This is a genomic window from uncultured Roseovarius sp., from assembly GCF_947489715.1.
GTDB lineage: Bacteria > Pseudomonadota > Alphaproteobacteria > Rhodobacterales > Rhodobacteraceae > Roseovarius.
In genome coordinates, this window is sequence record NZ_CANLER010000001.1 from 115,172 (window position 1) to 172,413 (window position 57,242).

Annotated in this window: 52 protein-coding genes and 2 tRNA genes (2 of these 54 running past the window's edge); 31 read left to right on the plus strand and 23 right to left on the minus strand. The window is 57.0% G+C overall.

The features are described from left to right. The 3 genes from gcvT to gcvP form a co-directional block, all read left to right on the plus strand. On the plus strand, positions 1–37 hold the 3' portion of the coding sequence (gene gcvT, locus Q1B27_RS00540; RefSeq protein WP_299842058.1) for a glycine cleavage system aminomethyltransferase GcvT. 1,088 nt of this gene lie to the left of the window's left edge; only the last 37 of its 1,125 coding nucleotides appear in the window; its start codon lies off the left edge, out of view; its stop codon occupies positions 35–37. A 20-nt stretch (positions 38–57) separates the two neighbouring features. Further along, on the plus strand, positions 58–417 hold the full coding sequence (gcvH, locus tag Q1B27_RS00545) for a glycine cleavage system protein GcvH (RefSeq protein ID WP_299842060.1): 360 nt from the start codon (positions 58–60) through the stop codon (positions 415–417). 96 nt (positions 418–513) lie between these two features. Then, a complete protein-coding gene (gene gcvP, locus Q1B27_RS00550) occupies positions 514–3,363 on the plus strand; it encodes an aminomethyl-transferring glycine dehydrogenase (protein WP_299842062.1) in 2,850 nt (949 codons plus the stop codon). A 75-nt stretch (positions 3,364–3,438) separates the two neighbouring features. On the opposite strand, the gene Q1B27_RS00555 is transcribed toward gcvP, so the two are convergent. From Q1B27_RS00555 to Q1B27_RS00565, 3 genes are all read right to left on the minus strand, one after another. Further along, complete coding sequence (locus Q1B27_RS00555) at positions 3,439–3,861, minus strand: hypothetical protein (RefSeq protein ID WP_299842063.1); 423 nt, start codon at positions 3,859–3,861, stop codon at positions 3,439–3,441. A 284-nt stretch (positions 3,862–4,145) separates the two neighbouring features. After that, positions 4,146–6,665: an FtsX-like permease family protein gene (locus Q1B27_RS00560; protein WP_299842066.1), complete on the minus strand. Its 2,520-nt coding sequence runs from the start codon at positions 6,663–6,665 to the stop codon at positions 4,146–4,148. Further along, positions 6,662–7,360: an ABC transporter ATP-binding protein gene (locus tag Q1B27_RS00565; RefSeq protein ID WP_299842068.1), complete on the minus strand. Its 699-nt coding sequence runs from the start codon at positions 7,358–7,360 to the stop codon at positions 6,662–6,664. The genes Q1B27_RS00560 and Q1B27_RS00565 overlap by 4 nt, the downstream gene beginning before the upstream one ends. On the opposite strand from Q1B27_RS00565, the gene Q1B27_RS00570 reads away from it, so the two are divergent. Further along, complete coding sequence (locus Q1B27_RS00570; protein ID WP_299842070.1) at positions 7,359–8,033, plus strand: arylesterase; 675 nt, start codon at positions 7,359–7,361, stop codon at positions 8,031–8,033. The two genes, Q1B27_RS00565 and Q1B27_RS00570, sit on opposite strands and share 2 nt — an antisense overlap. A 103-nt stretch (positions 8,034–8,136) precedes the next feature. Further along, positions 8,137–8,643, plus strand: a complete 507-nt coding sequence (locus Q1B27_RS00575) for a thioredoxin family protein (RefSeq protein WP_299842072.1) — start codon at positions 8,137–8,139, stop codon at positions 8,641–8,643. 139 nt (positions 8,644–8,782) lie between these two features. Here the strand turns inward: Q1B27_RS00575 and Q1B27_RS00580 are convergent, their stop codons facing one another. The 3 genes from Q1B27_RS00580 to Q1B27_RS00590 form a co-directional block, all read right to left on the minus strand. Continuing rightward, complete coding sequence (locus Q1B27_RS00580; RefSeq protein WP_299842073.1) at positions 8,783–8,989, minus strand: cold-shock protein; 207 nt, start codon at positions 8,987–8,989, stop codon at positions 8,783–8,785. 257 nt (positions 8,990–9,246) lie between these two features. Then, entirely contained in the window at positions 9,247–10,605 is a 1,359-nt protein-coding gene (locus Q1B27_RS00585; protein ID WP_299842076.1) for a hypothetical protein, read from the minus strand. Between the two features lie 301 nt (positions 10,606–10,906). Then, positions 10,907–11,461 carry a L,D-transpeptidase gene (locus tag Q1B27_RS00590; RefSeq protein WP_299842079.1) on the minus strand — a complete coding sequence of 185 codons (555 nt, stop codon included), beginning with the start codon at positions 11,459–11,461 and terminating at the stop codon, positions 10,907–10,909. Positions 11,462–11,958: 497 nt separating this feature from the next. Between Q1B27_RS00590 and Q1B27_RS00595 the strand changes: the two genes are divergently transcribed. Then, entirely contained in the window at positions 11,959–12,615 is a 657-nt protein-coding gene (locus Q1B27_RS00595) for a VPLPA-CTERM sorting domain-containing protein (protein ID WP_299842082.1), read from the plus strand. Positions 12,616–13,021: 406 nt separating this feature from the next. Next, on the plus strand, positions 13,022–16,192 hold the full coding sequence (locus tag Q1B27_RS00600; RefSeq protein ID WP_299842085.1) for a Hint domain-containing protein: 3,171 nt from the start codon (positions 13,022–13,024) through the stop codon (positions 16,190–16,192). Between the two features lie 18 nt (positions 16,193–16,210). Here the strand turns inward: Q1B27_RS00600 and Q1B27_RS00605 are convergent, their stop codons facing one another. Beyond that, on the minus strand, positions 16,211–16,894 hold the full coding sequence (locus Q1B27_RS00605) for a hypothetical protein (protein ID WP_299842088.1): 684 nt from the start codon (positions 16,892–16,894) through the stop codon (positions 16,211–16,213). A 123-nt stretch (positions 16,895–17,017) separates the two neighbouring features. On the opposite strand from Q1B27_RS00605, the gene Q1B27_RS00610 reads away from it, so the two are divergent. The 3 genes from Q1B27_RS00610 (at position 17,018) to Q1B27_RS00620 (ending at position 18,331) form a co-directional block, all read left to right on the plus strand. Then, positions 17,018–17,308, plus strand: a complete 291-nt coding sequence (locus tag Q1B27_RS00610) for a hypothetical protein (RefSeq protein ID WP_299842091.1) — start codon at positions 17,018–17,020, stop codon at positions 17,306–17,308. Positions 17,309–17,426: 118 nt separating this feature from the next. Then, positions 17,427–17,831 (plus strand): BrnA antitoxin family protein, encoded by a 405-nt coding sequence (locus Q1B27_RS00615; protein ID WP_299842094.1) that lies wholly within the window; start codon positions 17,427–17,429, stop codon positions 17,829–17,831. A 41-nt stretch (positions 17,832–17,872) separates the two neighbouring features. Then, positions 17,873–18,331, plus strand: coding sequence for a transposase (locus tag Q1B27_RS00620; RefSeq protein WP_299842097.1), 459 nt, complete (start codon positions 17,873–17,875; stop codon positions 18,329–18,331). A 321-nt stretch (positions 18,332–18,652) separates the two neighbouring features. Here Q1B27_RS00620 and Q1B27_RS00625 read toward each other — a convergent pair whose 3' ends face one another. From Q1B27_RS00625 to Q1B27_RS00640, 4 genes are all read right to left on the minus strand, one after another. Further along, positions 18,653–19,408 carry a hypothetical protein gene (locus Q1B27_RS00625; RefSeq protein ID WP_299842100.1) on the minus strand — a complete coding sequence of 252 codons (756 nt, stop codon included), beginning with the start codon at positions 19,406–19,408 and terminating at the stop codon, positions 18,653–18,655. A 71-nt stretch (positions 19,409–19,479) separates the two neighbouring features. Next, positions 19,480–21,135, minus strand: coding sequence for an energy-dependent translational throttle protein EttA (gene ettA / locus Q1B27_RS00630; protein WP_299842103.1), 1,656 nt, complete (start codon positions 21,133–21,135; stop codon positions 19,480–19,482). Between the two features lie 59 nt (positions 21,136–21,194). Further along, positions 21,195–22,508 carry a reverse transcriptase family protein gene (locus tag Q1B27_RS00635; RefSeq protein ID WP_299842105.1) on the minus strand — a complete coding sequence of 438 codons (1,314 nt, stop codon included), beginning with the start codon at positions 22,506–22,508 and terminating at the stop codon, positions 21,195–21,197. A 226-nt stretch (positions 22,509–22,734) separates the two neighbouring features. After that, positions 22,735–24,540, minus strand: coding sequence for an EAL domain-containing protein (locus Q1B27_RS00640; RefSeq protein WP_299842108.1), 1,806 nt, complete (start codon positions 24,538–24,540; stop codon positions 22,735–22,737). A gap of 294 nt (positions 24,541–24,834) precedes the next feature. Between Q1B27_RS00640 and Q1B27_RS00645 the strand changes: the two genes are divergently transcribed. The 4 genes from Q1B27_RS00645 (at position 24,835) to Q1B27_RS00660 (ending at position 30,080) form a co-directional block, all read left to right on the plus strand. Then, positions 24,835–26,028, plus strand: coding sequence for an alpha/beta hydrolase (locus Q1B27_RS00645; protein WP_299842111.1), 1,194 nt, complete (start codon positions 24,835–24,837; stop codon positions 26,026–26,028). A 42-nt stretch (positions 26,029–26,070) separates the two neighbouring features. Continuing rightward, positions 26,071–26,673 (plus strand): nicotinate-nucleotide adenylyltransferase, encoded by a 603-nt coding sequence (locus Q1B27_RS00650; RefSeq protein ID WP_299842114.1) that lies wholly within the window; start codon positions 26,071–26,073, stop codon positions 26,671–26,673. A 112-nt stretch (positions 26,674–26,785) separates the two neighbouring features. Beyond that, positions 26,786–28,276, plus strand: coding sequence for a D-alanyl-D-alanine carboxypeptidase/D-alanyl-D-alanine-endopeptidase (gene dacB, locus Q1B27_RS00655; RefSeq protein WP_299842117.1), 1,491 nt, complete (start codon positions 26,786–26,788; stop codon positions 28,274–28,276). A 634-nt stretch (positions 28,277–28,910) separates the two neighbouring features. Next, positions 28,911–30,080 (plus strand): glycosyltransferase, encoded by a 1,170-nt coding sequence (locus Q1B27_RS00660; protein ID WP_299842120.1) that lies wholly within the window; start codon positions 28,911–28,913, stop codon positions 30,078–30,080. Between the two features lie 2 nt (positions 30,081–30,082). Here Q1B27_RS00660 and Q1B27_RS00665 read toward each other — a convergent pair whose 3' ends face one another. After that, the gene (locus Q1B27_RS00665; protein ID WP_299842123.1) at positions 30,083–31,174 is read right to left on the minus strand and encodes a DMT family transporter; all 1,092 of its coding nucleotides are present in this window, start codon (positions 31,172–31,174) and stop codon (positions 30,083–30,085) included. Positions 31,175–31,353: 179 nt separating this feature from the next. Further along, positions 31,354–32,418, minus strand: a complete 1,065-nt coding sequence (locus Q1B27_RS00670; RefSeq protein ID WP_299842126.1) for a DMT family transporter — start codon at positions 32,416–32,418, stop codon at positions 31,354–31,356. A 212-nt stretch (positions 32,419–32,630) separates the two neighbouring features. On the opposite strand from Q1B27_RS00670, the gene Q1B27_RS00675 reads away from it, so the two are divergent. Beyond that, complete coding sequence (locus Q1B27_RS00675) at positions 32,631–33,536, plus strand: hypothetical protein (protein ID WP_299842128.1); 906 nt, start codon at positions 32,631–32,633, stop codon at positions 33,534–33,536. A gap of 96 nt (positions 33,537–33,632) precedes the next feature. Next, positions 33,633–34,091, plus strand: coding sequence for a YHS domain-containing (seleno)protein (locus Q1B27_RS00680; RefSeq protein WP_299842131.1), 459 nt, complete (start codon positions 33,633–33,635; stop codon positions 34,089–34,091). 230 nt (positions 34,092–34,321) lie between these two features. Here the strand turns inward: Q1B27_RS00680 and Q1B27_RS00685 are convergent. Next, a tRNA-Cys gene (locus tag Q1B27_RS00685) sits at positions 34,322–34,394 on the minus strand. A gap of 112 nt (positions 34,395–34,506) precedes the next feature. On the opposite strand from Q1B27_RS00685, the gene Q1B27_RS00690 reads away from it, so the two are divergent. After that, positions 34,507–36,489 carry an AAA family ATPase gene (locus Q1B27_RS00690; protein WP_299842134.1) on the plus strand — a complete coding sequence of 661 codons (1,983 nt, stop codon included), beginning with the start codon at positions 34,507–34,509 and terminating at the stop codon, positions 36,487–36,489. 526 nt (positions 36,490–37,015) lie between these two features. Here Q1B27_RS00690 and Q1B27_RS00695 read toward each other — a convergent pair. Continuing rightward, positions 37,016–37,513, minus strand: a complete 498-nt coding sequence (locus Q1B27_RS00695; protein WP_299842136.1) for a hypothetical protein — start codon at positions 37,511–37,513, stop codon at positions 37,016–37,018. 27 nt (positions 37,514–37,540) lie between these two features. Between Q1B27_RS00695 and Q1B27_RS00700 the strand changes: the two genes are divergently transcribed. The 9 genes from Q1B27_RS00700 (at position 37,541) to xerC (ending at position 44,782) form a co-directional block, all read left to right on the plus strand. Further along, the gene (locus tag Q1B27_RS00700) at positions 37,541–39,055 is read left to right on the plus strand and encodes a terminase TerL endonuclease subunit (protein ID WP_299842139.1); all 1,515 of its coding nucleotides are present in this window, start codon (positions 37,541–37,543) and stop codon (positions 39,053–39,055) included. Between the two features lie 71 nt (positions 39,056–39,126). After that, positions 39,127–39,387, plus strand: a complete 261-nt coding sequence (locus Q1B27_RS00705) for an HNH endonuclease signature motif containing protein (protein WP_299844810.1) — start codon at positions 39,127–39,129, stop codon at positions 39,385–39,387. Then, on the plus strand, positions 39,380–40,633 hold the full coding sequence (locus Q1B27_RS00710) for a phage major capsid protein (RefSeq protein WP_299842142.1): 1,254 nt from the start codon (positions 39,380–39,382) through the stop codon (positions 40,631–40,633). Before Q1B27_RS00705 ends, Q1B27_RS00710 begins: the two co-directional genes overlap by 8 nt. After that, positions 40,633–41,256, plus strand: a complete 624-nt coding sequence (locus tag Q1B27_RS00715; RefSeq protein WP_299842145.1) for an HK97 family phage prohead protease — start codon at positions 40,633–40,635, stop codon at positions 41,254–41,256. The genes Q1B27_RS00710 and Q1B27_RS00715 overlap by 1 nt, the downstream gene beginning before the upstream one ends. 2 nt (positions 41,257–41,258) lie before the next feature. Further along, positions 41,259–41,813: a hypothetical protein gene (locus Q1B27_RS00720; protein ID WP_299842148.1), complete on the plus strand. Its 555-nt coding sequence runs from the start codon at positions 41,259–41,261 to the stop codon at positions 41,811–41,813. Between the two features lie 26 nt (positions 41,814–41,839). Next, positions 41,840–42,862: a hypothetical protein gene (locus Q1B27_RS00725; RefSeq protein WP_299842151.1), complete on the plus strand. Its 1,023-nt coding sequence runs from the start codon at positions 41,840–41,842 to the stop codon at positions 42,860–42,862. A gap of 200 nt (positions 42,863–43,062) precedes the next feature. Next, positions 43,063–43,557: a hypothetical protein gene (locus Q1B27_RS00730; RefSeq protein WP_299842154.1), complete on the plus strand. Its 495-nt coding sequence runs from the start codon at positions 43,063–43,065 to the stop codon at positions 43,555–43,557. Positions 43,558–43,562: 5 nt separating this feature from the next. Further along, positions 43,563–43,754 carry a hypothetical protein gene (locus Q1B27_RS00735; protein WP_299842156.1) on the plus strand — a complete coding sequence of 64 codons (192 nt, stop codon included), beginning with the start codon at positions 43,563–43,565 and terminating at the stop codon, positions 43,752–43,754. Beyond that, positions 43,751–44,782, plus strand: coding sequence for a tyrosine-type recombinase/integrase (gene xerC, locus Q1B27_RS00740; protein WP_299842184.1), 1,032 nt, complete (start codon positions 43,751–43,753; stop codon positions 44,780–44,782). Before Q1B27_RS00735 ends, xerC begins: the two co-directional genes overlap by 4 nt. Before the next feature lie 68 nt (positions 44,783–44,850). On the opposite strand, the gene Q1B27_RS00745 is transcribed toward xerC, so the two are convergent. After that, positions 44,851–44,924: transfer RNA gene (locus tag Q1B27_RS00745), tRNA-Cys, on the minus strand. A gap of 144 nt (positions 44,925–45,068) precedes the next feature. Here Q1B27_RS00745 and Q1B27_RS00750 point away from each other — a divergent pair. The 3 genes from Q1B27_RS00750 (at position 45,069) to Q1B27_RS00760 (ending at position 48,576) form a co-directional block, all read left to right on the plus strand. Next, entirely contained in the window at positions 45,069–45,722 is a 654-nt protein-coding gene (locus Q1B27_RS00750; protein WP_299842187.1) for a protein-L-isoaspartate O-methyltransferase, read from the plus strand. A 31-nt stretch (positions 45,723–45,753) separates the two neighbouring features. Beyond that, on the plus strand, positions 45,754–47,163 hold the full coding sequence (locus Q1B27_RS00755) for a TolC family outer membrane protein (RefSeq protein WP_299842190.1): 1,410 nt from the start codon (positions 45,754–45,756) through the stop codon (positions 47,161–47,163). A gap of 72 nt (positions 47,164–47,235) precedes the next feature. After that, positions 47,236–48,576, plus strand: a complete 1,341-nt coding sequence (locus tag Q1B27_RS00760) for a hypothetical protein (protein WP_299842194.1) — start codon at positions 47,236–47,238, stop codon at positions 48,574–48,576. Here Q1B27_RS00760 and Q1B27_RS00765 read toward each other — a convergent pair. Next, positions 48,561–50,027, minus strand: a complete 1,467-nt coding sequence (locus Q1B27_RS00765) for a cobyric acid synthase (protein ID WP_299842197.1) — start codon at positions 50,025–50,027, stop codon at positions 48,561–48,563. The two genes, Q1B27_RS00760 and Q1B27_RS00765, sit on opposite strands and share 16 nt — an antisense overlap. Positions 50,028–50,084: 57 nt before the next feature. On the opposite strand from Q1B27_RS00765, the gene Q1B27_RS00770 reads away from it, so the two are divergent. Continuing rightward, positions 50,085–50,669 (plus strand): cobalamin biosynthesis protein CobQ, encoded by a 585-nt coding sequence (locus Q1B27_RS00770; RefSeq protein WP_299842200.1) that lies wholly within the window; start codon positions 50,085–50,087, stop codon positions 50,667–50,669. Positions 50,670–50,730: 61 nt separating this feature from the next. Here Q1B27_RS00770 and Q1B27_RS00775 read toward each other — a convergent pair whose 3' ends face one another. Next, positions 50,731–51,051 carry a DUF6280 family protein gene (locus Q1B27_RS00775; protein ID WP_085801363.1) on the minus strand — a complete coding sequence of 107 codons (321 nt, stop codon included), beginning with the start codon at positions 51,049–51,051 and terminating at the stop codon, positions 50,731–50,733. Between the two features lie 216 nt (positions 51,052–51,267). Here Q1B27_RS00775 and efp point away from each other — a divergent pair, with 216 nt between their 5' ends. Continuing rightward, positions 51,268–51,831 carry an elongation factor P gene (efp, locus tag Q1B27_RS00780; RefSeq protein ID WP_299842208.1) on the plus strand — a complete coding sequence of 188 codons (564 nt, stop codon included), beginning with the start codon at positions 51,268–51,270 and terminating at the stop codon, positions 51,829–51,831. Positions 51,832–51,969: 138 nt separating this feature from the next. Here efp and Q1B27_RS00785 read toward each other — a convergent pair whose 3' ends face one another. The 5 genes from Q1B27_RS00785 to Q1B27_RS00805 all read right to left on the minus strand — a co-directional run. Continuing rightward, positions 51,970–53,466, minus strand: coding sequence for a phosphomannomutase/phosphoglucomutase (locus Q1B27_RS00785; RefSeq protein WP_299842211.1), 1,497 nt, complete (start codon positions 53,464–53,466; stop codon positions 51,970–51,972). A 16-nt stretch (positions 53,467–53,482) separates the two neighbouring features. Then, positions 53,483–54,316, minus strand: a complete 834-nt coding sequence (kdsA, locus tag Q1B27_RS00790) for a 3-deoxy-8-phosphooctulonate synthase (RefSeq protein WP_299842214.1) — start codon at positions 54,314–54,316, stop codon at positions 53,483–53,485. A gap of 40 nt (positions 54,317–54,356) precedes the next feature. Further along, complete coding sequence (locus Q1B27_RS00795; RefSeq protein ID WP_299842217.1) at positions 54,357–55,958, minus strand: capsule biosynthesis protein; 1,602 nt, start codon at positions 55,956–55,958, stop codon at positions 54,357–54,359. After that, the gene (locus Q1B27_RS00800) at positions 55,936–56,595 is read right to left on the minus strand and encodes an ABC transporter ATP-binding protein (RefSeq protein ID WP_299842219.1); all 660 of its coding nucleotides are present in this window, start codon (positions 56,593–56,595) and stop codon (positions 55,936–55,938) included. The genes Q1B27_RS00795 and Q1B27_RS00800 overlap by 23 nt, the downstream gene beginning before the upstream one ends. 435 nt (positions 56,596–57,030) lie before the next feature. Next, positions 57,031–57,242: the 3' end of a DEAD/DEAH box helicase gene (locus tag Q1B27_RS00805; RefSeq protein ID WP_299842222.1), read on the minus strand. The gene runs 1,216 nt beyond the window's last position; the window shows 212 of its 1,428 coding nt (coding positions 1,217–1,428); its start codon lies off the right edge, out of view — the gene reads right to left on this strand; it ends in the stop codon at positions 57,031–57,033.

Here is a 57,242-nt window from a genome sequence, read left to right on the forward strand (position 1 = left end):
GACGATGCCCTTTACCCCTGCCAATTTCAAACGCTGATCAACCAAGGGAGAAACCTGATGAAATACACCGAAGAACACGAATGGCTGCGCGTCGAAGATGATGTTGTGGTGGTGGGTATTACCGCCCATGCCAGCGAGCAACTGGGCGATGTGGTCTTTGTCGAGCTACCCGAGGTGGGCACGGAAGTGTCAAAGGATGACGACGCCGTCGTGATCGAGTCGGTGAAAGCCGCCAGCGACATTCTGGCCCCGATTGACGGTGAGATCGTCGAAGTGAACGACGTGCTGGCGGACGAACCGGGCAAGGTCAACGAAGACCCCGAGGGCGATGCGTGGTTCTTCAAGCTCAAACCCAGCGATCCCAGCCAAATGGACGATTACATGGATGAAGCTGCCTATAAGAAATTTATCGGCTGACATCCAAGATTCGCCGGCGATGTCGGCACCAATTTTTTTGCCAACGATATGTAGGCGCATTTCATTGCGCCTACCCCCTACCTGATGGAGTGTGGAATGGCCTTCGAACCGACAGACTATCTACCCTATGATTTCGCTAACCGACGTCATATCGGGCCTTCGCCCGAAGAGATGAGCGAGATGCTGCAGACGCTGGGCGTCGGCAGCCTGGACGAGTTGATCGACCAGACCGTGCCCAAGAATATCCGCCAGGAAGAGCCGCTGGATTTCGGGCGCCCAATGTCCGAGCGGGAACTTTTACACCACATGCGATTGACGGCTGGCAAGAACAAGGTTCTGACCTCGTTGATCGGGCAGGGGTATCACGGCACTGTGACGCCGCCCGCAATCCAGCGTAACATTCTGGAAAACCCGGCCTGGTACACCGCCTACACGCCTTACCAGCCCGAAATTTCGCAAGGTCGGCTTGAAGCACTTCTGAACTTTCAGACCATGGTCAGCGATCTGACCGGGCTTGAGATTGCTAATGCTTCGCTTCTGGACGAGGCCACCGCCTGCGCCGAAGCGATGACGATGGCGCAACGGGTGTCAAAATCAAAAGAAAAAGCATTCTTTGTCGACAGGGATTGCCACCCACAGAACATCGCGGTGATCCAGACACGGGCCGAACCACTGGGGATTGAGGTAATCGTCGGCAATCCTGACAAGATGGATGCCAGTAAGGTCTTTGGCGGTATCTTCCAGTATCCCGGAACCTATGGCCACGTGCGTGATTTCACCGACCACATCGCACAGCTGCATGAGCATAAGGGCATCGGCATCGTCGTCGCTGACCCGCTGGCGCTGACGCTGTTGAAGGAACCTGGCGCGATGGGCGCCGATATCGCCGTGGGCAGCACCCAGCGTTTTGGCGTGCCACTGGGCTATGGCGGGCCGCACGCGGCCTATATGGCCTCGAAGGATGCGCATAAACGGTCGATGCCCGGACGCATTATCGGCGTCAGCATCGACGCCAATGGCAACCGCGCCTACCGCCTGTCGCTGCAAACCCGCGAACAGCATATCCGCCGCGAAAAGGCGATGTCGAACGTTTGTACAGCACAAGCGCTGTTGGCGGTGATGGCATCGATGTACGCGGTTTTCCACGGACCCAAGGGGCTGAAAGCCATCGCACAGCGCATCCATCGCAAGACGGTGCGCCTGGCCGAAGGGCTGGAAAAGGCGGGTTTCAAGGTCGATCCCAAGGTGTTCTTCGACACGATCACCGTGGATGTCGGCCCGTTGCAGGCGGCGGTGATGAAATCGGCTGTCGACGAAAAGATCAACCTGCGCAAAGTTGGTGAGACCCGCGTGGGCATCAGCCTGGACGAATGCACAAGGCCGGAAAACATCGAGGCGGTCTGGCGCGCCTTCGGGATCTTCGAGAAGGACGACCATTTCGAGCCAAAATACCGTGTTCCGCCCGAGATGCACCGCAAGTCTGACTATCTGACACATCCGATCTTCCACATGAACCGGGCCGAGACCGAGATGATGCGCTATATGCGGCGTCTGGCGGATCGCGATCTGGCGTTGGATCGGGCAATGATCCCTCTGGGAAGTTGTACAATGAAGCTGAATTCGGCGGCAGAGATGATGCCGGTCAGTTGGCGCGAGTTTTCACGTATGCATCCGTTCGTGCCTGCCAACCAGGCAGAGGGTTACAAAGAACTGATCGATGATCTGAGTGCGAAATTATGCACCATCACAGGATATGACGGTTTGTCGATGCAGCCCAATTCGGGTGCTCAGGGTGAATATGCGGGACTATTGAGCATTGCCGCCTATCACCGGGCAAATGGCGAAGGTCATCGCAACATCTGCCTAATCCCGATGAGCGCCCACGGTACCAACCCGGCAAGTGCCATGATGGTGGGCTGGAAGGTCGTTCCTGTTCAGTCGAAAGAAAACGGCGATATTGATGTCGAGGATTTCCAGGCCAAGGTTGAACAGCATTCGGAAAACCTGGCGGGCTGCATGATTACCTATCCCAGCACGCATGGCGTGTTCGAAGAAACGGTGAAAGACGTATGCAAACTGGTGCATGATCACGGTGGGCAGGTCTATATCGACGGGGCCAACATGAATGCCATGGTGGGTCTTTCCCGCCCCGGCGATCTGGGCGGCGACGTGAGCCACCTGAACCTGCATAAGACCTTCTGCATCCCGCATGGCGGCGGCGGCCCCGGCATGGGACCTATCGGCGTCAAGGCGCATCTGATCCCGCATCTGCCGGGCCATCCGGAAACCGGTGGTGAGCAGGGGCCAGTATCGGCGGCGCCTTTCGGGTCTCCCTCGATCCTGCCAATCAGTTGGGCCTATATCCTGATGATGGGTGGCGAGGGGCTGACGCAGGCCACGCGCGTTGCGATTTTGAACGCCAACTATATCGCCAAGCGTTTGGAAGGGTCTTATAACGTGCTTTATCGTGGCGGTAATGGCCGGGTCGCGCATGAATGTATCATTGATACGCGACCTTATGCAGACAGCGCTCATGTGACGGTCGATGATATCGCCAAGCGCTTGGTCGACAGCGGCTTCCACGCCCCGACAATGAGCTGGCCAGTAGCAGGCACTCTGATGGTGGAGCCCACAGAGAGTGAGACCAAGGCCGAGCTGGACCGGTTTTGCGATGCGATGCTGGCGATCCGCGAAGAGATCCGCGATATCGAAGACGGCAAGATCGACGCGGAAAACAACCCGCTTAAGAACGCTCCGCACACGGTCAACGATCTGGTGGGCGATTGGGATCGGCCCTATAGCCGCGAACAGGGATGTTTCCCGCCAGGCTCATTCAGGGTTGATAAATACTGGCCGCCGGTGAACCGTGTCGACAACGTTTATGGCGACCGCCATCTTGTCTGCACCTGCCCGCCGATGGACGAGTACGCCGAAGCAGCAGAGTGATCTGAGCGAGAAAATAAGAGGGCGGTCTTTCGAAGGACCGCCCTTTTTCATTGGTGCTGAAAATGTTTTCTGAAATCAGGAACAGAGCGTTTGGGGATTTGGGGAATCGCTCTGATCCTTGGAATGCCGGAATAATGTTGCAGGCTCGTGACAATCTGCGTCGAAACGGATCGGCGCGCGCATTCTTGCGGCCCGCGCAGGATTGGCGGGACGCTCGCGATTGGACCGAACGCGACGCAGACGCAGGACGATGCCGAAGATGCCTATGGCGATATAGCTGGTCTGGATCATGAAAGCGGGCAGGTTATAGGCGGTGGTCAGGCTGACCAGTACAAAACTGGCAGCAGTGACCTGTACCATGGGAAAGGCAATGCCGTTGCCGCACATGAACCCGCTTTGGACCGAAAAGAAACCACCGATATAAATCATGAAACCGATGACGCCTATAAGTTCGGCAATGTCGGGATAGGACCGGATGAACTCGATAATGGTTTGCACGCTGTTTCCCTTTAACTTCCTAAAACGAAATGTCGTTATTCAGTAAAACATGTCCGGTTTGGTGGCCGGTATGAACATAATCACACTATCGGGGATGAAATAGCCGGGTTAGTCAGGTTTCCCTTACCCAAAGGATGCAAGTGTTTCGAATTTTTCGGATTTGGGTAGATGTCTTATTTGTCATGAACTTCATGACACTTTTGGCGGAAGTGCGGGCGCTAGCGGGTATGACAAACAATGTTTGACGTGCCGGGTATTGTAGCGCTGGATTTTAGCAGCTGGGATCAGTCGCGGGCACGCAGGATGCGTGAGGGACGAGCGGATAGAGGCCCCAAAGCAAAGGCCAGCCCTGCCAGAAGTGACACGCCAACCCCGCCTGAGATGATTGCGGCTGCTGAGTTCCAGTTGATGTTGAAACTGGTCTCCATGATGTAATGACTGACAGCCCAGCCGCCCAACAAACCGGCGCCAAGCGCGACCCCACCCGCAGCAAGGCCCAGTAGCAGCGCTCTGAGTGTCAGGCTGGTCAGGATTTGCCCCCGGGTTGCGCCCAAGGTCTTGAGTACGGCGGCTTCGTGCCGTCTTGCCTGCTGGTCCGCAGCTGCGGCCCCGATCAGAACCAGAAAACCAGTCAGCAGCGTGGCTGATGCCCCCCATGCCGAGGCGCGAGCCAGACCGTTCAGCAACTCAGCCACGCGGTCAACCGCGTCGCGCACGCGAATGGCGGTAACATTGGGGAAGGTACTGGTTATGTCGTTCAGGATAGCGGTTTCGGCTGCGGGCTCTGCGTAGGTTGTCGCGATGAATGTGTGTGGCGCGCCCTCCAACGCAGAGCGGTTCATCACCATGACAAAGCCCATGCCCGCAGTGGAAAAGTCAACTTCGCGCAGGCTGGTGAGCGTCGCCGTTATGTCGCGCCCCAGGATGTTGACGGTGATGAGATCGCCAAGCTTTAATCCTATCTCGGCGGCTTCTTCTGCGGCAAAGCTGATCTGCGGCGGGCCGTCATATTCTTCGCCCCACCATTCACCGGCAGTGATTGTGGTGCGGTCAGGCATGGGGCCAGCGTAAGTGATGCCTCGGTCGCCTTCGACAACCCAGTGCCCACCCGCCACTTCGCGCGCTGGCTTGCCGTTGATCTGCGTAAGAAAGCCCCGCAGCATTGGCGCACGATCGACCTTCGAGACTGCCGGGTCCGAATTGAGGCGTTCCAGAAACCCCGGCATCTGGTCCTTTTGCAGATCGACAAAGAAAAAACTTGGGGCGCGTGGGGGAAGATCGTTGGAAATGGCACCGCGCAGGTTGGCGTCGATTTGACCGATTGCGGCCAACACCGACAGGCCGAGGCCCAATGACAGCACGACCGGAACCGTCGTTGCCCCCGGGCCGCCGATGGCACCCAAGGCCCAGCTAAGGGCCGGGCGGCGGCGAATGTGGGGGCGGGATCTATGGGCCAGCCAACGGATCAGGCTTGCCGAGAGCGCTAACAGAGCCAGCGCGGCAGTAATGCCCCCCAGCATCCACAATGTCAGGCGAGCATTGCCGGAAAACCAGATCGCGGCAGCCAACAACGCTGCGATGAGCGCTGCCGTTGCAATCAGGAAGATTGCGCGTGGTAGCTTTGCATCAATTTGCATCCCTTCACGAAAAAGCGTGGCGGCGCGTACGTCTTGCGTACGAGCCAGCGGCCAAAGTGTGAAGATCAGGATGGTGAGCGTACTATAAAGGACCGCCTCGGCAATGGGCGCAGGGTAGGTGGCAAAGACAGCGGGCACGGGCAGCTGTGCCTCGATCAGGGGGGCCAGCAGGATGGGCAGACCGATCCCTAGCCCAAGGCCGATAACGAGACCCACGAAGGCCAATGCCGCCACTTGCAGAAAATAGGTCAGAAAGATGGTTTTTTGATCTGCCCCCAAAGTGCGTAGCGTCGCAATGGTCTGAGTCTTGCCGGACAAAAAGGCACGCAACGCGGCCGAGATGCCAACCCCGCCCACTGCCAGGCCGCTGAGCCCGACAAGCACCAGAAAGGCGCTGAGGCGGGTGACGAACCGGGTCACGCTGGGCGCGCCGTTACGGGCATCGAGCCAGCGCATTCCGGTGCCGTCGAACTGTTTTTCCGCCGCCTGCTGCATGGCGGTCAGATCGGTCCCGGGGGGCAGCAGCAACCGGTATTTAGTGGAGAAAAGCGTTCCGGGCACCAGCAGACCCGAGTTTTCCAGCGACGGCGTGGCGACGATGGTGCGCGGACCAAGGGCGAAACCACTGGCGATGCCGTCGGGTTCCTCGATCAATCGCGCCATCAGACGAAAGTCTTGCGTGCCGAGGCGGAATGTATCCCCTGCCTTCAACCCGAGGCGATCCGCCAGCAAAGGTTGCATGACCGCGCCGGGCAGCCCGCCTTGACCCGCCAGCGCGGTCGCAAGCGGCATCTCCGGTTCCAACTTGACCTCACCCGCTAGTGGATAGGCCGTGTCCACGGCCTTGACTTGGCTCAGGCTGCGCTCACCCCCTGGTATCGTCGCCATAGAGCGAAAATCAACGATTTCAGAAGTTTGATCGGCCACGCCGCGCATCCATTCCCGCTCGGCATCGGTGGCGAAACGATAGGTGAATTCCATCTCGGCATCGCCGCCCAGAAGGGTGGCACCTTCGGCTTCGAGCCCGGCGCCGATGCTTTCACGAATGGTGCCAACAAGGGCTATGGCTGCAACGCCAAGGATGATACAGGCCAGAAATATGCGGAATCCACGCAGGCCGCCTCGTAGTTCCCGGCGGGCCAGCCGTGCGGCGGTGGCCAGGCTCATTCGGCGGCCTCAGGCCGGGCTTTTTCGGGGGCGACCCGACCATCATGCAAGGTGATCATACGGTCACAGCGATTGGCCAGATCAGGCGCATGGGTGACCAGAACCAGTGTCGTGCCGTGCCGTTCCTGCAGGCCGAACAGCAGGTCGACGATGGCCGCGCCATTAGCGCTATCAAGGTTGCCGGTCGGTTCATCCGCCAGCACGATATCGGGGCGCGGAGCGGCGGCGCGAGCCAGCGCTACGCGCTGCTGTTCGCCGCCAGACAGTTGCGAAGGGTAGTGGCCCGCACGGTCGGCTAGGCCCACGGCCTCAAGCTCTTCGGCGGCGCGGGTATGGGCGTGCCTGTGCCCCGCCAGTTCCAGCGGAGTGGCGACGTTTTCCAGCGCCGTCATGGTAGGGAGCAGGTGAAACGACTGGAACACGACGCCAAAGTGATGGCGGCGCAGGCGCGCCAGCTGATCTTCGGACATGGCCGACAGGTCTTGGCCCAGGGCGGTTACGGTTCCGGAGGTCGCACGTTCCAGCCCGCCCATCAGCATCAGCAGCGAGGATTTGCCCGACCCCGAGGGGCCGACAAGCCCGACACTTTCGCCGCGGTGGACATCCAATGTGATCCCCTTAAGTATCTGCACCAACCCGGCGTTGCCCGTCAGTGAGAGCGTGGCACCGGAAAGAGACAGGATAGGGTCGTCCATGAGAGTGCGCCTGATTGCAAAAGATTTTCTGACATATGGGTGTTTGGCCCTGCAAGGCAAGGCGGTGGCCCTGTTTCTTTTGTTGGCAGGCCCCACCTGGTCCGAGGAGTTTACGGTATTGGCGCTCGGCGACAGCCTGACGCAAGGCTACGGTTTGGTTGAGGAAGAGGGTTTTGTGCCGCAGTTGCAGTCGTGGCTGGACGGGCAGGGCGCTGACGTTGTGCTGATCAATGGCGGGGTGTCCGGTGACACCACGGCAGGTGGGGCCGCACGGGCAGATTGGAGCCTGACGCCAGAGGTGGACGCCATGATCCTGGCACTAGGCGCCAATGACATGTTACGAGGGATCGATCCGGCGATCAGCCGCGCAAATCTGGCGAAGATTTTGCAAGTAGCTTCGGGTAAGAACATCAAGGTGTTGCTGGTGGGCTTCCGCGCGCCGGGCAATTATGGCCCTGAATTCAAAGTGGAATTCGATGCCATCTATCCCGATTTAGCGGCGCAATTTGGCGTAGGGCATGCCGAGGATTTCTTTGCCGGACTCGTTGGAGTGACACCTGAAGATTGGCAGGTTTTCTTTCAGCCCGATGGGATACACCCCAATGCAGAGGGCGTTGCCCGGATTGTTGCTAATTTGGGGCCAGCGGTACTACGGTTGGTTCCAGAGGAATAGTAAAAACCATGAGCTTTAAGTAACCCGAATGTGATTGGGACGTTACACGAATGCATCCGATACTGTGATCGATTTTAGGATTGCTCATACAAGGTGCAGAACATTGAAAAAGAACCGAAAAAAGCCATCGCCCAAACGTTCGGCCAAACCCGCAGATGCCAAGACCACGGCTGAAAAGGAGACGCTTGAAGGCCGCCGGCGTTTTCTGCGACTTGCTCGCAATGCTGCGATCGCCTTGCCGGTTTTGGTCGGAGGCACTGTATTTTCGGTCAGATCGGTGCAAGCAACGATCTGCGAGGCGGATCTGACCAAGATCGGCAAAGGAAAGCCGTCTGTCGTGCAGATCCATGATCCGAATTGCAGCTTGTGCCGTACGTTGCAGAGTCAAACCCGCAAAGCACTCAAATCATTCGATGACGAGGCGATTACGTTTCTGGTGGCTGATATTAACACCGTCAAGGGCGGCGCTTTTGCCGCGCGTTATGGCGTGCCGCATGTGACGCTACTATTATTCGATCCAAGGGGTGAGATGGTGCAGATCGTGCGAGGGCCCAGCGATACCGATAGTCTGCGCAATATCCTGGACGCCCATCTGAAAGCGCACGGCTGAGGTTTGGTGTTTATTAAACCAGCAGTCGCTTTTAACGGCAATGTAAGCGGATTTTCCAATCCAGCGCGTTTTGGAGGTGTTACCCGGAAATGAAAACGGGCCCACGAGGAGGCCCGATTTCGAATGCTTTAAATGTGGCTCAGGCCAGAACGATGTTCGATGCCGATTCACGGCCGTCACGGCCTGCTTCGATGTCGAAAGTCACTTTCTGGTCGTCGGCCAGGCCGGTCAGGCCGGCGCGCTCAACTGCAGAAATGTGAACGAAAACGTCTTTGCCGCCACCTTCAGGGGCGATGAAGCCGTAGCCTTTGGTTGAATTGAACCATTTTACGGTGCCATTAGCCATACCGTAGTCTCCTAGTTATTGTTGCCCGCGTAAGTGCGGCAACCCGGCTAGTCAGTGCAAGATCGAGTGACTGAGCCGTGAAAGGAGCAGATAGTCGATAGTGGTAACGTCGCAGGGACGATATGAGGAAACTACTCAACTAAATCAAGGGGAAATAACAATTTATGGTGGAATGAGCGGATTGTTGACACTTGCTAAAAGGGCCGGGGCGACGGATCGCCCCGGGGTCTGATTTTGATCAATCGAAGTCAGGCCTTTCAGCTTTCGTCGGTAACGTCGGCATCTTCAACCTCACCTTCGGGGCAGCAGCGATACTCCTGACTTTTCTCCAGCAGTTCTATCTGCTTGGCCAGCAGTTCGTTTTCCAAATGCTTGCGGGTCAGATCAAGTTCAATGGATTGGCGGCGCGAGTCTTCACAGGTGTTGCAGTCGTCCAGGCAACCTTTGACCACGATACCTTGAGTGGGTAGGCAGTAAACACGCTCAAACTCAAGCTCGGCGGCCAGTTTCGCACCCACTTCGTTCGATCCTGCCTTGGCCAAAACGCCCTGCTTGACCAGATCTTCGTCAACCTGTTTCAGCACACGGTCATGCACTTGCGGCGGCAGCGGTTTAGCGTTTACGACAAGCGGAGAGGCGGTAGACACAGCGGCAAAATTGCGGCCAAAGCCGGTGTTAGTGCCTAGGCCAACACCGCTCAGGTTTGGCGTCAGGTTGGCGCGCTGTGCCGTAGCTGCCGTGCGGCCGGTTGTCTGCACCTCGTTACGGGCCGTCTGCGTGGCCAGCAGTCCTTCGGGCAACACCTTGACGCCGGTCGCCGGGCGCACGGGGCGTGCATCGACCACGGAACCAGCCGCGGTATCGACAACCCGCCGCAGGACCGCCTTGATGCGAAAACGCAGGATCTGCCGTTTGACCAGTTGATAGGCAAAATAGGTGACCGCGTGGCATTCATTCTTGTTCTGAATGGTTCGGGTCGACGCCTCGTAAGCGCTTTCGCTTTCACCTTCGGCATGGTTGCGGCTTTGCACCTCGCCGATCTGCGTCGAATTGGCCGCGCGTGTCGCCTGGACAGACCGGTCATGCGAGCCTTCGGCATGGCGCGAGAGTTCACGCATGAACGAAGACGAGCTATTGGCGTTGAAATCGCCTTCGACGTTGACACTGCCACCCCCGGCAAAACCGATAGAGGCATAAGAGCCGTCGACATCCGTTTCAAAGTCCGAATGAGATTGCGATTGTGCCGAGCCGCTGTCGGTGACCGTGAGGTCTGACATGTAACGGTCCATCGTCTTCATGTAGAAGGTTTCCTCAGACGTTTGTTCGTGCCGATAGCTGACCTCGCTTTCACTGTCGTAGGTAAAACGGCTGTTGCGGTTGGCTGTGTAAAGCCGGACCCTTTCGCCAGGCAGGAGTGTGGTGGAATAAACCACATCACCCAATGCCATCGGACCGGGGCAGCGTTCAAGCTCGGCAACGATGGTGATTTCGACGGGCACATCGTTTTGCCGGTTGGTCAGCCGGTAGGCGATGCGCAGGCTCTCGCAGCACGGTTCAGTCGTGATTTCCGGGCAGCAGGGGATTTTGTTGGTTGTTGTAAGTTCGCCGTCAGGCATAACTTCGTCCTCCATAAAAATTTAGTTGGTTCAAAAATTCAGCCCACCGCCACCGAGTGGAAAATACGACTCGGCGCGCTCATTCGCAGACTTCGCGCAGGTTACGCGCCTCCGTGTCAGGAGCCTTCAAAGTTCTGGAATATGTGCAAGATTGCGCTGAAACTGGCCGAGAAAGGCCTAGCCGCCCGGCAGAAAATGGCCCATCGAAGGGGGAAGCAACTCAAAGTCTGGAAAGCCTGAATTGACAGGATTCCGCCACGTCAGAACGCCGCAGAACACATGGTTTTTGGGTTGGTGCGATCTATAGGACGGTTACAACGGTGCCGATTGGCACGCGTTCATATAGGTCCTGGACGTGCTCGTTGATCATGCGGATGCAGCCGTTCGAAACCGAGCGTCCGATGGAACGCGGAGCCGTTGTGCCGTGAATACGGAAATAGGTGTCACGTCCGTTCTGGAAGAGATAAAGCGCTCGAGATCCCAACGGGTTATCTGCGCCGCCGGGCTGGACGTAATCGTTGTTTACGAATTTCGAATAGGTGTGCGGTTCGCGTTCTATCATCTCGTTGGTAGGGCGCCAGGTCGGCCATTTCTTTTTCACGCTGATTGTCGCTTTGCCGGTAAACTCCAGACCGGCCTTGCCAACGCCGACGCCATAGCGCAGCGCTTTATTGGGCTCAGTAATGAAATAAAGGAAATGGGCGCGCGGTAGGATCAACAGTTGTCCCGGCGCATACTGGCTGCTGATCCGCACCTCTTGCGGGCGAAATTTCGGGTTGACCTCAAAGGCGCTGGCAGCGGCGGGTACAGTCGCGGCGGCGACCCCGGCGGCCAGAAAATCACGGCGTTTCATCATTGGTTCTGTTCCCCTTGGTGCTTATTCTGATATAAATCGCCATTCTGGGGCGTGAAAATCAAAAACCGGTGAACTTTTGCACAGGGTGGCGAACATGCAACAGGTAGGCGGTGCGCGAATGTCTCATTATTCCCCCGGCTTTGTCGCATCGTTGCTTGCCAAACCAAGAAATCAGCCTTGAGCATCTGCGCAAAAGGTCGTGTCAATCAAAAAAATAAGGGATTTTCCAATTCCTTGAAATTGAGCCAGGGTTCGGCCCGTATTGTTGACGACTCAGTTGATACTTCTCTGGATGAGGCGAAAATACCCGCGAAACAATGAGGAAAAATAGCGATAATTATCATCGTATTGACAACAAAAGCGCTAGTTTCCCTAAGGTCAACTGCAATCTATAAGTGTATTTTGCGAAGATAGGCTATTTTTTGCCGAATTTAGCTTTTTTTGAGGCAAAACTGTGGTAATGAAAGCCAGAGCTTAACCAGTTAATGGGGTGACCAATGAAACTCAGAAGTATATTATCGGCTGCAGCGCTGTCTGTTGGCCTTTTCACATCAAGTGCCCAGGCGGCTGTTCTTGATCTCACCGAAATCCTCAGCTTCAATAGCGGCGGCTTCAATTCGTCCATGATCCATGATCAGAGATGGAGCCGGATGAATGGCAAAAAGCCCGGGTATTTCGACAGCGCGATTACCGGTGGTACCTATGATACCGTAAGCGGCATCATCAAATTCATGGGTACGATCTCAAAGGGCGGTCTGTCGTCAAGCTTCTCCGCAATGGGGAACCTGATGGCGTCGGCAACGCGTACCGATGGCCTGCACGGGAACATCAACTTTTCGTTCACCGGCGACATCCTGGGTGGCAGAAGCCTGAACTTCCTGTTCGAGGATAAATCATACACCACTGGCAAAGAGCCCAATGGCTTTGCTTCGAACGCCGACCACAAGTACATCGCGCTTTGGGGCGATCGTGGCAACTACAGCAAGTACAAGTGTCAGAAATACCAAGATCGCTGCTACGGCGTAGATCTTCGGATCGCATACAAAGAAGGTGGTGGTGACGGCGGTGTTGTACCGCTTCCAGCATCGGCATTCTTCTTGCTGGCCGGTATCGGCGGTCTGGGTGTGACCCGGAAGCTGCGCAAGAAAGCCTAAACCTTTACAGGTTCGAGATTTGACGGCCCTTGCCTTGGCAGGGGCCGTTTTTTGTTGGCTGGCAGAAATATTTACTTTGTAGATTTGCTCCCGCTCGTTTCGGTTTTTGACCAATGTAGCTGCAGCCCCAGTCCGGGCAGTGGCGTAGCGCAATAAATCAAATCAAATTTTAAATGTTTAACGCTGTTCGCAGCCCATGAATTTAATCATTTCTCCAATTCACGACGTTTCATTGGGCGATGCACATACAAGCACTCGCCGGTTTCAAAAAGGGCAGTTATTTCCACTCGAAACCATCAGGACAAAGGTATCAATACTGTGCCAGCAGGGAAGCGCTGGTTCGGTGTTAGCCCGCTTACGAAAAACTTGCGGTAAGGGTTGGGCAGCGCAGCAGGAGCAGCAACAGATGGCCACTCATTTCTTTTATGGATACCGTCCTGATGCCTTCACCTCTCCGGAGCCTGGAACCATGCAGCTTGATCCCGATTGGGATGTTCAAGATGACGCATATGATTTTCACATCACCGACGACGACGATGATTTTCAGGGAGATTCCAACACTAACGAGACTAGCGATGATGGTAGTCAGCAGACCGGCGTCGTCTACGACGAAACGGGAAGTGTCGTTGCCAGCGGAAACGCCTATCTGGAAGAAGCCTATGTTCAGACAGACGGAGACGGCAATACGGTTCGTCTCTATCGGGTAGAGATCGGTGGCACGCATGTGGGCTATATTGCGGATGGGCCAATACAGCCAGGGAATACCTATACTGTTTCGAGTACTGAGAACGTCAATGACTCGAATGCACCGCAATATTCCAACCTGGAAGACCAGTCCTATAACCAAGACGCGTCCAATGACGTTGACGGTACCACCAATGACGACACGATCCAGTCCGGTGCCGGTTCCGACACTATAGCAACGGGCGACGGCGACGACAGCATCGACGGCGGAACCGGAGACGACAGCATCCATGGCGGCGAGGGCGCTGATACGATCAGTGGCGGCAGCGGGGATGATACAATCGATGGTTTTTCTGGAGCTGATAGTATTGACGGGGGTGACGGTGACGACGCCATCGATGGCGGCTCGGGTGCAGACAGCATAACTGGTGGCAGTGGTGCTGACACGATTTTTGGCGGCATCGGAGAGGACACGATCGATGGCGGTGCCGGTGATGACAGCATCGACGGTGGCGACGGTGATGACAGCATAAGTGGTGGCGCTGGCGACGACACACTCCTGGGAGACTCTGGTAGCGACACCATCGACGGCGGTCTGGGCGATGACAGTATTGACGGTGGCGACGGTGACGACAGCCTGACCGGTGGTGACGAAGGCGCGTCGATTGCCAATGGCTCAATCGGGACAGGGAATTACAGTGAAACCGATGACGGATATAGCGTCACGGCACAGAATGTCTCGGGTGGTTCGCTGACGGCCGCCAGCGTTGCGAATGTCGCGACATCCGGTGGTGGTCTGGGCGCGACCGGTACGGTTTCAGATAGTGACAGTGGTCAGGACAACCAGCTCGCCTTTGATAAGGCATCGGGCATCTCCGAACGACTGATCGTTGACTTTGACGATGACGTGACTTCGGCCAGATTCAGCTTCCAGTCGCTCTTTACCGACAATTTTGGAGAGGTCGGGCACTGGGCGATTTATGATGATGGCGTTCTGGTTTCTCAGGCGGATTTTACCGAAGATCCCGTTGGGTCGGGCACGGGCACTGTTGACCTGAGCGGGTTCGGTACATTTGACCAGATTATTTTTACCGCGAACTTGCAAACCGATGGCACCGACGGATCTGACTATGTGGTGACCAACATCAGCTACACGATGCCCACAACCGAAACCAGCAACGATACGATCGCTGGCGGGGCGGGCGACGACACGATCTTTGGTGGCACAGGCGATGACAGTCTGTCGGGTGGAGACGACGCTGACATTTTCTTTGTCGAAGACGGGTTCGGCTCAGATACAATTGCCGGTGGCGAAGGTGGCACGGACAACGACACGATTGATCTTTCGAACCTGAGCGGCCCGGTCACCGTGACATATTCGGGGGATGAGGCAGGGACAATCACCGACGGCACCGACACTTTGAGTTTCAGCGAGATCGAAAAGCTGACACTTACCGACCATGCTGATGTCGTGGATGCGTCTTCAGATTCTGCCGGAGTCGATATCGACGCTGCGGGGGGCGATGACACGATTACGGGTGGGGACGGCGACGATAGTATTCAGGGCGGGAACGGTAACGACAGCCTTGACGGCGGAGATGGTAAAGATACCCTCGATGGTGGCGATGGAAATGATACGCTTTTGGCCGGTTTCGATGATGGTACGGGTGATGTTTTTATCGGTGGATCGGGGACCGACACCTATCAGATCGATGGCTCCAGCGTCGATGACTGGGCATTCAATGTCGACCTTGGTAGTGGCGGCGATCAATACGGAAATAGCTATTCCGGCATCGAAAACATCATTGGCGGGAATGACAATGATACGCTGACCGGCGATGGCGAAGACAACGTATTTGAGGGTCGAGCCGGGGCGGATGTTCTCGCCGGCGAAGGCGGCGCTGATACGCTCTTGGGCGGGACAGGCAACGATACTGTTTCAGGCGGCGCTGATGACGACAGCCTTGATGGTGGCATCGGAAGTGACAGCCTGACAGGCGGAGCAGGCAATGATGTCTTTGTCGTCTCTTCAGGGAATGACACGATCACAGATTTCAACACCGGTAACGCCGGCACGCTGAAAGACGGCGACAGTTCCAATAACGATTTTATCGACCTCTCGGGCTATTATGACAACTTGTCCGAGCTTTGGGCCGACCAGGCTGATGATGGCGTGTTGAACCAATCCAACGCGACAGACAGCAAAGGACGCGCGACTGATTACTCGGACAATACGCAATTCGGTGGCAGTTCCGTTCGGATGCAGGGAGCGAGTGCGGATAGTTCCAGCTTCACGCAGGAAAATACCGGCGTCGTTTGCTTTACATCCGGTACCGCCATTCGGACCCCTCTGGGCGATCGGCTGATAGACGAGTTGCGCGTGGATGATCTGGTCTGCACGCTTGATAATGGCCCGCAGCGCATCCGGTGGATTGGGCGGCGAACATTGGAGCGCACTGACCTGATGGCCAATCCCAATCTGCGCCCGGTACTGATCCGGCGCGGTGTCATGGGGGCAGAGCGTGACCTTCTGGTCTCGCCCCAGCATGGGATGTTGATGCCCGATCAGACACTGGTCCGCGCGAAGTTCCTGGCTGAGGCCAAGGGCAATCCAGTACGCATTGCGCATGGACAACGTCGCGTAGCCTATATCCACCTGCTGTTCGAGCAGCATCAGATCATCTTTGCCGAAAACACCAGGTCAGAGAGCCTTTATCCAGGCAAAATGGCCTTTGCTGCAATGGATATGCCAGCGCAGGAAGAGTTGAAAGAGCTATTCCCTGATCTCAATACTGATTTGATGGAAAACCCGGAGCACTGGTACGGAACCTCCGCGCGCGACTATCTGAAACGCCGGACTGTATTGCAGGGCGCTGGACAGATTTTGCTTTAACCGTAGCTGTTTACTTGGTCAGAAGGTTATTTCGGCGATGATCCGTGCGGGTGTTACATCTGTTCGGAAAATGCCGCGCCCTGTGCGACGGGCCAGCGCTTCTTCGGCCTCTTTGCGATGGTCCGCCGTCACGCGATCACCCTCGCAGGCTCCTTTGACAACCCAACGTCGATAGGAGATCGGGCCCGCCACTGCACCTGAGATCACCGGCGGTGCAACATCATTTTTCTGCACCCGTTCCTCGGCGACCAGGGTCTTAATTGCTTCGGCAATCACCTCGGCGCTTTCGGGGAATTTCATTGCCGCAACCGGTTTTTCCGCCTTGGTTGGCTTGCCGTCGGTCAAGCAGTGGCGGGCTACGAATATCCAATCATGTACCATGTAGGCGGGGGCGTAGCCCCAAGGAGAGAAACCGTTGAAAAGTTGGACGGGGCGGGGGATGGAGCCGCCGTCGGTATACATCATCTCGGGCTGGATCTTGGGGAGGGTGGCGTCGGGGTTTTTGCGGATGAAGGTCAGGGGGCGGTTCGGGCTGGGCACGAAGACGAAGCGCCCATCACCGGAGCCGCTGGTATTCTCACCCACCCACATGACCAGCAGCGAACCATCGAACCGCCCGACCGGGGCCGCATCATAATCCACCTGCCCGCAGGCGGTGAGCAGGGCGCTGGCAAGGGCCGTAATCAGAAGACGGATGCGCATGTTGGATTTGTGCCAGAGTGTGACGGTTCTGCCTAGGGGGTAAGAACGCGTTGGATTCGAATCCTACGACCTGCGGCAAAAATCGTGTATAATGAGGCATCTAACATCATCGGGGAGAGAAGAATGCCCTATGTTACCATCACCACATGGGAGGTTGGCGACGGCGTGGATTACGACGCCAGCATGCGCAATATCCGCGACAAACGCCTGCCCGCCTTGAAGGATCTGGGTGCGACCAGCGTGACCGTCGTGCGCACCAGCGACCGCACCACCGCGGCCATCACCGCATGGCCCGACGAGATCACCCGCAACACAGCCGAAGCCGCGATCGAGGCGGTCCGCGCTAAGGTTCATACCGAGGATCTGGTGCGGCTGACCGGTGAGATGAAGGGCGAGGTTGTGGCCGAGGTCTGAGGCCGAAATCCCATGTCGGTATAACGTCGGTATTTTGTCGGTGTCGCCGCACGCCGCGCAAAGGCAGCTTTAACCAACGCGGCACAGGATCATTCGCACGCCAGAAGGAGGCCTGCCAATGACCCGCATGACCAAAACCGCCCGCATTGCCCGCGAGGGGCTGCTCAATAACCTCATCCATCTGCACCGCGACGGCTGGATCGACACCACGCTGGCCGAGGAAATACCCGAGGCATGGCACACGCTGGAGGCAGATCTCGATGTGGTCGAGCCGAAGGAGAAGGTGACGCTCTACCTCGATCGGTCGGTGGCACGGTTCTATCGCGGGATGGGCCGCGGCTATCACGCGCGGATCAACCGGCTGTTGGCCACCTGGGCGCAGATGAAGATCGCAGGCGAGGTGAAGCTGGACGAATACCTGGCCAAACGCGTGGGCATGCCGGAGGAAGATGCGCCCGAGGCGAAGGGCGCACAAATGGACCCGGAATATGCGGCCCTGAGAAAGAAACGCGGGAAAGGGTGAGGCCAGCGTTGGCGACACCCCGTTAACCGGACCACCGGGGCATGTCCCGCTATATCCGTTCCACTGTCACCGGCGCTGTGGTCTTTTTCACGGACAATCTGGCCCGGCGTGGGGGCAGGCTTGGAGGTGAGATCGGCGGCGGGGATGGTGCGTGCGAGCACACACCCTACGCTTGCTTTTCGACGCGATGGGGTGCGATCAAGGCGCGATTCACGCAATCTGTCCGTAGGGCGGGGTTCACCCCGCAATCCTCTTTACCCATTGTTCGATGCGGGAGATATGCCGGGGTGAACCCCGGCCTACGGCATGACAAGGGCGAGATTGCTATCTGGCAACGCCGGTTCTGGGAACATCACATTCGCAATGAAGAGGATTACGGCGCACATGGCCGGTACTGCCATCTCAACCCGATGAAACACGGGTTTGTCGAACGGCCCGAGGAGTGGTTGTTTTCCTTGGTGCACCGGGGCAAGCGCGCAGGCCGGTATGAATTTTCGTAGGGTGGGGTTTCACCCCAACATTGGTACCGCGTTGATATGCAGGCTTGATGGTGGGTTGGCATCGATCCGGCGCGTCAGATCGCGGCCCAGTCGGTGAAGTAATAAGGCAGCGGGCGTCGGGTCCAGGGCGGATGCGGCTGCGCGCGGCGTATAGGTCGGTTTTCGGTGCGTTCCTTCTGAACAGGCATGATCTGCCTCCTTTCCCATCAGATATGGGAGGCGTGGCTCGCTCCTACCAAGAGCGCTCGTGGTGTTGTAAAACGGTGTGAAGAACGGGCCTTGGAGACGTGATGTTGTTTGGAGGATGTGTTGGCGCCCACGCTATGCTTGCTTGTGCTGACTCTCGAGGTCAACCTCTTGGTCTCTGGCGCTTCTACGGGGATGGCCTAAGTCCAAAAAATCGTCGGGCACAAATGGATCATCAGGTTCAGAACTGCCTGTTGGCCTAAACTTATAGTTGAGGCAAAAAGCCAACAAAGTGGAAGCAGATAGCGCAAGTAAAATTAGCGAAAAACCACAAAGTATCAGTTCGAAACTTGCAACATCTGAAGTTATTATACGCCAAACAGTGAACCCTACGACTGTGTATGGGTAGGCGATACCAGCCAAAATAAGAACTAAAAAGAAAACCCCCAAAGTAGGAGCAACAGATTTATGACCCCTCTCTGACGCCAAACCAAAATATTTCGGTTGGATAGCGTTCGACCAGAGATTCATAGCACTATAGTTTAGCAGAGGTAGTTCAAAAGAAAAAACACCTACACGTTCGCCTAACACCGAGATGTATCGATCAATGATAAGTTGATCGAGAAAAGCAAATAGTGTCGCAAGAAAGTTCAAGGACACCAAAACACATAACGCAGCCGCTCCAGCATCAGGAAGCGAAACGGTCACAGCTCCAAGTTTTGTAGTGCCTTCGATGCTGTCATAGAAGGCAAGTATCGTTGTAATTAGAAAAAGCGCTGATACAGCCTTAGCTGACTTAGCATGGATCTTGTTTTTTTGCTCAGAGATACCTTGAAGGTAGTCTTCAGAATAGAAACGATCCCCAAACGTAGAAGAAGCATAGTTTTTCATTGTAAGGGAACTTCGCTCGATCAAACTGAGCTTGTAAAAGACTCCCTTTTTGTCTTCTCTTCGATTTAGTATCATCTCGCAAACTTCTTGTGTTTCATCCGTTTTGGCTCCAAAGCGTCGGCGCCCAACCGGCGTTTCTTGTCCTCTTCGTAGTCTTCGAAATTACCCTCGAACCATTCGACATGGGCCTCGCCTTCGAAGGCCAGGATATGCGTGCAGATGCGGTCCAGGAAGAAACGGTCGTGGGAGATGACGACGGCGCAACCGGCGAAATCCACCAGGGCGTCCTCCAGGGCGCGCAGGGTTTCGACGTCAAGATCGTTGGTCGGTTCGTCGAGCAGGAGCACGTTGCCGCCTTCGCGCAAAAGCCGGGCCATGTGGACGCGGTTGCGTTCGCCGCCCGAGAGCAATGAGACCTTTTTCTGCTGATCGCCGCCCTTGAAGTTGAAGGCCGAGCAATAGGCGCGGGCGTTGACCTCGGCGTCGCCCAGCTTGATGATGTCCTGCCCGTCGGCGATCGCCTCCCAGACGTTTTCGTTGGGGTTGAGATCGTCGCGCGACTGATCGACATAGGATAGCTGTACCGTGTCACCATATTCGACGCTGCCCTCGTCGGGTTTTTCCTGTCCGGTCAACATCTTGAAGAGCGTTGTTTTACCAGCGCCGTTGGGGCCGATCACGCCGACGATGCCGCCCGGGGGCAGCGAGAAATCGAGCCCTTCGATCAGGAGCTTGTCGCCCATGTGTTTCTTGAGGCCGGTCACCTCGATCACCTTTTCGCCGAGGCGAGGCCCGTTGGGGATGACGATCTGGGCGCGGGTGAGTTTTTCGCGCTCGGACTGGGTGGCCATTTCGTTATAGGCGTTGATCCGGGCCTTGGATTTGGCCTGGCGGGCCTTCTGGCCCTGGCGCATCCATTCCAGTTCGCGTTCCAGCGTTTTCTGTTTGGATTTGTCTTCGCGAGCTTCCTGGGCCAGGCGTTTGGCCTTTTGTTCGAGCCAGGCAGAGTAGTTGCCTTCGTAGGGGATGCCGCGGCCGCGGTCGAGTTCGAGGATCCAGCCGGTGATGTCATCGAGGAAATAGCGGTCATGGGTGACGATCAGGATCGTGCCCTTGTAGTCGATGAGGTGCTGTTGCAGCCAGGCGATGGTTTCGGCGTCGAGGTGGTTGGTCGGTTCGTCCAGCAGCAGCATGTCGGGCGCTTCGAGCAGCAGTTTGCAGAGGGCGACGCGGCGCTTTTCCCCGCCTGAGAGGGTTTTGACATCTGCGTCGTCGGGGGGGCAGCGCAGGGCCTCCATGCTGACGTCGATCTGGGCATCGAGATCCCAGAGGTTTTCGGCGTCGATCTGGTCTTGCAGCTGGGCCATCTCGTCGGCGGTTTCGTCCGAGTAGTTCATGGCAAGTTCGTTGAAGCGGTCAAGCTTGGCCTTTTTGGCGGCAACGCCCAGCATGACGTTGTCGCGCACCGAGAGGGTTTCGTCCAACTGCGGTTCCTGCGGAAGGTAGCCTACGCGCGCGCCCTCGGCGGCCCAGGCCTCACCGGTGAAATCCGTATCCAGGCCGGTCATGATCTTCATCAGGGTGGATTTACCGGCGCCGTTGACACCGACCACGCCGATCTTCACGCCGGGCAGGAAGCTGAGATGGATGTTCTCGAAGCATTTCTTGCCGCCCGGATAGGTCTTGGAGACCCCCTGCATGTGATAGACGTATTGATAGGCTGCCATGGGACCGCTCCTTCAGATCGAATTTAACCCCAGATAGACAAGTGCGCAGGCGAGGGCAATCACCGGATTGAACCGGCCTGTAGCGCGTCGGCCAGTCGTTCGCGGAGTTTGGCGCCCTTGGGCGGATTGACCTGTTCCAGCCAGGCGATGCGCCCGGCGATGCGGTCGATGAAGGCGCGATCGGCGCGGCGCGGGTCGGTGGGCGTGCGCAGGTGGTGGATCACGGCCTTGAGGTGATCGTAGTCGGCACGGGGCAGGTTGAGGTGACGGTTGACGACGAGGCCGGTGACCCGTTGCCGCCGGTGGGCAGGCTGGACGCGGGTTTTTGCGCTGTTCAGGACGAAGCCGCTGTCGCGCACGATCTGCGGCACAGCCTGTTGCAGGATGTTGGCGATGTGGTGGTCGCCGGAAAAGGTCAAGTCATCGGCGTAGCGGGTGTAGGTCGCCTCAAGGGACCGGGCCAGCCCGGCAAGCCTGGTATCAAGAGAGAAGCCGACAAGATTGGCAAGCGCCGGGGAGGTGGGGGCACCCTGCGGCAGGTGCCGGCTGGTCAGGTGATCCCGGTCGGCCAATTCCGGTGTTGCCAATACGTGGCGGGGCGTGATCGCGGTGGTAAGCCCGGAGAGATGCCGCGCCACGGCGGATGGATACCCCAGGGATCGGAAAAGGCCATAGACCCGGTGCTGATGGATCGAGGGGAAGAAGCCGCTGAGATCGAAACTGACGACCATGGCTTCGCCCGCGTGGCGCGCTGCGGCCTGTGGGCAGCTTTTGCCGGTGCAGAACCCAAATGCGCTGGAATGGGGTGGCACCGGTGCCAGAATACCCCGCAAAATCTTGCGCTGGAGGTGTTTGAGGAAGGGTTTGGGTTCTTCAATCAGGCGCAGGGTGCCGTTGCGTTTGGCAATCAGGTGATGCCGGTAGTGCGGGGCGAAGGGGCTGGCTGAACGGGCCGAGAGGCCAAGGCCGTCGGCAAAGCGGGTCAGTTGCAGCGATGGCAGCGACAGCCAGTCGGCAAGCGCATCGGGCGTGGCCAGCACCGGCAGGCCGAGATCGGCAAGCGCGGGCACAGGCCGGAAACGTGGTGGTTGTGTTGGCGGATCAGGATAGGCACCGGTCTGTTTGACATGGGCCATCAGCGGAGCCGTCTTGGGCGTGCCTTTCAGGTAGCGCAGAAGTCGCGCGGCATCGGGGGCTTTGGCCGCTGGAAATGCCTGTTTCAGGTCCTGGGCCAGGGCGCGCGCGGTCTTTTTCAGGTGGTTTGGCAGGCGCTGTTCAAGGTGATGCCTGATGTCCGGGATCGCCCATTCCTGCTGGGATAATCCCTGTGCAAGAGGGCCGAATAGCATATCCTGTTTTGTGCGCCATGCCATTGACCAGAAACGGGCCCCAACCTGTCGTGTCCTGCATGACCGGCCCTGGGTGCAACCCAGCGACGGTCCTGCGCCGAATGTCCAGCGTAACGGTAATGAGATGGGGAAACCCCATCCGGCCGAATTTCTCCGGCATCTTGAGACCCGTTTCTGATAGGATCAACTTAGACAGGAGGCCGGATGGGTCAAGGGCGGATTGCCGCCAATGCGGGCATGCGTTCCGGGCTCAGGCCTGATTGGTCCTGGGGCTGCCTATTTGGGAGATATCTGCCTTGGGTGTGGCCGCAAAGGAGACCGGAGCGGCCAGTGGCGTGCTGGATTTGAACCAGTCGAGCGTTGTGGCCACTGGCATGGGCCGGGCAAGACCAAAGCCCTGGATCAGTGGGCATTTTGCGCGGCGCAAAATCTCTAGTTGTTCAGCAGTTTCAACGCCTTCTGCGACTACATTAATATCAAGTAGATCGCAAAGGCGAATGATCGAACGAACGACCATCCGGGTGCGCGGGTCGTTGGCGAGGCGCGAAATCATTGACCGATCCAGTTTGATCGCGTCGACATCGAAGGAGGACATATGGGCGAGGCCCGCATAGCCGGTCCCAAAATCATCCAGTGCGATGTGAACGCCCAGATGTTTGAGCCGCTCAATGGCGGTTGCGATTTCAAGATCGCCGCCTTCCAGAATGGTTGTTTCCAGAATTTCAATGCAGATGCTGCCGGGATCGATGTCGCGCGATTGCAGCGCCCAGTCGAGCAGCCCGGGATAGTTGACATCGCCCAGGATTGCACTGGAGACATTGATCGACATGCACAGATCGGGAAACCCGCCCTGGCGCAGTTCGACCAGCGCATCCAGCGCCAGGTTCATCGAGATGTAGTCAATGTCCGACGCCAGCCCGGCCGCTTCGGCGGCAGGGAGGAATTGCCCAGGATTCAGCAAGCCGCGTTCCGGGTGGTTCCAGCGGATCAACGCCTCGCACCCGGTGACTGCGGCACTTGAAAGGTGCAGCTGCGGTTGCAGATGGATTTCGAACTGTTCGTCGGCAATGGCATTTTTCAGCTCTCGCACGGTTTTCATCTGGGCGCGGTACTTCTGCCCCATCGCGTCGGTGTACAGCGCCACATGCCCGCGACCGCCGCGTTTGGCGGTGTAAAGTGCCTTGTCAGCCCTCAGGATCAACTCTTCACCGGTGTCGTCGGGAGAAGTGGCAAGGCTGGCCCCGATTGAGGCCCCGATGCGCAGCTCCTGATCTTTCCACCGCATCGGGGTGCTGATCGCCGCCAACAGCCCCTCAGCGTTTTCCTGCAACACTTCCGGGGTGCCCGATGTCAGGCAGATCATCAGAAATTCGTCACCGCCGGTGCGACAGGCCAGGTTTTCGGGCGGGCAGCTTTGCCTGAGTGCGGCCGAGACATGGCGCAATGTCGCATCGCCGGCAGCATGGCCCAGATTGTCATTGATATCCTTGAACTTGTCGATGTCGATCTGGAGCACGCCGATGGTGCCGTTTCTGATTGCCTGTGCAACCTGGTCGGATTCCAGAAATGTCCCCAGCTTCTTGCGATTTGCCAGCCCGGTCAGGTCGTCATGATAGGCAGCATATTCAAGATTGTCGTGTATCTGTTTGAATTTCCGGTCAATTTTTACCTGAGCAGTCACATCCTGACAGGTGATCACGACCTTTTTCTGATCCTCCGACGGGCCGAGATCAAGCACCGCGAAGCTTTGCTGTAGCCAGAAGCGCGATCCGTTGCGGCGTTGAAATTCCTGCACGACGATACGGTCGAAAATGGTGCTGGAAAAATCATAGGTGAATTCATGGGCGTCGGTGCCCAGTTTGCGCCGCCCGGGCGGGGTAACGATTTCCAGCGCCCGGCGGCCCACGATTTCATGCCGCCGCCAACCGAACATCTCTTCGCAGGCGGGGTTAATCCATTCGATCCGGCCGTGAATGTCCTGCAGGCAAATCCCCTCGCGAATCTGATTGACGATCAGCGCGAAAACCGATGACGAGATATCGGCATCGTCAGGCATCAAGGGCCCGGCTGGGCAAATTTGGTCCATCTTCGCCACGAAATCAGTTCCGGAGTTCCTGCGGGTATCGGCGGACCTTGCCAGTGGACCGTTAAGATCAGATGGTATTGCGGTGAAACGCACCTCAAAAAGCTTTTAAAATTAGATGTTTGTCGGGGTGATTTTTCAGGGCATTGTTGTGCGGGTCGGATTGGGCAATAGTGCTGATCGTGCCTGAATGAAGGAACCCTGCCGGGAATGGGATGCGCGCGAAAAAGAGGTTTTGAGGGTCGCCGGGTCGGGCGTTTGCGCCTGTTGGCACTGTCTTTGCTGGCAATGTTCACGATTGCGGCCTGCGAAACGCTGCCCTTGCTGACGCCAACGGCATTTCCCGCCATGGGGGCCGCGCCCGATACGGCCACGGTCTATTATGTCACCGACCGGACCGCCGAACGCAGCGGGGGGGCGGTGCGCAGTTATGGGCACGGGCGCAGCGCGTCGATGGCCTTTGGTCAGGCGGCGCTGAGTTTTGATAAGCTGGCGGTTGATTTCGACAGCCGGTTGATCCGGGTCAGGAGCGTCGCGGAACATGTGCGGTTTCCAGCGACACCGCTGCCTTTTCTGCGCAATGACGGTCTGATCGTGGCGGACCAGGCCGCCCAGGCGGGGTATGACGCGGCAGGGCGCGATTTTCAGGCACGTGTGGCGCAGGCCCTGCGTGCATCCGGTCAGGACGAGGTGGTGGTTTTCGTGCATGGCTACAAGAATGACTTTGACGATGCTCTGGCGACGATCTCGAATATCTGGCAGGCAACAGGACGCAGCGCCGTGCCGATCGCCTATACGTGGCCCGCAGATAATCCGGGGCTTTTCGGGTATTTCAAGGATCGCGAAAGCGGCGAGTTTTCGATCTTTCACCTCAAGGAAACGCTGCGGTTGCTGGCAGAGGTCAGGGGGCTGAAACATATCCAGCTTATCGCGCATAGCCGGGGGACGGATGTGGCCACCTCGGCCCTGCGTGAGATGATCATTGCCGCGCGCGCTGCCGGAAAGGACCCGCGCAAGGTGCTGAAGATCGACAATCTGGTGCTGGCCGCGCCCGATCTGGATTTCGACGTGGTGCGCCAACGCCTGATCGCCGAGCGTTTCGCCCCGGCATTCGAGTGCATTACCGTCTATATGAACCCGAATGACGGCGCGCTGGGATTTGCACAGGCGGTAAATTCGGGCACCCGGTTCGGGCGACTGTCCTTCGAAGATCTGGGCATGACCGAGCGCGATATCCTGAACCAGACGGGCAACGTCTATTTTATTGATGTCAGCGGTGTCGTGGCCCCGCGCGGGCATTCCTATTTCCGCGAAAACCCGGTTGTGCTGTCAGATATCGTGACGCTGTTTCGTACCGGAGCCCCGCCGGGCGGGCCCGAGCGCAATCTGAGCCATATTGCCGCGAACTTCTGGATGCTGGAGCAGTTCCCGGAGACCACATTTGAACCGTTTGACCGGTGAACAGATGACAGGTGCGGCACGAAATGACGGACTGCGGCAGCCATGACAGGGCTGACACCCCCCGCCCGGGCCGGGCAGGTTATCGGCCTGTTGGGAGGATCGTTCGATCCGCCCCACGCTGGGCATGTCCATCTGACGCGGGAAGCGCTGAAACGGTTTGGCTTGGATCAGGTGTGGTGGCTGGTCAGCCCCGGCAATCCGCTGAAGACACGTGGACCGGCGCCGCTGGAAAAACGCATGTCGGCGGCGCGGGCGATCATGGATCATCCGCGTGTCAGGATCAGCGATTTCGAGGCGCAGGCCGGCACGCGTTATACCGCCGAGACATTGGCGGCATTGCAGGCGAAATATCCCGGGGTAGGTTTCGTCTGGCTGATGGGCGCGGATAACCTGGCGCAGCTGGATCAGTGGCAGGATTGGCGCTGGATCATGGAAAGCGTGCCCGTGGGCGTGCTGGCGCGCCCCGGCCAGCGAATTTCGGCGCGTATGTCCAAGGCCGCGCGTGTCTATGCCGATGCCCGGCTGCCAGGGCGGATGAGCCATATGCTGCGGCATATGCAGGCGCCCGCCTGGTGCTTCATCAATATGCCGATGACGACGATCTCCTCGACCGAGCTGCGCCAGCGGGGCGACTGGGTCCGTTGAACGGATCGGGCTGCCTGACAGGGTGACTGCGGCGCAACTGCTGAAAATTTGAACACATTGTGAGGTGGAAACCGGATTGTCTGTGCCTGCTAGCTGGGGTTTACTCTGCGCTATGAGCAGAATGACTTCGAGACGCATTTTTCTGGGCGGGTTGCTGAGCGGTCTGGCCAATGCGGCACTGGGCGAGGCCCCCACCGTATCATTGCGCCCGCAGTTGCGCCCTGACGGATCGCGCAAAAAGGCTGCCACCGGGGCTGAGGTACTGATCCGCGAGGCCAAGCTGGGCGGGCGCGTGGGTTGTGCGGTGGTCGATGTCAAATCGGGTCTGGTGCTGGAAAGGGTCGAGGCGCAATCGGGCCACCCCCCGGCGAGTGTGACCAAGGCTGTGACCGCACTTTATGCACTGGATGTGCTGGGTGCGGGCTATCGGTTCAAGACCCGGCTGATGGCGACCGGCCCGGTTGAGAACGGCGTGCTCAAGGGCGATCTGGTGCTGGTGGGCGGTGGTGACCCGACGCTGGATACCGATGGGCTGGCTGATATGGCGCGCAAGCTGAAATTGACCGGTGTGCATGAGGTCAAGGGCAAATTCCTGGTCTATGGCGGGGCGCTGCCCTTTACCCGTGCAGTGGATGAGGACCAGCCCGAGCAGGTGGGATATAACCCTGCCGTGTCGGGCCTGAACCTGAATTACAACCGCGTCCATTTTCAGTGGAAGAAAAGTGGCAAGGGCTATGACGTGACGATGGATGCGCGCACGGCCAAGTACCGCCCCGATGTGCGGGTGTCCCGGATGACGATCGAGGATCGCAAGGGTCCGGTCTATACCTACACCGATGGGGGCAGTTTCGATAGCTGGACGGTGGCGCGCAAGTTCCTGGGCAAAAGCGGATCGCGCTGGTTGCCAGTGCGCAAGCCCGAGGCCTATGCCGGCGAAGTCTTTGGCACGCTGGCGCGGTCGCATGGGATTGTGTTGCGTTTGCCCGATGTGGTGGCGACATTGCCGGAGGGGCGTGTTCTGGTCACACGGCAGAGCGACATGCTGCGTGAGATTCTGCGCGACATGCTGAAATATTCCACCAATCTGACGGCAGAGCTGGTGGGGCAGATGGCGACCAAGATACGCAAGGGCGAGGTCAGCTCGATCCGGTCCTCTGCGCGGGAAATGTCGCATTGGGCACGCGAGGCACTGGGTATGAAAGGCGCGCGGCTGGTCGATCATTCGGGCCTTGGTGGCCAGTCGCGCCTGTCGGCTGAGGCGATGGCCAAGGCGCTGGCAGTGGTTAATCCGCAAGGTGAGCTGAGGCCGATCCTGAAGCATATTGTATTGAAGGATTCCAAAGGCCGGAAGAACAAGAACCATCCGGTCAAGGTGATGGCCAAGACCGGAACGCTTTATTTCGTGAGCGGTTTGGCGGGCTATATGACAGCCGCCGACGGGACCGAGATGGCCTTTGCGATATTCGCTGCCGACCGGGAACGCCGCGATGCGCTTCCCAAGAAGTTGAGCGACCGGCCCCCCGGTGCTTCAAGCTGGAACAGTCGTGCCAAGAAATTGCAGCAAAAGCTGATCGAGCGCTGGGGAACGGTCTACGGAAGTTAGGGGGCGTTCAGGCGGATGCTGCATGGCGATGGCGGGCGACGCGGATCAGAATGCGAAATGCTCTTCGGTGCAGGCGTCTTCTTCTTGCGGTCGTTTTGCTGGGCGGGATTGGAAAACGGCCATGCCCACAAGGGTCAACGCCCCGACAATTGAGTAGGTTGCAACGGATATCCAAATCGAGCCGCTTAAAACAAACAGCGTAATGGCGGAAATCGAACCGACAAATATGGATATCGCTAGGCTGCCAATCACAGGTTTCCGATCTTCCCCGACGCTAAAAGATGTGGTTGCGGAATGTAGTCAACAAAATTGAAAAGTCTTAACTGAAATGCAGGGAACAATGGCATTGGCATATAGTCGCCATTTAGCCATGAAATTATGCGCATTTTATTGCTTGTCGGTGTCTGGCATCGCTTCGAAAACCCGCCGGGAATGATCGTTTTGGAGTGCCAGTTTTCCGCCAGGGCTTTTAGCTCCACCTGCCTTCTACTCCTGGTATTGGAGCGAGGGCGACAGGTGAATTGTCTTTATTTTCGCCAAGATGCGGGTGCCAGGGATGTATGATGAGTGACGCCCGCGCTTGTGGCACGCGCGCGCCAGCGCTACATCATCTGGATGCAATGATGAGGTTGACGTGACCAAGACGCCCCCCCATGCCGCGCCAGTTTCGGTCGTGGTGCCTGCCCGAAACGAGGCTTCTACGATTGCCCGTGTGGTCGAGACGCTGATCGCGATGCCGTTGATCGATGAGGTTGTCGTGGTCGACAATGGCTCGACCGATGGCACGGGGGATGTGGCCGTGGCCGCAGGTGCACGGGTTGTGCCAGAGGCGCGGCCCGGTATGGGGCATGCGATCCGCGCAGGGTTCATCGCCGCGCGCAATGATTGGGTGATGAAGGTTGATGCCGATCTCGACAGATTCAACATCGCGCTTTTCGACCGCATGACCGAGGCGCGTGCGCCGGGGATCGGGCTGATCAAGGGTATCTGGCAGGACCCGCGCGACCCGATGCCGATGACCCGCTATCTGGTGATGCCAGCGCTCAAGTTGATGTTTCCGGGTCTTGGTGATCTCAAAGCCCCCAATTCCGGTATCTATGCCTTTGACCGGTCGCTGATTGCGCTGTCCGAGATTGTGGGGGATTACGCCGCCGATCTGGATGTGATGCTGCGGGTCCATGCGGCGGGGGCCGTGGTGGCCGAGGTCGATATCGGGCGGATCGACAACAATCCACGAGACCCGTCGCATTATGCCGCGATGACCGAGACCATAATGGGGTTTTTCCTGCGTCAGCGCGATCTGCGGATCACCGGGGAACTGGTTGTGCTGGCCGAGGACGCTGGCCAGGTGATTGTCTCGGCCTTGGGCACGCTGGCGGCGCATGCGCGTGCCGGGGGGCGGGTGTCGATCTATCTGGGTCAGGATGCCACGGACCCGGCCGCGGTGTTGCGCGCGGCATTGCAGCCCTTCCCAACCGTGCGGATTGCGCCGTTGGATGCTGTTGCCGGGTTTCAGCCGGGTGCTGCCACATCCAGCCTGCGCATCTTGGCGCCTTATCCGGCAACGGGGCAGGGGGACGCACTGACAGAAGCGCAGCGCTTGACAGAGCGGTGCGCGTCGCAACGTCCGGAGAGGCTGCTGATGCCACCGGCTGAGCCCGGCCAAGGCAACTTTCGGGTTGACAGGTCGCTGAGCATTGCCGAGGGGTCAGCGATCAAATCCGCGGCTTTGACAAAGCTCGGTCAGTCATCGGACGCGGTTCCGTCACATGAAGTTTTTCAGAGTGACAGGTCGCGGGCCTAGGATCATGCGCCTTTGAAATTGACCCGCGATTCGTGTTCCATCGCTTCGTCGGTTTCCAGGCACGCGTCACCTTCGCACTCCGCCTCATCGCCTTTCAGCGCGGCTTCTTCCTCGGCGCGGCGTTCGGCGCGTTGACTGCGGATGCGGCCGAATTGACCCACGCCGATGGCGGCCAGAATGATCAACCCGCCGGGGATCAGACCCTGACCGGGATCTTCGCCCAGTAGAACCATCGCGATGACAAGTGCTGCCAGCGGTGAGAAGGACGTGGCCAGCGAGACATCACCGGACCGCGCGTGTTTCAGGCCAAGGTTCCAGCTGAACTGACCGATGATGATGACGATAATCGCGTAGACCCAGACATATTTCAGGACGATCGGTTCAAAGAGATCCTGAAAGTGATGCGGGCCGTAAAGGTAGAGCGCGAGGAAATAGTAGATGATCGTACCCACAACGGTGCGATAGATTGAGAAGATGCCCAGCGGCACGCCCTTCAGGCCCACACGGGTGACGATGGTTGAGGCGATGAAGGACAGCGTGGCGACAACGGCTGCAATTTCACCTTTGCCGAAGGTAAAGGCCGTCTCCCCGCCCTTGAGCGAAATAATCACCACTGCCCCCACCAGAGCAATCAGTCCGGCGGCAAAGGCCCACGGGTCCAGCTTTTCCTTGAGGACAAAGAAGGTGGCGAGCAGGAAAAGCGGCGGTTCGATCCGCCCGAGCAGGACGACATTGGTCACTGTCGTATAGTCGAGAGCGATGAAAAACAGGGCCGGTGTCAGGGCCGACGACAGAAAGGCCGAAAGAGACAGGATGCCCCAATCCTTGCGGCCGAGTTTGGACAGGTTCTCGCGCGTCCAGTCCTTGTGGAACATGAACACCATTGGGACGAGCGAAATCAGGCTGCCCAGAAAGAGGAGGTTGCACAAAGAGACCGCATTGCGGCCCATCACTGTGTTCTGTCTTCCGACATCTGCCAGCAGCGAGACAATCGAATTGGACGAGGCGTAGACGATCACGGCGACCCATACCAAGACCGCGCCCATCATCGCCTTTGACATGCCGGTGTCGGTTTGTGTTTCTGCGTGGCTCATAATTCTGGTCCTGCTGCAATGCGGTGCATCCTGCATACGGGGGCGGTTGTCATCGGGTCAAGCTTTCCGGCATGCGGTGCTGTAACAAGCCCATCACGTTGCAGTCAGGCGACGAAATATTGTTTCAAAATGAGGGGTTGGGTCACGCGGGCGTGCCGGCGCGTAACAAAAGTGCGTGCTCAAGCGCCTTTGAAATTCAGTTTTCCTTCATGCTCCAACGCCTCGTTGCTGGCGCGGCGACGCGCGATGCGGCTGTGACGGCGACCGAATTGGCCGATGGCAATGCCCAGCAGAATGATCAGGCCACCGGGGATCAGGCCGGGGCCGGGGTCCTCGCCCAGCAACGTTATGGCGATCACGATTGCGGCCAATGGCGAGAACGACGTTGCCAGAGACACATCGCCGGAACGCGCGTATTTCAGGCCAAGGTTCCAGGAAAACTGTCCGATGATGATCACGACGATGGCGTAGATCCAGATCCATTTGAGCACCACTGGCGCGAAGAGGTCCTGAAAATGCGTGGGGCCAAAGAGGTATAGTGCCAAGAGGAAATAGAGCGCGGTGCCCAGAACCGTACGATAGATGGAAAAAATACCCAGCGGCACGCCCTTCAGGCCCACGCGGGTGACGATGGTGGAGGCAATGAAAGACAGCGTGGCAGCGATTGTCGCCATTTCGCCGGTGCCGAATTGGAAAAGCGCGCCGTTGCCGCGCATCCCGATCATCAGCACCGCGCCGATCAGGGCCACCAGACCGGCCCACATTGCCCAGGGGTTCAATTGTTCGTTCAGGAAAAGCCAGGTGGCCAGCAGGAAAAGCGGCGGTTCGATCCGGCCCAGCAGCACCACGTTGGTGACGGTTGTATGTTCCAGCGCATAAAAGAACAGTCCCGGTGTCAGCGCCGAGGACAGGAATGCAGATACCGTCAGGATGCCCCAATCATGGCGGGTCAGCTTGTCCAGGTTCTTGCGGGTCCAATCCTTGCGGAACAGAAAGACCATAGGAATGACAGAAATGAGGGAGCCCAGGAACAATAGGTTGCAATAGGTGATCGCATTTCGTCCGGCAGCAACAGGGTTGGCCTTGCCGATATCCACCAGCAACGTGACGATCGAATTTGAAGAGGCGTAGACAAGCACGGCCAGCCAGGCAAAGACTGCCCCCATCGTGACCAGTGGCAACGTTGATTTGGCATTATCCGTGGGCACCATGCCCCGCATGCGTTTGCTGTCGGTGAAACTCATCAGCTCTGTCCCTGAAAACTCAAGCGCGCTTCGTCGTCAGACTAATCCGCGAAAACCGCAAAGGTGCATCACGTTCGGGTTACGGCACGAGATCGTGTTTCAATCTTGAGTTGCGTTCACATTCGCGCGAGTGCAGCACCTGCGCCGTAGGGCCGATTAGCGCTTGTGCCTATATGCGCCAAGTTGCAAGTTTGGTGGGGATCTGTCCCCGGATGATGAAAGAAACAGGACGCATGATTGAAAACCAGGGTGAGCGCGATCAGAAGATCGTCACGATCTTCGATGATATTTACAACCTGCCGGATTGCAGCACCTATTACCGTGCGATGGACCATGCCGGGTTTCGCACCGCGCATCACGCGGCGGCGGCGTTCCGGGCGGTCTTGTCCGAGCTCAAGCGGGCGCGGGGATTGTCAACGGCGGGTATTGTGGATTTCGCCAGCGGTTATGGCATCGGCGGGGCGCTGACGCGACATGATCTGACGCTGGCTGATGTCCTCTTGCGATATCGTGACGACTGGTTTGATGATGCCACCCCTGATGCCGTGATTGCAGCCGACCGGGACTGGTATGCCAGCCATCGCCGGGCTGGGCAGGATGACCAATATTACGGCATAGATATTGCCGACAAGGCGCTGGGTTACGCCAGGGCGGTTGGTATCTTCGACGAGGTATTCGCCGAAAACCTGCAAGCGGAGGATGCCAGTGCCGGATTGCAGCGGGCCTTGGCCTCGACCGATCTGGTGATCGAATGCGGCAGTGTCGCCCATATGTTGCCTGCAGCACTTGATCGTGTCTTGCAGGGCGCGCAAGCACGTATGCCCTGGGTGATCACCGCGCCCATTCGCGGAAATGATACCGCCGAGGCGATCGAGGTGATGGGCGATCACGGGTTGACGGTCGAAGAACTTGATGTGCCCCCTTTTCGCCATCGCCGCTTTGCGGATGAGGCCGAACAGGCCCGTGCCGTCGCCAATGCCGAGGCGCGCGGACATGATGCGGAAGGGTTCGAAACCACGGGCTATTTCCACGCTCAGCTGTTCCTGGCGCGTCCGGCAAGTGAGGTGACGCCGGTTTCGGGCTGGCCGGTTTCTCCGATTGCGGATCTGTCCGCCTGATCCGACACGGCGCTTCACATTTGCGTAAGGGGGGCTGTCAAAATAGTCGAGCTATGGCCACTCTTTGGGCGACACACTGACCCAAGAGGATCTGATATGCTGACCCGCCGTAAATTCGTGAAATTTTCCGCCGCCTTGCCTGCATTGGGTTTGTTGAGCCGCCCGGCCTTCGCTGCGAAGCCCGAGATTTACGCCTCGGGCGGTGTGGCGATCAATGGCTATGATGCGGTCGCCTATTTCCAAGAGGCTGCCCCGGTCCCGGGTGACGCCGCATATACGGTTGAGTGGAAAGGGGTGATCTGGCAGTTCTCCAGAGCTGAGAACCGGGACGCCTTTGCCGCTGCCCCCGATGATTTCGCCCCGCAATATGGCGGCTATTGCGCCTATGCGCTTTCCAAGGGCGCTATCGCCAAAACTTCGCCGGACGCATGGACGGTGCATGGCGGCAAGCTTTACCTTAACTACGACGTTTCGGTCCGTTCGATCTGGCAACAGGACATCCCCGGCAATATTTCGTTGGCGGATGAAAATTGGCCAGCGGTCTTGTCGGCTTGAACGGTTTAAGTAACGCAACCTCTTGCGCAAACATCACCATTCGGCTGATTGGTCCTGAAAGATTGTGAGGAATAGGAAAACAGTGAAATCACACTTCGTCGATTGACCAGACCAGACCAGGAACAGATACTTGATCCCAATTGAACGTGATCGAAACCCGAATGTGTATTTTGGGCTGAAAGGCAGGTGCATTCGCAGCGGTTCCGCAGATCACTGAACCCTAATTTGAGTGGAGGCGAGTACCGGAATCGAACCGGTGTACACGGATTTGCAATCCGGCAGGAAATCCAAGCAAATCAAGCCGCTACAGTTTCAAAACACCCCCGGACAGAGCGTGAACTAAACAAGAAAGTTTCAAACGCATATTCTGGTGATGTTGAGCGTCAGGCCGCGTGTCATGAATGCGGTTAGCCTCATGGACATCGCCAATGGCGTTCCGGTTGAAATCCCGAGGTTGATTTCAGCGGCCAACACGCTGACGAAGCCTGAAGCCGCTGCGTACTATGCCGAACTTGGCTGGCAGATTTTTCCGTGCCAATCGGGCGGCAAGGCTCCTTTGACGGCCAACGGTTATCGTGATGCTTCATCAGACCAAGAACAGGTAAGCCGTTGGTGGTCGGAAAATCCTGACGCCAATATCGGGTTGGCCTGCGCGCCGAACGGTTTGGTGGTGGTCGATCCCGATACTTACAAACCTGACTGCGAATGGCCGTCGTTCATTTCGGGTCATGACCTTCCATCAACACTTTCAGCAACAACGGCTAATGGTGGATGCCACCTTGTCTTCCGTGCTGAACAGGACGTTCGGTATCCCGGCAAACTTTGCAAAGAGACTGACATTAAATCGAATGGCTACATCGTTGTTGCGCCGTCCACGGTCAACAATCGCCGGTATCAGTGGGACAATGACGAACCTTTGTCTGATGCGCCGGGTTGGCTGAAGCAACAGGCCCAACTTCCACCCAACGTTATGCCGTCGGCCAGCAAGCCGCCCATCAAGGAAATCGCTGAACTGCTTCGGTATGTGAACGCCGATCTTCCCTATGACGAATGGTCGAAGATTCTCATGGCCGTTCATGATGGAACGAATGGTTCTGATGACGGTCTGACGCTGGTCGATCAGTGGTCGGCCACGGGTAGCAAATATCGTGGGCTGGCCGATGTTCAAAAACACTGGCATTCATTCAGATCGTCAGGCGTCACGATCAGCACGTTAGCCGATGCTGCACGGGCAGGTGGGGCGGACCTTGCCGCCATCAGCCATCTTCACCGTTACGATCCTGCACAGGTGTTCGCAAACCATCCGGTGCCACAGGTTCCGACATCCTTGCCGGTCGCGTCAAAGTCATTCGACATTTTCACGGCGGATCATCTTTCAAGCGAAGCCGTGACGCCGCGAAACTGGTTGGTGCCTGACATGATCCCGGCAAGTGACATTACGTTGCTGGGGGGCGATGGAGGCACTGGTAAATCGCTGGTCGCCCTACAACTGGCGGCAAGCGTTGCCTGTGGCCATGCGTGGTTGAACAAGTTCGTCTTCAAGCATTCGGCGCTGTTCATATCCGCCGAAGACACCCGCGATGAAATTCATCGTCGGCTGGATGCCATCAGGAAATCATACGGTGTGACCTACGCCGATCTGAACACACTGCATCTGCTGTCGCTGGCAGGTGAAGACGCGATTTTGGCTGCGCCCAGCCGTGGGAACATTCTTCATCCAACGCCGGTCTTCGAAGCGCTGAAGAACTCCATCGCTCAAATCAAACCGGCCTTGCTGGTGCTGGATACGTTGGCTGATCTGTTCGGTGGTGAAGAAAACCAGCGGGCACAGGCCCGTCAGTTCGTTCAATTGCTGCGCGGTCTGTGCATCGCTTATGGCGTGACAATTGTTCTGCTGAACCATCCGTCATTGTCAGGGATGAACAGCGGTTCGGGCGCTTCTGGTTCAACGGGCTGGAACAACAGTGTGCGGTCACGGCTCTACCTTGAGCGTATTGTTGATGACGGTGGTTTTGAAGCCAACGTTGATGCGCGTCGGTTAAGCACGAAGAAGGCCAACTACGCCCGTGCTGCCGGTGAAATCGAAATGGTATGGCATGGCGGTCTGTTTATGCCGTCGGCATCATCGTTGGTGAACAACACTGACGATCAGGATGATCGTTTGTTCCTGCACTTGCTTGGTCAATTCGCCAGCGAACAACGGTACGTATCGCACAACCCATCATCAACATTTGCCCCAACGGTCTTCGCCAAGCACCCGCTGGGCAAAGGTGTCACCAAGCGCCGCATGGAAAGTGCGATGAACAGGCTGTTCGCAGCGCAGAAGATCGTAATTGGTGAACATGGGAAGGGAAGCAGTAAGCGCCAGCACCTTGAAATGGTGGGGGGCAACCAATGACTACTGTAAAGGTCGCAACACACTCTGGTCGCAACGGGTCGCAACGCGGTGAAAATCCTTTAAAATCAAAGGTCGCAACGGGTCGCAACACACTCTCTATATACTACGTATATATGCGTGCCGCCTTTGGTGCGGCAGCACGCATTATTCAAACAACCAAAATCGAATTCATCACGCCGTGGCTGAACGGCATCGCGTGGTGTGTGACAACACGTAACGGGTTGGTGCCACGGCACGTGTTGTTCAATGGGCTGGGCATGATGGTGTGTGTTTCACGTCATTGCCCAGCCAACCATCAATTCACCACGCCATTGTTCATCCTTGCAACGACGTGGTGGTCAACGAAGCAGCGTGTTCGGTTTGTGGTGAGCCGAGTTGTTTCGTTCATTGGGCTGAACGTGGTTGTTTGTTCAGTGAACCATCTGTCGTTGATACTCACCAACGACAGATGGTCCCAATGCCCCGTCATTGATCGTGGGGGTGTACACGCGGTGGGGGGTTATGCGTTCGCGCTGTGCGGCCAATACTACTTGCTGGATTCCAAAGCGGTGATGGCCCTTTCAAGTTTGGGAAGTGCTTGTTTCAGCACGCCAATCACGGCGGGGTGCCCCCTCAAATCGAAACTGAAGAACCCATCGTGTATTTTCGCGGCTCTAAGAGAAAGTCGGTTGTTGATATCGTCAATCGACAAGAGAGCTAGCAATACAGAATCTATTGCGTCGGCAGGTAAAACACCCAGTTCATTCATAAGGCTGTTCGTCAACAGACGCGGAAGTGTTGGCATATGGAACAAGGCTTCTTCTTCTGGCTCTGGTCGATTTACATTCTGGGATATAGAGGCGTGCATTATTCTCAGTTCTGCCAGAACTGATCTGACGACTGCATTTCGTTTTGCTTGCCTTGCCGCATCCTCGCGTTGCCTCGCATATCGCGCGTTCAGAACTTGCGTCAGGATCACACCGCCAAAACCGATCACTCCGACAATCGCTGTTTGGAACTCTTTAGCGAAGCTTAACCAGTCCATCAGAAACCCTTTTTGGGGGACTGTGCAATGAAGGCGTCCACCAAGGCAATCCGGTTTCTTGAAAGCCTGAAAATCCCAGAGGGTCCGAAGGCTGGCGACCCGCTGAAACTGGCACCGTTCCAGAAGAAATTCGTCAAAGGCGCATTGGCTGACGGTATCAACGTGGCGGTGCTGTCCATTGGTCGTGGCAACGCGAAAACCGCGTTGTCAGCGGGCATCGCTTTGGGGGCTGTCATGGGCAAATGGGACGCCCAACCCCGGCGGGAAATCCTGATCGCCGCCCGAACCCGTGACCAAGCGCGTATCGCCTTTGATTTCGTGGTGGGCTTTATCCAGTCGCTTGATGACGACGAACAGAAGCAATTCAAGATTCGCCGCAGCCCACGGCTTGAAATCGAATATGAAGCGGATGGCGGCGGTCATTTCATCCGGGCGATTGCCGCTGACGGAAAGACCGCGCTGGGGTCCGCACCAACGCTGGTGTTGATGGATGAACGCGGCCATTGGCAGGCTGACCAAGGCGATGCGCTGGAACATGCGTTGCTGTCCGGTCTGGGTAAGCGCAGCGGTCGGGCGTTGATTATTTCAACGTCTGCCGCTGACGACAGTCATCCGTTTTCCGTGTGGCTGGACGAAGACACGCCGGGTGTCTACCGCCAAGAGCATCGGCCCGCGCCCGGATTGCCTGCTGACGATCTGGAAAGTTTGAAGGAAGCCAACCCCGGTGCAATTGCCGGTATCGGGTCGTCACTGGACTGGCTTCAGGGGCAGGCGCGGCGTGCCATCGCGCGTGGCGGTTCAACGCTGACATCGTTCCGGCTCTACAACCGCAATGAGCGTGTCAGCGGCGAAACCCGTGACGTGCTGTTGACAGTTGATGAATGGCTGGCCTGTGAAGTCGCTGAACCGCCTGAACGCCGGGGACAGGTCGTTATCGGCATCGACCTTGGTGGGTCTGCCAGCATGACCGCAGCGGCGTTCTATTGGCCGGAAACCGGGCGGCTGGAAGCCTTGGGCACGTTCCCCAGCAAACCGAACCTGATGGACCGTGGCGCGAATGACGGTGTTCAGGGGCGCTATGTTGAAATGAATGACCGTGGCGAGTTGTCTACGCTGGGTGATCAGACCGTTCCGATTGCCCCGTGGCTGACGAAAGTTATGGCCCATGTGGAAGGTGAAGCCGTCGCGGCGATTGTCACCGACCGTTACAAGCAATCCGAACTTGGCGAGGCCATCGACAAGGCCGGTATTCGCGTTCCGGTCATCTGGCGCGGCTTCGGTTTCAAGGACGGCGGGGAAGATTGCGAACGGTTCCGACGTGCGGCCTTTGACGGCAAGGTGCTGACCTGTCCAAGCCTGTTGCTGCGGTCGGCCTTTGCCGATGCCATCACGCTACGTGACCCGGCGAACAACCTGAAGCTTGCCAAGGCCCGGTCAACTGGCCGGATCGACGCTGCATCAGCGACGGTGATCGCCGTCGCTGAAGGTGCCCGGATGATGGGCAGGCCCACCAAACGCGGGGGGCGCATCGCATGGGCATGAACCGCAAACGATCAGACTATGCCGCACATTCGCGCAAGGTTTGTCGTGGTCCGCGATGGAAGGCGCTGCGGATGCAGGCTTTGGACCGTGACGACTGGCAATGCGTGCAATGCGGCGAACGGCGGCGATTGGAGGTGGACCACATCCTGCCGGTCAAGACACACCCCGAACTTTCTTACTCTCTGGACAATTTGCAGTGCCTTTGTGGCCGCTGCCATGCCCGGAAAACCAGAATTGAGGTTGGTCACAAGCCCCTCAGTCCCGCGCGTCAGGAATGGCGCGATTTCATGCGCGACATGCGCCAAACAAGCAAAAGGAACAATCATGCTTGATTCAGTGAAAATCCAGCGCCGTCAAAGCGAGATTCGTCAGGAACTCGCCGCGCTGGTCGGTAAGGATAACCCTTCCGAAGACGAAACCCGTTCGATGGGCGACCTCGACACGGAATACCGCAACAACGAAACCCGCTACCGCGCGGCCCTGATCGCTGAAGACGAAGAACGTCGCGAAGCTGGTCAGGAACTTGAAACCCGCTCGGATACCGAATGGGCCGAAGTCATGGCCGGTTTCGAAATGCGTCAGGTGGCCTTGGCGCTGGACGAAGGTCGCCAGCTTGAAGGCGCAACTGCCGAAGTCGTGTCTGAAATGCGCGCACAGGGCGGTTATCGCGGCGTTCCGATCCCGTGGGAAGCCTTGGAAATCCGCGCTGGTGAAACGCTGGCCGGTGGCACGCCCGACCCGATCCGCACCGCGCCGATCATTGATCGTCTGTTTGCGTCCAGCGTGGCGGCACGCATGGGCGGCAGCATGGTCAACGTCGGTGTTGGCGAACTGGAATACCCGGTGACGACTTCAGATGTCACGGCGGGCTGGGCCACAACTGAAACTGGCGATGTGCCGGGTCCGACCGCTTACACCACGCTGGATCGTCCGCTGAAGCCGGATCACAATCTGGGCGTTCAGATGCGGATCACCCGCAAGACGCTGAAGCAGTCCGGTTCCGGTCTGGAACAGGCTGTGCGGCGCGACATGAACGGTGCGATTGCCGAAGCCCTTGACCGTGCCGTGTTCCTTGGATCGGGCGCGGCTGGCGAACCCACGGGCATTCTGGCCGGTGCCGCTGCATGGGGCATCACGGAAACCGCGATTGATGCCGCCGCGTCGTGGGCAGCATTCCGGGCGGCTGTCATCCGGTTCATGGTTGCCAACGCTGCGAACAGCGCTGGTGATGTGCGTCTGTTGCTGCGTCCTGAAGTAATGGATGGCATGGACGACACGTTGATTTCAGGAACGGCTGTCAGCGAATGGGACCGGCTCACCAAGCGGATTTCCAATGTCGCGCTGTCGTCAAATGCGCTGGCCGCGCCCACGGGAAGCCCTGCGGAAAGCATTGCCATCCTGACGACCAATGTTGGTGGCGTTCCGCCGTTCTTCGTCGGCACCTGGGGGGCGATTGATCTGATCCGTGACCCCTACGCCGATGCGGCCAGCGGTGGCCTGCGTCTGACCGCGCTGGCGACGATGGACGTGACCGTTTCCCGTTCGGTTCAGACCGAAATCCTGACGGGTGTCCAATAATGTTGTGGGGCGGCACAGCCGACGGCGGCGGGCTGGAACTGCGCCGCGAAAGCAATGGGGGTGCCCGGTTGTCCGGGCGCTTCCCCTACGGCAAACCTGCTGTTTTGTCTGACGGTGGACGCACAGGCAGGCCACGCAAGGAAGTGATCGCGCGTGGTGCTTTCAGCTATCGGATTGATGATCCGAAAGAAGATATTCACCTGTTGGTGGGTCACGATTTTGGCCAGCCGCTTGCCAGCAAAGGCACGGGCACGCTTAAGTTCACCGAAACGGCGGCGGCTCTAATGTTCACAGCCGTCATCACGCCGGAAATCGCGGACACAGTTCATGGTCGTGATGCTTTGGCGCTGATTGATGCGGGGCTGGCAGTTGGTATTTCACCCGGCTTCCGCATCCCGCCAGAACGTGCGGTGCCGAAGGCCGAAGAAATCACTGAAGAAGAACACGCGCCGGAAGAAGACAAGCACCGGGCCATCATTCGAACGATCCTTGCCGCGTTGCTCTATGAATTTTCGATTGTGACCAGACCAGCCTACCCGGAGGCGCAGGTTGAAGCCCGCTCATGGGAAACAGCCGAATTCATCCCGCCGCGTCCTTTCACCCCCCACAGCCGATGGAGATAATCATGGCGACCGCATTACAGAAAATCGAAGCAGACCCCATGCAATACCCGGCATTGCCGGTGGGCCTGTCGCAAGCCGCCTTGGCAGCGGTCGTGACCGATCAACGCCTGAATTCCATGTGGAAACGGATTGAAAGCCACGTCGCGCACCGTTGGACGGCACGAACGGTCACGTGGGTCGTTGAAGGGGCGGGGGAGTGGTTGCCGTCGCTGACGCCCGTCGTTGACATCTCGACCGTTGAACAGTGGCAGGATTCGACATGGGTGCCCGTGACGGTCTCACCAACGCCGATGGGCGGTCTGTATTTCCCGTCTGACTGTCATCACCGGGTTGTCGCGAATGTCGGGGCAGGACCGGCCCCGGATGATGTCACCGAAGCCTTCCGCAGACTTGCTGAATATCTGGCGGGCATTCGTGGGAACGCATCGGAAGTGTCGTTCCGGCGCAGCGTTGGCGATGTGACCAACACGGTTCGGACGGAACCGGACTTCATGGGGATGGCTTTGCAGAAATCAGGCGCGGCGGATTTGCTGCGCGATTATCGGAGTGTGGTGTGATGTGGCCATTCAAGAAAAAACAACCCGTGGAAACACGATCAGCGGCGGTTGGGTACACTGCCGACATCATCGCTGCCCGTGAATCCTACCTGTCCGGCCATCGTGGCGTGGCTGAACTGACGGCCACGGTCCAAACGTGCATCACGCTATGGGAAGGTGGCTTGTCCATCGCTGATGTAGACGGCACCGATTTGCTTGATGTCCGGTCACTCGCGATTGCCGCCCGGTCATTGGCCGTTCGTGGTGAAGCCTTGTTTCTGATCCGCGATGATGGCTTGGTGCCGTGCAGCGATTGGGATTTATCAACCATCAATTCCAAGCCCAAAGCCTATCGGGTGTCGATTTCCGAAGCGGGCGGTGGGCGAACACAGACCGCTCTTGCTGGCGAGGTTCTGCATTTCCGCATCGGCAGTGATCCAGCCGCGCCGTATTTTGGTCAGGCACCGCTTCGCCGATCATCGCTGACGGCAAACTTGCTTGAAGTGATCGAAGGTGCGTTGCGCGAAGTCTATGAATTCGCGCCTCTGGGGTCTCAGGTTTTGCCGCTTCCGGAAAGCCGAGAAACGACAATGGAAGCCTTGGCCCGTTCGTTCCGTGGTCAGCGTGGCCGGGTGTTGATGCGTGAAAGTGTTCATGTTCAGGCGGCTGGTGGTCCTGCACCGGCAACCGACTGGAAAACTCAAAGTCTCACGCCCGATCTTCAGGCATCTATGACGACACAGAACCTGTCCGCAGCGCGCGATTCAATCTGTGGTGTGTTCGGTGTCCTGCCCGGTCTTCTGAATCCGGCCACGACCGGGCCGCTGGTCAGGGAAGCACAGAGGCACTTAGCACAATGGCAATTGCAACCTATAGTTGCATTAATTGGTGAAGAAGCGACCATGAAACTTGGAACGACCGTAACTCTGGACGTGCTTCGCCCAACCCAGAGTTACGACGCAGGCGGGCGCGCACGGGCTTTCACGGCTGTGATTCAGGCGTTGGCTGTTGCGAAGGAAACCGGCGTTGATCCTGAACAGGCGCTTAAATTGGTGGATTGGCAGGAATAGCGAACGAGCGCCCCGGCTCTGCGTTTGTATCTTTTCGCAACAGGGGAACGGTAACTGGTGAGTGCGTTCTGAAAAACCGCCAGAGACCGCAGCAACTTTTTGCGGAGATGCGTGGTGGTCAACCCTTGACCGTAGTAACTTACTACGATAAAAGCGTAGTAGGTTACTACGAATTTTGGCGACTAGGTAAGGATGAAAGAATGTACGACCATGAACGAGTTTTGACACCTGCGATTGTAGCGGAAATCTCAGAAGTTGATGCTGCAATCCTTCGCGACCTAAGATCGCGCTCTCTGATTGATGGCTTTGGCGCAGAGGGCGGTAATGGGCGATGGAAGTATTCGCTTGCTGACGCAACTGCAATCTGGATTGGAAAGCACCTGATCCAAAGAGGTATGGTTGATAGACAGGAAGCATATCTAGTCGGTAAGCTGGGTGCAGATGAAGTTCTCTCAGTCTTGAGAGGTAACGATGCCAAGGAAAACTTTCTCACCGTTGCCAGACTTGGTTTTTTCGAGGGCGACGAGTTTCACGAGACAGGCGGAACCGTCAAAAAGTGGAATAAGATTCCAGATGATCTTCCCTATGACGTCTACTTGACGGTTGACTGGAAGCTTACGTCTTCACTGGCTCCCGAAGCATTGAAGCGGGCCGCAACAGACCCGGAATTTGTTTCGAACATCGGGGCTAGATAGCTAAAATGTCCCGCCTGAATCCTCAAACTGCTGCAAAGAACACCGCTGCCGCGCTTCTTCGCGAAGCACGCGAAGCAGGTTGGTTGCGCGCAAAGTTTGAGATTAGGCCAGACGGTAGTGTTTCCGTCGATGCAGGTATGTCCGAACCTGAAGGTGGTGATGATTTTCTAAGTAGCGATTTGAGGATGGGTGAATGACGAAGAAAAACACGCCGAAATATGTCTACGAAGATCGTGGTTACTTTCGTTTTATCCGCCGGTCCCGTGGTCAGGCAGTGATGATGAAAGAAGAATTCGGCACACCTGAATTCTGGGATCATTACAACCGTTTGCTGAAGGGCAGAGAACCGACACCAATCAAACGAAACTTTGAAGCGCTTATTCTCAGCTATTTTGAGAGTGATGGTTACAAGAAATTGAAGCCACGCACGAAGGCTGACTATCGGAAGTACATAGAACACATTCGCAAAATCTGGGGCAACAAAGACCCGCAAAAGGTTGAAACGAAACATGTTTACGAACTTCATCGCGCGAATGCTGATCGTTGGCGGCAGGCTAATTATCTGGTTCAGGTCATGGTTGTTTTGATGAACCACGCGCGGTTGGTTGGCTTTCTCAAAAAAGAACATGGCAACCCAGCCAAGGGCATTCCGCTTTTCAAACAGGAAGGTGATGGCTGGGAACCTTGGCCCGAAGATGTACGGGCTGAATTCGAAGCCAAGGCGACACCGCGCGCGCGGTTGGTATACGAACTTTGCATAGGCACCGGTCAGCGTATCGGTGATGTCCTGAAGATGCGCTGGGATCACATCACTGATGGTGTGTATGACGTGACGCAAGGCAAGACCGACAAGCCGCTTCTTTTGCCGTTGACTGAGCGGCTGGAAAAATACCTTGGCGGTGTCAAAAAGACCGGTCTGACCATCGTGACATCTGGGAAGCATGGTGGCCCCGCCAGTTACAGAACCGTGGCTGATGAAATGCGTAAAGTGAAGGCTTCAATGGAGCATCCAGACGCATCGAAATACGTCACTCACGGTCTGCGTAAGAACGCAACCATCGAACTTTATCAGGCAGGATGTACCGACGAAATGGTGAAGGCTGTCACCGGACATTCAAGCACTGAAATGCTCAAAAAATACGGCGGGCAGGTCCGTCAACTCGAATTTGCGAGACGCGCGCAAGCCAAACGGAACGCCGTGGAACAGAACAAGAATAGAACGTGAAAGTTTCAACGGTTGTTTCAAAAAACGAACCGCAGGAGAAAGATAACCATGCAAGTCATTGAAAACATTGGAGGCGAGTACCGGAATCGAACCGGTGTACACGGATTTGCAATCCGCTGCGTCACCACTCCGCCAACTCGCCGCCAAAGTAGTGAACGTCGATTATCTGATCACCTGGAACTGCGCAAGAGGCCGCGGGCAGGAAATCGCCTCACGCAGGCATTGTTCACACGCGGGTTCTGTGTCAAAACCAAGATCAAGGATTCCGAACGCAAGAGTTTAGCTGATGACTGACTATGCCGAGCGCCGCACCATGATGGTGGACACGCAGATCCGCCCATCGGATGTAACCAAATTCCCAATCATAGACGCGATGCTGTCCGTCCCGCGCGAGGCTTTTGTGCCGCGTAACCTGCGCGAGGCGGCGTATGTGGGTGAGAACATCGATTTGGGCGGCGGTCGCGTGATGCTTGAGCCACGCACTTTGGCAAAGATGCTGGATGCGCTGGAAATCCGGAGTGACGAACTGGTTTTGGATATTGGCAGCGCGCTGGGATATTCGTCCGCCGTCATGGCCCGAATGGCCGAAGCTGTTGTTGCGGTCGAGGAAAATGCTGAGATGATTTCAGATGCCCAGGGGCTGCTGGCAGAAAACGGGGCGGATAATGTCATCCTGCACGAAGGCGCGCTGACCGCCGGTGCGGCAGAGCATGGACCCTACGACGTGATCACGCTTCAGGGGGCGGTGGAACATCTTCCCGACGGCCTGAATGATCAGTTGAAGGATGGTGGACGTATCGGGTGTCTTTTCATGGAAGGGGCGCTTGGCGTTGTGCGCATCGGCTACAAGATCGACGGCAAGATCAACTGGCGCTTTTCTTTCAATGCCGGTGCACCGGTGATTCCGGGATTTGAAAGGCATGCGGCATTTACATTTTAAACCGGCATAGACCGGGACATTGGAGGCTGTTGTGAAAAGAGACATTTCTAAGGGGTTTCAAGTAGCCGGTCTGGCTTTGGTAGTGGGGTTGAGCCTGTCTTTTTCCGCTCGGGCAGAGACGTTGGCGGATGCACTGGCCAGCGCATACGAACATAGTGGTTTACTGCAACAGAACCGCGCTCTGCTCAGGGCGGCGGATGAGGATGTGGCGATTGCCGTATCCGGGTTGCGCCCGATCATAAGCTGGACGTCGGATGTGACGCGGTCCTTTGGTCGCAATCGCAATTCGACGGGTTCGACCAGCCCTGAATCGACAGATGTGAACCTGGGCATCACCGGACAATTACTGCTTTATGATTTCGGGCGCACGCGGTTGCAGATCGAATCCCAGAAAGAGCTGGTTCTGGCCACAAGGCAAGGTCTGATCTCGGTCGAACAGCAGGTGCTGTTTCGCGCTGTTCAGGCCTATATGAATGTACGGCGCAACACTGAAGTGGTGGCAATCCGTCAAAACAACCTGCGGCTTCTGGGTGAGGAATTGCGCGCTGCGAAAGACCGTTTTGAAGTAGGCGAAGTGACCCGCACCGATGTGGCCCAGGCCGAGGCACGCCTTGCGAATGCCCGCAGCGGTCTGGCGTTGGCGCAGGGTGATTTGACGCAAGCGGTCGAGGAATTTCGCGCGGCGATCGGGCGCAGGCCCGGAAATCTGATACCACCCAGCCGTCTGCCGCGCCTCTCGGGCGATGTCGAAGCCGCCAAAGGTGTGGCTGTTCGACGGCATCCGGATATGTTGCAGGCGCAGCACAACGTGGCGGTGGCTGATCTGAATATCGCGGTTGCAAAGGCCGCGACACGCCCAACTGTCAATCTGGCGGCGCGTCTTAATGCCGGTGAGGAAATAGGCGGCAGCAATTATTCCCGCAACGGCACTGTTGGTGTCGAGATTTCCGGGCCGATCTACCAGGGCGGACGCCTGAGTGCCGCCACGCGTCAGGCCATGGCCCAGCGGGATGCACAACGCGGCGCCCTGCACGAAGTGCGCCACACGGTGAAACAGAATGTTGGTAATGCCTATGCCAATCTGCGCGCCGCTCAGGCGGCTGCAATTGCCGGAGAAGAGGGCGTCCGGGCCGCGACAGTCGCCTTTCGCGGCGTCCGCGAAGAGGCAAAGCTGGGCGCACGTACTACGCTGGATGTACTTGATACCGAACAGGAACTGCTGGACGCCCGCGCCAACCTGATCTCGGCCCAGGTCGATGTCTACATTGCCGCCTATGGTGTTCTGGCCGCTACGGGGGAGTTGACGGCGAAGGATTTGAACCTTGGGGTCAAGACCTATGACCCGACCGCCTATTACAACTTGGTCAAGGATGCCCCCGTCAATAACAGCAAGCAAGGCAAGAAACTGGATAAGGTTTTGCGCGCTTTGGGCAAAAACTAAAACCTTTTCTAATCGGTTGTGTGAAAAGATGAGCGTGGCTAAACTGTGCTCAGGCAAGAGTGGTATTCAAATATGTCGAAACCCGTAACTAATGTGGAAATTGAGGATGTTCTATCGTCCATACGCAGACTTGTTTCCAGTTCCGATCGTGTAGAGCGGGTGGAACAAGAAGAAACAGATGAAGTCTCGGACAAGTTGGTTCTGACACCTTCTTTGCGGGTTGATGATGTTGTTGATGCCGATAAAAATTATGAAAACCAAGATCTTGAAGATCATTCTTCGAGTGGAAATCTGTCAGTGAATGGCGATGTGGAAGCGGTGGAAGATGAAAGTCTGGCCAGTGACGAATTGAAGTCCGACGAAGAGTTTCTTGAATTCGTGACAAGGACGGCTGATGCGGAAGAAGCTTCTGAAGCAGTGGACGAGATGCATGCCGACCTGACTGAGGATGCGGCTGCCGAGCATGAAGACGTCCTCGAAAATCTTGACGAAATCCTTTCGGAAAATGCCGAAAATTCTCTGGATATTGTGGAAGAGACAGACGCGTCTGAAAACTCTGATGACGAGGATCAAGGTCTTGGCGTCCTGACGCTGGATACAGCGGAAGAAGCGGCTGATGATACGGCCACTGACGAACACTCTGAGGATTTGACCGCAGATAACCTGCGTCGCCGGGCGGCAGAATTCGAAGCGATCGTTGCGGAGAAAGACGATCAATGGGATCCCGATGGGTCAACGCAGGACGAAAATGCTGCAATTTCCGGCGGCCCTGTTCCGTGGCAGGATCAGGATGAGCCCGATGTTGGCGATGTAGCTGATGACGGTGAAGAAAAGTTGATTGACCCCTTATCTGTCTTTGACGGGCCGCCTGATACGTCGCTTCAACCTGATGAGGCGTCAGGGGTGTCTGATCCGGTTGAGGCGGTGACGGACGACGCAAGTGATTTGACAGCAGCAGAAGCCCAGGAACTCGTCGAGGTAGATGAGGCGGACTTGGCAAAAGTAATCGCCGACGCTGCACAGGATGACGACGAGACTGATACGGAAGATGATATGCCTGATGCGCCCGGAGTAGGCGAGGCAGAAGAGATTGAGGCGGAGTTGATCGAGCCGGATTCAAATGAGGCCGAGCTTGCGGCATTCGCTTTCCGGGCACATGACCGATCGGCGCGTTCATCCGATGAAGATCAGGCCGATACCAAAGTGATGCCAACGGGTGCTGCGAACGCAAATACTGAAGCTGCCGGAGCAATTGAAGAGGCGTTGCTGGATGAAGAGGCGCTGCGTGATATGGTCAGTGATATCGTGCGGCAGGAATTGCAGGGCGCGTTAGGTGAACGGATTACGCGCAATGTCCGCAAACTAGTGCGCCGTGAAATTCACCGCGCCTTGGCTAGTCAGCAACTGGAATAGCCAGACGGTGTCTTGGCCAGTTCCAGGAGCATGTCCAGGTTCATATGTTTCTCTAGATGGAGTGCTAAGGCATCCAGCGTGTCCTCAACATCCGATGCATAGCTGAGCTGCGAAACGGCCCCGATTTCTGAAAGATATGTTGCGCGAAACGCATCCGCCGTGAACAGCCCATGCAGGTAACAGCCCCGGATGCGCCCATCGGCGCTGGCTGCGCCTTCAGGCCGGTCGCCCACAGCCAGCCACGCATGAGCGCAATCCCGGCCGGTGGTTTCACCCAGGTGGATTTCATATCCCTCAACCGGATCACCGGTGGCGGGGTAGGTGGCGTGGGTCAGTGCCAGCCGTTTTTGCGGTTTCATCACCGTCGATATATCCAAATGGCCCAGCCCCTCCACCTGCATTTTTTTGCCTTCGATTCCTTCCGGGTCAGCAATCATCTTGCCCAGCATCTGGTAGCCGCCACATAGGCCCAGCACATGCCCGCCACGTCGGATATGCGCTGTCAGGTCGATGTCCCAGCCATTGGCGCGAAAGTCAGCAAGATCGGCAATGGTGGATTTACTGCCGGGGATCAGAACCAAATCGGCGTTACCGGGCAGGGGCTGTCCGGGCTGAATGATTTCTACGCTTACATCAGCTTCGGAGGACAGCGGATCAAGGTCGTCGAAATTCGCGATCCGTGCCAGTCGCGGCACAGCGATCTTGCAGGTACCAACGCGTGTTGAGGAGATATCCAATACATCTTCCGCCGGTAAACGCCAGGCCTGATCGAACCAGGGAATGACCCCCAGCGACGGCCAGCGCGTACGCCGCACCGTTTCCACAAGTCCGGCATCGAAGAGTTTAGGATCACCCCGGAATTTGTTGATTGCAAACGCTTTAATCAGATTGGCGTCGCTTTCTGGAAGAATGATTTGTGTGCCGACGATCTGGGCAATGACCCCACCGCGATCAATATCCCCCACCAACACAACAGGCACGCCCGCTGCTTCGGCAAATCCCATATTGGCGATGTCACCTGCACGCAGATTGATCTCGGCCGGGCTGCCGGCGCCTTCGATCAATACCAGATCGGCGGTCGCACAAAGACGGTGAAAACTATCAAGTACAGCGGGTAACAGTTGCGATTTTGCCTCGCCATATTCGGAGGCTTTCAACGTGGCAAATCGTTGGCCGTTCAGGATGATCTGTGCGCCGATTTCGGATTCGGGTTTCAAGAGAACCGGATTCATGTCGGTGTGGGGTGTGCGTCGTGATGCCAACGCTTGTAGCGCCTGTGCGCGACCAATCTCACCGCCGTTTGCCGTCACTGCCGCATTGTTGGACATGTTCTGCGGCTTGAATGGTGCAACCGACATGCCGCGGTTGGTGAATGCCCGCGCCAACCCGGCCACAATCATCGACTTGCCCACATTGGAGCCTGCACCTTGGATCATGATTGCTTTTGTCATGGTCTGCCCCATACTCATGCTCGCGGTGATACGCGCCAACCGCAAAAAGGGGAAGCCATGAACACGCCCGCCCATCTGATTTTTGCGGCTGCCGCCTTTGCCCGCCCGCATGAGCGACGCCGAACCATCGCCGCGCTTGCGGGTGCGCTGGCGCCCGATTTTTCGCTCTATCTGATGGCAGGTTTTGCACTCTTCGTGATGCAGCTGAGTCCATCTTATGTGTTTGATACGCTTTATTTATCCGACGGTTGGCAAATGGTTTTCAAGGTCGACAACTCGTTCATCTTGTGGGGCGGGGGCCTGGCGTTGGCATGGTGGTTTCAGTCTTCGACCGCGATGGTTTTTGCAGCAGCGGGATTACTGCATCTGGCGTTCGACTTTCCACTGCACCACGATGATGGGCGGGCGCATTTCTGGCCTTTGAGCGATTGGGTGTTTCGCAGCCCGCTAAGCTATTGGGACAACCGCCATTACGGTGGCATCATCGGGCCGATTGAGATATTGATCTCATTCGCCTTCTGCGTGTTATTGTTTTTCAGATTCGACAGTCTGCGGTCGCGCGCGTTGATCTGCATGGCGGCCCTCATGCAGCTTAGCCCAGTCTTTATCTGGGCCTATGTCTTCGCCTTGGGCAGCACCTAAAAAAACGAAAAGCCCCGCCGTCAGGCAGGGCTTCCGGAAACCGTTCTGGCTTCTGTTTATATCAGGCAGCTTCTGCCTGGGCAGCCGCGTTGCGGCGTTCGCTTTCCTCACGCGAGAGGGCCACGGATGTCCGTACCCCTTTCGACACAAATTCCATCAAACCCGATACAACACGTTCATTCGGGTCGATCCCGGCACAGGTCAAAACCTCGCGCCCATCGCGCGAACGCGCCCAACGGGCGATCTGTTCCGGTCCGTTGCCATATTTCTTGTCGTCAGAAATGGCGTCGTCCAGCGCAGCCAGTACCACAGCTGCGAAGAGTTTACGTGCACGATTGCCCTGTTCACTTTTGAAGGCTGTGCCGTCAACGAAATCCTTCATGGTTCGTCCTTGTTTTCTTTGCTCTTGTAATTTTGGCGTGGCGTTCTTTATGACGATGTTTATCTGATTCGGATAGGCCTATAATGCATAGCTTCCATGCGTCAGATGCATGGCTTTTGCATGTGCAGCACGATATATCGTCGTCTTGCGCCCTGTCATGTCCCCAGATATAGGGTGGGTCAAACTTCGATCAACCTTTCGACAAGGTTTTGCCCTATGCCAAAAATCAACGGAAATGAAATTCGCCCCGGTAATGTGCTGGAGCATAATGATGGCCTTTGGTCTGCAGTTAAGGTTGACCACGTAAAGCCCGGAAAAGGCGGCGCTTTTGCGCAGGTTGAACTGCGCAACCTACGAAACGGTTCCAAGTTGAACGAACGCTTTCGCAGCGCCGACAAGGTTGAACGTGTACGCCTTGAGCAGAAAGACCAGCAATTCCTTTATGAAGATGACGGGCAGTTGCATTTCATGGACGCTGAGACGTATGAGCAGATACAACTTCCGGCTGATATTCTGGGTGACAGGCGGCCCTTTTTACAAGACGGCATGACGATCACTGTAGAATTTTACGAATCCGAAGCGCTGAATGCCACATTGCCGCAGAAAGTCACCTGCACCGTTGTCGAGACTGAGCCCGTGGTTAAAGGCCAGACTGCCGCCAATAGCTTCAAACCAGCGATCCTTGATAATGGCGTCAAGGTGATGGTGCCGCCCTTTGTCGGCTCTGACGAGGCGATCGTCGTGAATACTGAGACGATGGAATACTCTGAGCGCGCCTGAACGTAGCGGTTTTTGAATGGAGAAGGACCAGAGAGTGTCTTTTTCCTGATTTTACTGGTCGATGGAACGCTTGCTTAGGACTGATTAACTGCCGAAAAGCCGCCGCGCCACCGCAATGGAGGTCTTCGACAGTCTTGCTCAGATCGTCTGGTCGTAGTCACCCACGGATGGCTCGGTCCGGATAACCGTGTCGATATCGGCGAAAATTGCGCGCATTTCTGCGTCGCTTTCACTGCTTTCGCAGACCACCACCAAATTGGGCGTATTCGAAGATGCCCGCACCAGTCCCCAGCTGCCATTGTCCAATATCACGCGTGCGCCATTGACTGTCACCACTTCCTTGATCGTCCGGCCTGCAATTTGCGCGCCCGCTTCGTGTTTGGCGACAAGCTTTTGCACGAGCCTCTCCAACACGTCGTACTTTTCGGTATCCGCGCAATAGGGTGACATGGTCGGGGTAGAATAAGTAACCGGAAGCGCTTTGCGCAGGTCTGACATCGACATGTCGGGGTTGCGGTCCATCAGTTTGCAGATTTCAACGGCGACGCGCATGCCGCAATCATATCCCCGCCCAACGGGTTCAGCCAGAAAGTAGTGCCCTGATTTTTCGAATCCAGCCAGCGCGCCGATTTCCTTGACGCGCCGCTTCATGTGGCTGTGACCCGTCTTCCAGTAATCTGCCTTTACGCCGTTGGCGATGAGCTCGGGGTCCGACGCGAAAAGACCAGTGGATTTTACATCCGCCACGAATGTACTGTTTGGGTGCAGCTTGGAAAGATCGCGCGCCATGATAACGCCGACCTTGTCAGCAAAAATCTCTTCGCCCTCATCATCTACCACGCCGCAACGGTCGCCATCGCCATCAAAACCAAGTGCGAAATCTGCGCCACTGGTATTCACGCTGGCACTCATATCGTGCAGCATTTCCATCGCCTCGGGGTTGGGGTTGTAGTGGGGGAATGTATAATCGAGGGTGTTGTGCGATGGCACGACTTCAACCCCCAGACGTTCAAAAAGTTCCGGAGCAAACGCGCAGGCGGTGCCATTTCCCGTTGCGCAGACGACCTTGAGTTTACGGGTCATTTTGAAATCACCTACAAGATCGTCCAGATATGCTTCGCGCACACCATCGACAAACTCATAGGCGCCGCTGGGGCGCGGTTCTCCTTTGCCTTGCAGAACGATATCGCGAAGCTCTCCCATTTCATCGGGACCATGGGTCAGGGGCCGTTCAAAGCCCATTTTGACACCTGTCCAACCGTTGGGATTGTGCGAGGCGGTGACCATCGCCACGGCAGGTACGTCCAGGTGGAACTGGCTAAAATAAGCCATCGGGCTGAGGCAGGGACCAATATCCTTGACAGTGATGCCCGCACGCATAAGGCCGAGGATCAGAGCGTTCTTGATGCTGAGCGAATAGTCGCGGTAGTCGTTACCGACAGCAATGACCGGTTCAATGCCACGGTTTTGCATCTGTGTACCCAGCCCCAGACCAAGCGCCGTGATGCCTGGCAAATTGATCTCGTCGGGGTATTTCCAGCGCGCATCGTATTCACGGAAACCCGTGGGTGTGATCATCGCGTCGCGCAGGAATTCCCAGGTGTTGGGGGTGACTAGAGGGAGGGGCTTGTTCACGGTTAGAACTCTTTCTTCAGATCGAAATAGGGTTATCTTTCGCCAACGCGTCAAAGCGCATCAATGTGTCAACAAGATGGGGCATCGCGGCCAAATGGATCATATTTGGTCCATCGGAGGGCGCATTATCCGGGTCTTCATGGGTTTCAATGAAAACGGCGGCGACGCCGAGCGACACCGCGGCACGGGCCATCACCGGGGCGAATTCGCGCTGGCCGCCGCTAGAGCCGCCCTTACCGCCCGGTTGCTGCACCGAATGGGTTGCGTCCATCACCACCGGATAGCCGGTTGCAGCCAACTGCGGTAGGCTGCGCATGTCAGCGACAAGTGTGTTGTAGCCAAATGAGGTGCCCCGTTCAGTCAGCAGAAGACGGGTGTTTCCCGTACTTTCAAGCTTGGTTACGATGTTTGGCATTTCCCAAGGGGCCAGAAATTGCCCTTTCTTGACGTTGATTGCAGCGCCGGTTTCGCCAGCGGCTAACAAAAGGTCAGTCTGGCGGCAAAGGAAGGCGGGAATTTGCAGCACGTCACAAACATCTGCTACGGGGGCGCATTGATCAGGTAGGTGAACATCGGTCAAAACCGGAACGCCAAGCGTGTCCTTGACCGTTTGCATCACTTTCAACCCCTCATCCACGCCAAGGCCGCGCTTGCCCGAAAGCGAAGTGCGATTGGCCTTATCGAAAGAGCCCTTGAAGATGAATTGTGCACCCGCAGCACGGCAAGCTTCAAGCATGGTGCCCGCAATCATTTGTGCATGATCTGCGCTTTCAAGCTGGCAGGGGCCGGCAATCACGGTCAACGGTTGGTCATTCCCCACGCTCAGAGTGGCTATATTTACCTGTTTCATGGGCTGCGGCATCCTCATGCAGTGCAGTTCAGGCTGCCGCTTACGACGATACCTGCTCTTTCAGGATCGAAGCGGTCAGCGATATCATCAGGTAAATACCGGCAAAGATCAGGAAGGCAAGGATCGTGTTCTCGAACGCCCGCGGATAGGAAGGATCCTGCGAAGCCACCGGTCGCACCGACACGGTCAGATAACGCACCTGTTTGTTGGCTTCGATCTCGCTTAGCCGTTTGCTTTCCAATGCCGCCTGTAACACAAGATCAGCAGTGGCAAGATCAGCCTGCGCCATCTGGATTTCTGCGGTCTGTGATGCCAATGAGCTATGGCCTTCGGTCGCCTGGTTCAGTCGCGCTTTCTGCTTGTCCAGTTCAGCGGTCAGCACTTCGATCTCGCTGCTGAGTGCGTCAACTTTGGCTTTGTTGGGGCGCGTGTTGTTCAGTTGAATGTCGAGCGCCAGCTGCTTTTCCTGCAATTGAAGCTCAACCGTGCTGACAAGTTGGCGGATACCTGCGATCTCGCCTTCAGGGTCCAGTATGGTGCCTTCTTGTAGTTGAACCATACGCTCCTGCGCTGCGCGGCGTTCGGCCTTGGCTTCTTCCAAGCCGACAATAGCGGTCTCTACCGCATCCAGCCGCTTTTCGCGGCTCAACTCATCTACGCGTTCTTCGGCGTACTCGATCAGCCTTTGGGAAAACAGCGCGCTGACTTCCGGATCAGCGGTCGAAAGCTCCATCTTGATGACGCCCTCGGTGGGGTCATAGCCCAGCTTTATGTATTTCTTGTAGAGCTTGTAAGCTGCCTCGTTGCTGGCTTCGGGATCAAGCCGCTGGATCGGATCTATGCTTTCTTGACTGAAATGACTGCGAAATCCCAGATCGGCGTCCAGCCGCAGCATCGCATCCTTGGATTGCAGGTAGGATTGAGTTGCAATCGAATCCTGCCCAGTGGCAAAGGAAGTCCCGCTGAACAGACTAGCGGATGCGGCAGCACCGCTGCCATCGGCGGTTAATATCAAGAATTCGGACTTGGTGGCATACATCGGCGTAGCCACCGCATAATAGTAATATCCCGCGACCAGCGTCGGTAGGAATACGAATGCCGTAAGTCGAGATAGCAGCAGCAGTAATTTGCGACGGCGGCGTTTGCCGATGTCGCGTTGGATGTCCATGATTTCAGCTGCGCGCCTGTCGGCTGGGCTAAGCTCTGTCGAGGGCAGGGTTTGTCGTTCCGGTGGAAGTGTTTGCGGCAATTGTACACGTGATTTGGCCACGGCAGTTTGACCATCGGAATCTGGTTTGTCGTTTCCGGTTACGACCTCAAGAATGGTGCTGCGCTGGAACGGGTCGATGCCCTTGGCCCGCAACAGACGTACTGCGTCGAAATCCGAGACCGGTGCCAGACCGTGCTTTTGCGCCATGCGCCGCGCCATGCGCAACTGCCGCCCGGTTAATCCCTCTTTGCGGATGTCGTCAATATTCTGAGAGGTTGCCATTTCCCGGGCCGAACTGACCTGCCCCTCTTTGGTTGAGCTCGGGGCTGGTTCATTCGGTTGCGCACCCGCCTCTTCAGGCGTGGCTTCGACACCGGCCTGAGGTGTACTGCGCCGAATGCGGAATTTTCTAGCCTTGGGTTTCGTAGTCATATAACGCCTTTGCCTCTTCCAAGGTGTCGAACATGTGGAGCTTACCACCCATCAGCACCGCAGCTTCGCGGGCGAATTTTTCAAGCGTTTTGGGCTGGTGCGACACGATCACCACTGTGGTGGTGCGCAATCTGTCCCGCAGGATTTCGCCGGCTTTCTGATTGAATTCTACATCCGTGGACCCAGGCATCCCTTCGTCGATCAGGTACATATCAAAATCCAGCGCCAGCATCAGCGAAAAGGTAAATCGCGCGCGCATCCCCGAGGAATAAGTGCCTAGTGGTTGATCGAAATATTCACCCAGATTGCACATCCACCGGCAAAATGCTTCGATATAGTCCGGATCCAATCCATAGAGCCGCGCGATGTAGCGGCTGTTTTCCATCGCTGAGATTTTGTTGACGACGCCACCCATGAACCCTAGCGGAAAGCTGATGCGGCAACCGCGTCGAATCTCGCCTTCATCGGGTTTTTCAAGGCCTGCCATCATGTTGATCAATGTGGTTTTACCCGTGCCATTGGGTGCCAGAATGCCAAGCGACCGGCCAAGCTCGACCCGGAAGCTGACCCTTTCAAGAATCACCTTTCGTTGCGTGCCTGTCCAGAAGGACTTGCTGACATTCTCGAACTCGAGCATCCATTGGCTCCGGTGCTGCTCTGGTCTTACCCTCTTTTAGCGGGGCTGTGTTAAGGTTTGTTTAGCCAATATTTCGATCATTATGTCGGATTTTCCCCATTTATGACAATAAAACCGGATAGTTTTATGTTCCGTGATGCAAAAAAACCGGCATTTTCTGCGCCAAATACTGTTTGCTCAAGCTCAGTTAGAGAGGAGTTGCAGGTGAATCGGAATGGCGACGTGTATTCCGGTGAGTGAAGCTTGCCTGCGTTCAGCAGGATGGAGAGATTTCCCCGCTTTTTCGCCTTTGCACGCCTGAAGAAAGAAGTACTGCCCGCGCATTGACGCCGCATGCACCGCGTGTCCACTTTTCCAGAGCCTGCTCAAAAAAGTTTCCAGCCGCCCCACAATGTAAGCAGATTGCGAGGCGGAGCTAAGAGAATAGGGCCTTGTCTAGCTGGCGCGGCGGTCGTCGAAGCTGAGAGCGATGAAGCTGGGCAAGTGATCGCCCATTCCAACAACCTTGTTGCCGCCCGATCTACTATTGTCGGATTTACCCTTTCCACCGCGGCTACGGCTGGGATTGGGCTTGTCCTGTGGTGCCTGCTCCTGAGCCTGAACATCCGGTGTATCGGCGATCTCGGGTTTATCCTCAGGCTTTTTAC

What these genes read in the sequence shown, in the direction of transcription:
- Q1B27_RS00775 (WP_085801363.1), bottom strand. Translation starts at nt 51,051, where the DNA reads ATGAAGGATTTCGTTGACGGCACAGCCTTCAAAAGTGAACAGGGCAAT.
- Q1B27_RS00710 (WP_299842142.1), top strand. Translation starts at nt 39,380, where the DNA reads ATGCTTGATTCAGTGAAAATCCAGCGCCGTCAAAGCGAGATTCGTCAG.
- Q1B27_RS00735 (WP_299842156.1), top strand. Translation starts at nt 43,563, where the DNA reads ATGTCCCGCCTGAATCCTCAAACTGCTGCAAAGAACACCGCTGCCGCG.
- Q1B27_RS00625 (WP_299842100.1), bottom strand. Translation starts at nt 19,408, where the DNA reads ATGAAAAACTATGCTTCTTCTACGTTTGGGGATCGTTTCTATTCTGAA.
- Q1B27_RS00600 (WP_299842085.1), top strand. Translation starts at nt 13,022, where the DNA reads ATGGCCACTCATTTCTTTTATGGATACCGTCCTGATGCCTTCACCTCT.
- Q1B27_RS00650 (WP_299842114.1), top strand. Translation starts at nt 26,071, where the DNA reads ATGACAGGGCTGACACCCCCCGCCCGGGCCGGGCAGGTTATCGGCCTG.
- ettA (WP_299842103.1), bottom strand. Translation starts at nt 21,135, where the DNA reads ATGGCAGCCTATCAATACGTCTATCACATGCAGGGGGTCTCCAAGACC.
- Q1B27_RS00700 (WP_299842139.1), top strand. Translation starts at nt 37,541, where the DNA reads ATGAAGGCGTCCACCAAGGCAATCCGGTTTCTTGAAAGCCTGAAAATC.
- Q1B27_RS00765 (WP_299842197.1), bottom strand. Translation starts at nt 50,027, where the DNA reads ATGACAAAAGCAATCATGATCCAAGGTGCAGGCTCCAATGTGGGCAAG.
- Q1B27_RS00665 (WP_299842123.1), bottom strand. Translation starts at nt 31,174, where the DNA reads ATGAGCCACGCAGAAACACAAACCGACACCGGCATGTCAAAGGCGATG.
- Q1B27_RS00570 (WP_299842070.1), top strand. Translation starts at nt 7,359, where the DNA reads ATGAGAGTGCGCCTGATTGCAAAAGATTTTCTGACATATGGGTGTTTG.
- Q1B27_RS00560 (WP_299842066.1), bottom strand. Translation starts at nt 6,665, where the DNA reads ATGAGCCTGGCCACCGCCGCACGGCTGGCCCGCCGGGAACTACGAGGC.
- Q1B27_RS00590 (WP_299842079.1), bottom strand. Translation starts at nt 11,461, where the DNA reads ATGATGAAACGCCGTGATTTTCTGGCCGCCGGGGTCGCCGCCGCGACT.
- Q1B27_RS00760 (WP_299842194.1), top strand. Translation starts at nt 47,236, where the DNA reads ATGTCGAAACCCGTAACTAATGTGGAAATTGAGGATGTTCTATCGTCC.
- dacB (WP_299842117.1), top strand. Translation starts at nt 26,786, where the DNA reads ATGAGCAGAATGACTTCGAGACGCATTTTTCTGGGCGGGTTGCTGAGC.
- Q1B27_RS00690 (WP_299842134.1), top strand. Translation starts at nt 34,507, where the DNA reads ATGGACATCGCCAATGGCGTTCCGGTTGAAATCCCGAGGTTGATTTCA.
- Q1B27_RS00580 (WP_299842073.1), bottom strand. Translation starts at nt 8,989, where the DNA reads ATGGCTAATGGCACCGTAAAATGGTTCAATTCAACCAAAGGCTACGGC.
- Q1B27_RS00750 (WP_299842187.1), top strand. Translation starts at nt 45,069, where the DNA reads ATGACTGACTATGCCGAGCGCCGCACCATGATGGTGGACACGCAGATC.
- Q1B27_RS00800 (WP_299842219.1), bottom strand. Translation starts at nt 56,595, where the DNA reads ATGCTCGAGTTCGAGAATGTCAGCAAGTCCTTCTGGACAGGCACGCAA.
- xerC (WP_299842184.1), top strand. Translation starts at nt 43,751, where the DNA reads ATGACGAAGAAAAACACGCCGAAATATGTCTACGAAGATCGTGGTTAC.
- Q1B27_RS00620 (WP_299842097.1), top strand. Translation starts at nt 17,873, where the DNA reads ATGTCCCGCTATATCCGTTCCACTGTCACCGGCGCTGTGGTCTTTTTC.
- Q1B27_RS00670 (WP_299842126.1), bottom strand. Translation starts at nt 32,418, where the DNA reads ATGAGTTTCACCGACAGCAAACGCATGCGGGGCATGGTGCCCACGGAT.
- Q1B27_RS00595 (WP_299842082.1), top strand. Translation starts at nt 11,959, where the DNA reads ATGAAACTCAGAAGTATATTATCGGCTGCAGCGCTGTCTGTTGGCCTT.
- Q1B27_RS00615 (WP_299842094.1), top strand. Translation starts at nt 17,427, where the DNA reads ATGACCCGCATGACCAAAACCGCCCGCATTGCCCGCGAGGGGCTGCTC.
- Q1B27_RS00675 (WP_299842128.1), top strand. Translation starts at nt 32,631, where the DNA reads ATGATGAAAGAAACAGGACGCATGATTGAAAACCAGGGTGAGCGCGAT.
- gcvP (WP_299842062.1), top strand. Translation starts at nt 514, where the DNA reads ATGGCCTTCGAACCGACAGACTATCTACCCTATGATTTCGCTAACCGA.
- Q1B27_RS00565 (WP_299842068.1), bottom strand. Translation starts at nt 7,360, where the DNA reads ATGGACGACCCTATCCTGTCTCTTTCCGGTGCCACGCTCTCACTGACG.
- gcvH (WP_299842060.1), top strand. Translation starts at nt 58, where the DNA reads ATGAAATACACCGAAGAACACGAATGGCTGCGCGTCGAAGATGATGTT.
- Q1B27_RS00770 (WP_299842200.1), top strand. Translation starts at nt 50,085, where the DNA reads ATGAACACGCCCGCCCATCTGATTTTTGCGGCTGCCGCCTTTGCCCGC.
- Q1B27_RS00585 (WP_299842076.1), bottom strand. Translation starts at nt 10,605, where the DNA reads ATGCCTGACGGCGAACTTACAACAACCAACAAAATCCCCTGCTGCCCG.
- Q1B27_RS00605 (WP_299842088.1), bottom strand. Translation starts at nt 16,894, where the DNA reads ATGCGCATCCGTCTTCTGATTACGGCCCTTGCCAGCGCCCTGCTCACC.
- Q1B27_RS00705 (WP_299844810.1), top strand. Translation starts at nt 39,127, where the DNA reads ATGCAGGCTTTGGACCGTGACGACTGGCAATGCGTGCAATGCGGCGAA.
- efp (WP_299842208.1), top strand. Translation starts at nt 51,268, where the DNA reads ATGCCAAAAATCAACGGAAATGAAATTCGCCCCGGTAATGTGCTGGAG.
- Q1B27_RS00695 (WP_299842136.1), bottom strand. Translation starts at nt 37,513, where the DNA reads ATGGACTGGTTAAGCTTCGCTAAAGAGTTCCAAACAGCGATTGTCGGA.
- Q1B27_RS00795 (WP_299842217.1), bottom strand. Translation starts at nt 55,958, where the DNA reads ATGACTACGAAACCCAAGGCTAGAAAATTCCGCATTCGGCGCAGTACA.
- Q1B27_RS00730 (WP_299842154.1), top strand. Translation starts at nt 43,063, where the DNA reads ATGTACGACCATGAACGAGTTTTGACACCTGCGATTGTAGCGGAAATC.
- Q1B27_RS00715 (WP_299842145.1), top strand. Translation starts at nt 40,633, where the DNA reads ATGTTGTGGGGCGGCACAGCCGACGGCGGCGGGCTGGAACTGCGCCGC.
- Q1B27_RS00680 (WP_299842131.1), top strand. Translation starts at nt 33,633, where the DNA reads ATGCTGACCCGCCGTAAATTCGTGAAATTTTCCGCCGCCTTGCCTGCA.
- Q1B27_RS00720 (WP_299842148.1), top strand. Translation starts at nt 41,259, where the DNA reads ATGGCGACCGCATTACAGAAAATCGAAGCAGACCCCATGCAATACCCG.
- kdsA (WP_299842214.1), bottom strand. Translation starts at nt 54,316, where the DNA reads ATGAAACAGGTAAATATAGCCACTCTGAGCGTGGGGAATGACCAACCG.
- Q1B27_RS00610 (WP_299842091.1), top strand. Translation starts at nt 17,018, where the DNA reads ATGCCCTATGTTACCATCACCACATGGGAGGTTGGCGACGGCGTGGAT.
- Q1B27_RS00635 (WP_299842105.1), bottom strand. Translation starts at nt 22,508, where the DNA reads ATGGCATGGCGCACAAAACAGGATATGCTATTCGGCCCTCTTGCACAG.
- Q1B27_RS00640 (WP_299842108.1), bottom strand. Translation starts at nt 24,540, where the DNA reads ATGCCTGACGATGCCGATATCTCGTCATCGGTTTTCGCGCTGATCGTC.